The 56907-nt window shown below is 71.4% G+C and carries 53 protein-coding genes and 1 pseudogene (1 of these 54 only partly in view); 26 read left to right on the top strand and 28 right to left on the bottom strand.

Translation table 11 applies throughout. From position 1 onward, the window contains the following. Together dnaN and dnaA are read right to left on the bottom strand one after the other, a co-directional pair. Positions 1 to 811, bottom strand: the 5' portion of a protein-coding gene (gene dnaN / locus AB4Y76_RS00270) for a DNA polymerase III subunit beta (protein WP_441921290.1). The gene continues 353 nt to the left of window position 1, outside the view; the window shows 811 of its 1164 coding nt (coding positions 1-811); its start codon is at positions 809 to 811; its stop codon lies beyond the left edge, outside the window. 403 nt (positions 812 to 1214) lie between these two features. Continuing rightward, positions 1215 to 2681 (bottom strand): chromosomal replication initiator protein DnaA, encoded by a 1467-nt coding sequence (gene dnaA, locus AB4Y76_RS00265; protein ID WP_441921288.1) that lies wholly within the window; start codon positions 2679 to 2681, stop codon positions 1215 to 1217. Between the two features lie 534 nt (positions 2682 to 3215). On the opposite strand from dnaA, the gene rpmH reads away from it, so the two are divergent. The 8 genes from rpmH (at position 3216) to AB4Y76_RS00225 (ending at position 8354) form a co-directional block, all read left to right on the top strand. Next, the gene (rpmH, locus tag AB4Y76_RS00260) at positions 3216 to 3353 is read left to right on the top strand and encodes a 50S ribosomal protein L34 (RefSeq protein WP_114780495.1); all 138 of its coding nucleotides are present in this window, start codon (positions 3216 to 3218) and stop codon (positions 3351 to 3353) included. A gap of 16 nt (positions 3354 to 3369) precedes the next feature. Next, complete coding sequence (gene rnpA, locus AB4Y76_RS00255) at positions 3370 to 3714, top strand: ribonuclease P protein component (protein ID WP_441921287.1); 345 nt, start codon at positions 3370 to 3372, stop codon at positions 3712 to 3714. Further along, positions 3711 to 3941 (top strand): membrane protein insertion efficiency factor YidD, encoded by a 231-nt coding sequence (yidD, locus tag AB4Y76_RS00250; RefSeq protein WP_441921285.1) that lies wholly within the window; start codon positions 3711 to 3713, stop codon positions 3939 to 3941. The genes rnpA and yidD overlap by 4 nt, the downstream gene beginning before the upstream one ends. Before the next feature lie 86 nt (positions 3942 to 4027). Beyond that, positions 4028 to 4999 carry a membrane protein insertase YidC gene (gene yidC / locus AB4Y76_RS00245; RefSeq protein WP_441921767.1) on the top strand — a complete coding sequence of 324 codons (972 nt, stop codon included), beginning with the start codon at positions 4028 to 4030 and terminating at the stop codon, positions 4997 to 4999. Beyond that, positions 4996 to 5559: a Jag family protein gene (locus AB4Y76_RS00240; RefSeq protein WP_441921284.1), complete on the top strand. Its 564-nt coding sequence runs from the start codon at positions 4996 to 4998 to the stop codon at positions 5557 to 5559. Before yidC ends, AB4Y76_RS00240 begins: the two co-directional genes overlap by 4 nt. A gap of 61 nt (positions 5560 to 5620) precedes the next feature. Then, the gene (gene rsmG / locus AB4Y76_RS00235; RefSeq protein WP_441921282.1) at positions 5621 to 6211 is read left to right on the top strand and encodes a 16S rRNA (guanine(527)-N(7))-methyltransferase RsmG; all 591 of its coding nucleotides are present in this window, start codon (positions 5621 to 5623) and stop codon (positions 6209 to 6211) included. Between the two features lie 173 nt (positions 6212 to 6384). Continuing rightward, positions 6385 to 7362, top strand: coding sequence for a ParA family protein (locus AB4Y76_RS00230; protein WP_441921280.1), 978 nt, complete (start codon positions 6385 to 6387; stop codon positions 7360 to 7362). Continuing rightward, positions 7359 to 8354 (top strand): ParB/RepB/Spo0J family partition protein, encoded by a 996-nt coding sequence (locus tag AB4Y76_RS00225; protein WP_441921278.1) that lies wholly within the window; start codon positions 7359 to 7361, stop codon positions 8352 to 8354. Before AB4Y76_RS00230 ends, AB4Y76_RS00225 begins: the two co-directional genes overlap by 4 nt. A gap of 36 nt (positions 8355 to 8390) precedes the next feature. Here AB4Y76_RS00225 and AB4Y76_RS00220 read toward each other — a convergent pair whose 3' ends face one another. Together AB4Y76_RS00220 and AB4Y76_RS00215 are read right to left on the bottom strand one after the other, a co-directional pair. Further along, positions 8391 to 8858, bottom strand: a complete 468-nt coding sequence (locus tag AB4Y76_RS00220) for a hypothetical protein (protein ID WP_441921276.1) — start codon at positions 8856 to 8858, stop codon at positions 8391 to 8393. A 124-nt stretch (positions 8859 to 8982) separates the two neighbouring features. Continuing rightward, entirely contained in the window at positions 8983 to 9762 is a 780-nt protein-coding gene (locus tag AB4Y76_RS00215; RefSeq protein WP_441921274.1) for a lysophospholipid acyltransferase family protein, read from the bottom strand. A gap of 119 nt (positions 9763 to 9881) precedes the next feature. Here AB4Y76_RS00215 and AB4Y76_RS00210 point away from each other — a divergent pair, with 119 nt between their 5' ends. Then, the gene (locus tag AB4Y76_RS00210; RefSeq protein ID WP_441921272.1) at positions 9882 to 11099 is read left to right on the top strand and encodes a pyridoxal phosphate-dependent aminotransferase; all 1218 of its coding nucleotides are present in this window, start codon (positions 9882 to 9884) and stop codon (positions 11097 to 11099) included. A gap of 40 nt (positions 11100 to 11139) precedes the next feature. Further along, positions 11140 to 11835: a GNAT family N-acetyltransferase gene (locus AB4Y76_RS00205; RefSeq protein ID WP_441921270.1), complete on the top strand. Its 696-nt coding sequence runs from the start codon at positions 11140 to 11142 to the stop codon at positions 11833 to 11835. On the opposite strand, the gene AB4Y76_RS00200 is transcribed toward AB4Y76_RS00205, so the two are convergent. The 8 genes from AB4Y76_RS00200 to AB4Y76_RS00165 all read right to left on the bottom strand — a co-directional run bounded on the left by AB4Y76_RS00200 (position 11792) and on the right by AB4Y76_RS00165 (position 21857). Then, complete coding sequence (locus AB4Y76_RS00200) at positions 11792 to 12970, bottom strand: N-acetylmuramoyl-L-alanine amidase (protein WP_441921268.1); 1179 nt, start codon at positions 12968 to 12970, stop codon at positions 11792 to 11794. The genes AB4Y76_RS00205 and AB4Y76_RS00200 overlap by 44 nt on opposite strands. Positions 12971 to 13125: 155 nt before the next feature. Beyond that, positions 13126 to 13452 carry a thioredoxin gene (trxA, locus tag AB4Y76_RS00195; protein ID WP_441921266.1) on the bottom strand — a complete coding sequence of 109 codons (327 nt, stop codon included), beginning with the start codon at positions 13450 to 13452 and terminating at the stop codon, positions 13126 to 13128. Positions 13453 to 13585: 133 nt separating this feature from the next. Then, positions 13586 to 14581, bottom strand: coding sequence for a thioredoxin-disulfide reductase (gene trxB, locus AB4Y76_RS00190; RefSeq protein ID WP_441921264.1), 996 nt, complete (start codon positions 14579 to 14581; stop codon positions 13586 to 13588). Between the two features lie 72 nt (positions 14582 to 14653). Then, entirely contained in the window at positions 14654 to 15418 is a 765-nt protein-coding gene (locus AB4Y76_RS00185; RefSeq protein WP_441921262.1) for a hypothetical protein, read from the bottom strand. Then, the gene (gene sigM, locus AB4Y76_RS00180; protein ID WP_441921261.1) at positions 15415 to 16104 is read right to left on the bottom strand and encodes an RNA polymerase sigma factor SigM; all 690 of its coding nucleotides are present in this window, start codon (positions 16102 to 16104) and stop codon (positions 15415 to 15417) included. Before sigM ends, AB4Y76_RS00185 begins: the two co-directional genes overlap by 4 nt. Next, positions 16101 to 17966 (bottom strand): protein kinase family protein, encoded by a 1866-nt coding sequence (locus AB4Y76_RS00175; protein ID WP_441921259.1) that lies wholly within the window; start codon positions 17964 to 17966, stop codon positions 16101 to 16103. Before AB4Y76_RS00175 ends, sigM begins: the two co-directional genes overlap by 4 nt. 70 nt (positions 17967 to 18036) lie before the next feature. Then, the gene (murJ, locus tag AB4Y76_RS00170) at positions 18037 to 19746 is read right to left on the bottom strand and encodes a murein biosynthesis integral membrane protein MurJ (protein ID WP_441921257.1); all 1710 of its coding nucleotides are present in this window, start codon (positions 19744 to 19746) and stop codon (positions 18037 to 18039) included. Continuing rightward, positions 19743 to 21857: a DUF6049 family protein gene (locus AB4Y76_RS00165; RefSeq protein ID WP_441921255.1), complete on the bottom strand. Its 2115-nt coding sequence runs from the start codon at positions 21855 to 21857 to the stop codon at positions 19743 to 19745. Before AB4Y76_RS00165 ends, murJ begins: the two co-directional genes overlap by 4 nt. A gap of 108 nt (positions 21858 to 21965) precedes the next feature. Here AB4Y76_RS00165 and AB4Y76_RS00160 point away from each other — a divergent pair, with 108 nt between their 5' ends. Then, entirely contained in the window at positions 21966 to 23387 is a 1422-nt protein-coding gene (locus AB4Y76_RS00160) for a CCA tRNA nucleotidyltransferase (RefSeq protein ID WP_441921766.1), read from the top strand. 62 nt (positions 23388 to 23449) lie between these two features. Here the strand turns inward: AB4Y76_RS00160 and AB4Y76_RS00155 are convergent, their stop codons facing one another. Next, the gene (locus AB4Y76_RS00155; RefSeq protein WP_441921253.1) at positions 23450 to 25720 is read right to left on the bottom strand and encodes a putative Ig domain-containing protein; all 2271 of its coding nucleotides are present in this window, start codon (positions 25718 to 25720) and stop codon (positions 23450 to 23452) included. A gap of 182 nt (positions 25721 to 25902) precedes the next feature. Here AB4Y76_RS00155 and AB4Y76_RS00150 point away from each other — a divergent pair, with 182 nt between their 5' ends. Continuing rightward, positions 25903 to 26370, top strand: coding sequence for an SRPBCC family protein (locus tag AB4Y76_RS00150; protein ID WP_441921252.1), 468 nt, complete (start codon positions 25903 to 25905; stop codon positions 26368 to 26370). 25 nt (positions 26371 to 26395) lie between these two features. Continuing rightward, on the top strand, positions 26396 to 27370 hold the full coding sequence (locus AB4Y76_RS00145; RefSeq protein WP_441921250.1) for a 1-aminocyclopropane-1-carboxylate deaminase/D-cysteine desulfhydrase: 975 nt from the start codon (positions 26396 to 26398) through the stop codon (positions 27368 to 27370). A gap of 9 nt (positions 27371 to 27379) precedes the next feature. On the opposite strand, the gene AB4Y76_RS00140 is transcribed toward AB4Y76_RS00145, so the two are convergent. From AB4Y76_RS00140 to AB4Y76_RS00125, 4 genes are all read right to left on the bottom strand, one after another. Next, positions 27380 to 27961 (bottom strand): hypothetical protein, encoded by a 582-nt coding sequence (locus AB4Y76_RS00140; RefSeq protein ID WP_441921248.1) that lies wholly within the window; start codon positions 27959 to 27961, stop codon positions 27380 to 27382. A 46-nt stretch (positions 27962 to 28007) separates the two neighbouring features. After that, positions 28008 to 28928: a hypothetical protein gene (locus AB4Y76_RS00135; RefSeq protein ID WP_441921246.1), complete on the bottom strand. Its 921-nt coding sequence runs from the start codon at positions 28926 to 28928 to the stop codon at positions 28008 to 28010. 153 nt (positions 28929 to 29081) lie between these two features. Next, positions 29082 to 30173, bottom strand: a complete 1092-nt coding sequence (locus AB4Y76_RS00130) for an inositol-3-phosphate synthase (protein ID WP_441921244.1) — start codon at positions 30171 to 30173, stop codon at positions 29082 to 29084. A 23-nt stretch (positions 30174 to 30196) separates the two neighbouring features. After that, positions 30197 to 30853: a PadR family transcriptional regulator gene (locus tag AB4Y76_RS00125; protein WP_441921242.1), complete on the bottom strand. Its 657-nt coding sequence runs from the start codon at positions 30851 to 30853 to the stop codon at positions 30197 to 30199. Between the two features lie 280 nt (positions 30854 to 31133). Here AB4Y76_RS00125 and AB4Y76_RS00120 point away from each other — a divergent pair, with 280 nt between their 5' ends. Both AB4Y76_RS00120 and AB4Y76_RS00115 read left to right on the top strand, forming a co-directional pair. Continuing rightward, the gene (locus AB4Y76_RS00120; RefSeq protein ID WP_441921240.1) at positions 31134 to 33368 is read left to right on the top strand and encodes a transglycosylase domain-containing protein; all 2235 of its coding nucleotides are present in this window, start codon (positions 31134 to 31136) and stop codon (positions 33366 to 33368) included. A gap of 22 nt (positions 33369 to 33390) precedes the next feature. Continuing rightward, positions 33391 to 34833: a glycosyltransferase family 87 protein gene (locus AB4Y76_RS00115; protein ID WP_441921238.1), complete on the top strand. Its 1443-nt coding sequence runs from the start codon at positions 33391 to 33393 to the stop codon at positions 34831 to 34833. On the opposite strand, the gene AB4Y76_RS00110 is transcribed toward AB4Y76_RS00115, so the two are convergent. From AB4Y76_RS00110 to AB4Y76_RS00095, 4 genes are all read right to left on the bottom strand, one after another. Next, positions 34744 to 35811, bottom strand: coding sequence for an alanine racemase (locus AB4Y76_RS00110; RefSeq protein ID WP_441921236.1), 1068 nt, complete (start codon positions 35809 to 35811; stop codon positions 34744 to 34746). The genes AB4Y76_RS00115 and AB4Y76_RS00110 overlap by 90 nt on opposite strands. A 6-nt stretch (positions 35812 to 35817) precedes the next feature. Then, on the bottom strand, positions 35818 to 36954 hold the full coding sequence (locus tag AB4Y76_RS00105) for a lipid II:glycine glycyltransferase FemX (protein ID WP_441921234.1): 1137 nt from the start codon (positions 36952 to 36954) through the stop codon (positions 35818 to 35820). A gap of 76 nt (positions 36955 to 37030) precedes the next feature. Continuing rightward, the gene (locus tag AB4Y76_RS00100) at positions 37031 to 37891 is read right to left on the bottom strand and encodes an alpha/beta hydrolase family protein (RefSeq protein WP_441921233.1); all 861 of its coding nucleotides are present in this window, start codon (positions 37889 to 37891) and stop codon (positions 37031 to 37033) included. Beyond that, complete coding sequence (locus tag AB4Y76_RS00095) at positions 37888 to 38685, bottom strand: deoxyribonuclease IV (RefSeq protein WP_441921231.1); 798 nt, start codon at positions 38683 to 38685, stop codon at positions 37888 to 37890. Before AB4Y76_RS00095 ends, AB4Y76_RS00100 begins: the two co-directional genes overlap by 4 nt. Before the next feature lie 92 nt (positions 38686 to 38777). On the opposite strand from AB4Y76_RS00095, the gene AB4Y76_RS00090 reads away from it, so the two are divergent. The 5 genes from AB4Y76_RS00090 to rplI all read left to right on the top strand — a co-directional run bounded on the left by AB4Y76_RS00090 (position 38778) and on the right by rplI (position 41231). Continuing rightward, a complete protein-coding gene (locus AB4Y76_RS00090) occupies positions 38778 to 39437 on the top strand; it encodes a TetR family transcriptional regulator (RefSeq protein WP_441921229.1) in 660 nt (219 codons plus the stop codon). Between the two features lie 132 nt (positions 39438 to 39569). Beyond that, positions 39570 to 39860: a 30S ribosomal protein S6 gene (gene rpsF / locus AB4Y76_RS00085; RefSeq protein WP_441921765.1), complete on the top strand. Its 291-nt coding sequence runs from the start codon at positions 39570 to 39572 to the stop codon at positions 39858 to 39860. A 31-nt stretch (positions 39861 to 39891) separates the two neighbouring features. Further along, positions 39892 to 40464 (top strand): single-stranded DNA-binding protein, encoded by a 573-nt coding sequence (locus AB4Y76_RS00080; RefSeq protein ID WP_441921227.1) that lies wholly within the window; start codon positions 39892 to 39894, stop codon positions 40462 to 40464. A gap of 69 nt (positions 40465 to 40533) precedes the next feature. Beyond that, positions 40534 to 40770, top strand: coding sequence for a 30S ribosomal protein S18 (gene rpsR, locus AB4Y76_RS00075; protein WP_441921225.1), 237 nt, complete (start codon positions 40534 to 40536; stop codon positions 40768 to 40770). A 17-nt stretch (positions 40771 to 40787) separates the two neighbouring features. Next, positions 40788 to 41231, top strand: coding sequence for a 50S ribosomal protein L9 (gene rplI, locus AB4Y76_RS00070; protein ID WP_441921223.1), 444 nt, complete (start codon positions 40788 to 40790; stop codon positions 41229 to 41231). Positions 41232 to 41261: 30 nt separating this feature from the next. On the opposite strand, the gene AB4Y76_RS00065 is transcribed toward rplI, so the two are convergent. Both AB4Y76_RS00065 and AB4Y76_RS00060 read right to left on the bottom strand, forming a co-directional pair. Further along, on the bottom strand, positions 41262 to 41879 hold the full coding sequence (locus AB4Y76_RS00065; RefSeq protein WP_441921221.1) for a hypothetical protein: 618 nt from the start codon (positions 41877 to 41879) through the stop codon (positions 41262 to 41264). 4 nt (positions 41880 to 41883) lie between these two features. Next, a complete protein-coding gene (locus AB4Y76_RS00060; RefSeq protein ID WP_441921219.1) occupies positions 41884 to 43200 on the bottom strand; it encodes an MATE family efflux transporter in 1317 nt (438 codons plus the stop codon). Positions 43201 to 43746: 546 nt separating this feature from the next. Between AB4Y76_RS00060 and dnaB the strand changes: the two genes are divergently transcribed. Continuing rightward, on the top strand, positions 43747 to 45066 hold the full coding sequence (gene dnaB / locus AB4Y76_RS00055; RefSeq protein ID WP_441921764.1) for a replicative DNA helicase: 1320 nt from the start codon (positions 43747 to 43749) through the stop codon (positions 45064 to 45066). A gap of 130 nt (positions 45067 to 45196) precedes the next feature. Here the strand turns inward: dnaB and AB4Y76_RS00050 are convergent, their stop codons facing one another. The 4 genes from AB4Y76_RS00050 to AB4Y76_RS00035 form a co-directional block, all read right to left on the bottom strand. Continuing rightward, the gene (locus tag AB4Y76_RS00050) at positions 45197 to 46660 is read right to left on the bottom strand and encodes a calcium-binding protein (protein ID WP_441921217.1); all 1464 of its coding nucleotides are present in this window, start codon (positions 46658 to 46660) and stop codon (positions 45197 to 45199) included. Positions 46661 to 47032: 372 nt separating this feature from the next. Then, positions 47033 to 48817 carry a bifunctional metallophosphatase/5'-nucleotidase gene (locus tag AB4Y76_RS00045; protein WP_441921215.1) on the bottom strand — a complete coding sequence of 595 codons (1785 nt, stop codon included), beginning with the start codon at positions 48815 to 48817 and terminating at the stop codon, positions 47033 to 47035. A 75-nt stretch (positions 48818 to 48892) separates the two neighbouring features. Then, positions 48893 to 50416 (bottom strand): amino acid permease, encoded by a 1524-nt coding sequence (locus tag AB4Y76_RS00040; protein ID WP_441921213.1) that lies wholly within the window; start codon positions 50414 to 50416, stop codon positions 48893 to 48895. A 63-nt stretch (positions 50417 to 50479) separates the two neighbouring features. Continuing rightward, positions 50480 to 51406 (bottom strand): NAD-dependent epimerase/dehydratase family protein, encoded by a 927-nt coding sequence (locus tag AB4Y76_RS00035; RefSeq protein ID WP_441921212.1) that lies wholly within the window; start codon positions 51404 to 51406, stop codon positions 50480 to 50482. Between the two features lie 126 nt (positions 51407 to 51532). Here AB4Y76_RS00035 and AB4Y76_RS00030 point away from each other — a divergent pair, with 126 nt between their 5' ends. The 4 genes from AB4Y76_RS00030 (at position 51533) to AB4Y76_RS00015 (ending at position 54805) form a co-directional block, all read left to right on the top strand. Next, a complete protein-coding gene (locus tag AB4Y76_RS00030) occupies positions 51533 to 52261 on the top strand; it encodes a TetR/AcrR family transcriptional regulator (RefSeq protein WP_441921210.1) in 729 nt (242 codons plus the stop codon). A 60-nt stretch (positions 52262 to 52321) separates the two neighbouring features. Beyond that, positions 52322 to 53050, top strand: coding sequence for a TetR/AcrR family transcriptional regulator (locus AB4Y76_RS00025; RefSeq protein WP_441921208.1), 729 nt, complete (start codon positions 52322 to 52324; stop codon positions 53048 to 53050). A gap of 104 nt (positions 53051 to 53154) precedes the next feature. Then, on the top strand, positions 53155 to 54414 hold the full coding sequence (locus tag AB4Y76_RS00020) for an MCE family protein (protein ID WP_441921206.1): 1260 nt from the start codon (positions 53155 to 53157) through the stop codon (positions 54412 to 54414). A gap of 16 nt (positions 54415 to 54430) precedes the next feature. Next, a complete protein-coding gene (locus tag AB4Y76_RS00015) occupies positions 54431 to 54805 on the top strand; it encodes a DUF4267 domain-containing protein (protein WP_441921204.1) in 375 nt (124 codons plus the stop codon). Positions 54806 to 54810: 5 nt separating this feature from the next. On the opposite strand, the gene AB4Y76_RS00010 is transcribed toward AB4Y76_RS00015, so the two are convergent. After that, complete coding sequence (locus AB4Y76_RS00010; protein WP_441921202.1) at positions 54811 to 56481, bottom strand: ABC-F family ATP-binding cassette domain-containing protein; 1671 nt, start codon at positions 56479 to 56481, stop codon at positions 54811 to 54813. A gap of 226 nt (positions 56482 to 56707) precedes the next feature. Between AB4Y76_RS00010 and AB4Y76_RS00005 the strand changes: the two are divergent. Beyond that, positions 56708 to 56907: pseudogene (locus AB4Y76_RS00005) on the top strand (Re/Si-specific NAD(P)(+) transhydrogenase subunit alpha); the annotation flags it as partial.

Here is a 56907-nt window from a genome sequence, read left to right as displayed (position 1 = left end):
GCTCGACCCGGGCCAGGGTGAGGTGCTCGCTCGGGAACAGGGAGCGGACCTTGGGGAACTCGCCGTCGAGGAGGCGGGTGGTGGTGCGCCGGATGCCGCCGCCGGCCGAGCCCTCGAAGCCGATGATGCCCTCGCCGGCACCGGAGGTGGAGAGCGCGATCGCGATCTCGGACCCGCCGGTGAGCGACTTGGCCGTGTCGGCGAGGACCTTCGCGGGCACCAGGGCCGCGGCCGAGAGGTCCGGCGTTCCGGGGTCCCACTCGAGATCGCGCTGCGAGAGCCGGAACCGGTCGGTGGCGAGCATCGAGATCGACGTGCCGTCCATCTCCAGGCGGACACCGGTGAGCACCGGGAGCATGTCGTCGCGGCCGGCCGCCGTGACCGCCTGGCCGACGGCGTGTGCGAACGCCTCGCTGTTGACCTTGCCGCGGGCCTGCGGCATCGACGGGAGCGAGGGGTAGTCCTCGACCGGCATCGTCTGCAGGCTGAACCGCGCAGAGCCGCAGGTCAGGGTCACCTTGGGGCCGTCGATGGTCATCTCGACCGGCTTGTTCGGGAGGCTGCGGCAGATGTCCGCGAGCAGCCGGCCCGACACGAGCGCCTTGCCCTCGGCGGAGACGTCGGCGTTGAGCGTGGCGCGTGCCGACGTCTCGTAGTCGAAGGTGGAGAGCTGGAGTCCGTCGGCACCGTCGATGTTGCCGGCCTCGATCAGCAGGCCGGCGAGCACGGGAGCGCTCGGGCGCAGGGGCAGGGCGCGGGCCGTCCAGGCGACGGCATCAGCGAGTACATCGCGCTCGACGCGGAACTTCACGGGGGACTCCTCCTGCGGGTCGGCCTCACGACGAGGGCCGGTAGTGCTCCGGGATGGGCATCCTGCCACGCGGGACGGGCGGTGCGGGAGCCGGAGAACAATGTTGTCCCCAGGCAGGGCGTCCCCCGGTTGTGATTCGACGAGGGGAGATATCTAGATCTCGTCGTAGTAGTAGGGCCGGTGGATCCTGTGGACAACCTGCGTAATTGCAGGTCAGGTGCTGGTTCTGAGTCCCCAGGGCTTGTGGATCCGGTGTGCTCGAACGACAGGTTCCTGTGGTTCCCGCGCGTGCCTGTGAGGGCGGGTGGCGAGTTGTCCACAAGCTTTCCACGGACGCTCCACCGGAATTGTCGTCCGGAACCACATCTTCCACCGTTGTGGTTCGGGCCGGACGGTGGTGCCGTCAGCCCTGCTTGGCCTGCTGCTTGATCCTCATGGTCAGCTCGTTGACCGTCTTGTAGACCGTCTGCCGCTCGGCCAGGTCCTTGCGGATGCGGCGCTCGGCGTTCATCACCGTGGTGTGGTCGCGTCCGCCGAACTGCTGGCCGATCTTCGGCAACGACAGGTCGGTGAGCTCGCGGCAGAGGTACATCGCGATCTGGCGGGCGGTCACCAGGGCCCGGGTCCGGCTCGGTCCGCAGAGGTCCTCGATGCTGAACGAGTGGTACGACGCCGTCTGGGCGATGATCAGCCCGGCGGTGACCTGGGGTTCGCCACCCTCGGGGATGAGGTCCTTGAGCACGATCTCCGCCAGGGTCATGTCGACCTCCTGGTGGTTGATGCTCGCGAAGGCGGTCACCCGGATCAGGGCACCCTCGAGCTCGCGGATGTTGGTCTGGATCCGGCTCGCGATGAACTCGAGGACGTCGGCGGGTGCGTGCAGGCGGTCGGCGGCGGCCTTCTTGCGGAGGATCGCGATCCGGGTCTCCAGGTCCGGCGGCTGCACGTCGGTGAGGAGGCCCCACTCGAACCGGTTGCGCAACCGGTCCTCGAGCTGGGTCAGGCGCTTGGGCGGCCGGTCGGAGCTGATCACGATCTGCTTGTTGGCGTTGTGCAGCGTGTTGAACGTGTGGAAGAACTCTTCCTGCGTCTGCTGCTTGCCCTCGAGGAACTGGATGTCGTCGATGAGGAGCACGTCGACGTCGCGGTACCGGCGCTGGAGCGCGGCCGTGTTCGCGTCCTTGATCGCGTTGATCACGTCGTTGGTGAACGCCTCCGAGGACACGTACCGGATCTTCGCCCCGGTGTAGAGGCTGCGGACGTAGTGACCGATCGCGTGCAGCAGGTGGGTCTTGCCGAGGCCCGAGTCGCCGTAGACGAGCAGCGGGTTGTACGCCTTGCCGGGTGCCTCGGCGACGGCGACCGCGGCCGCGTGCGCGAACCGGTTCGACGAGCCGATGACGAAGGTCTCGAAGGTGTACCGGGGGTTGAGCGGGCTCTCCGGGATCCCGAGGGTGTTTGTCGACAAATCGTTTTGTGGAGAAGTGGACTTATCTCCCAGGCCTGGCGTCGGAGCCAGGCGGTCGACGTCGTCGAGCGGGTCGCTGCGGTGCCGCGGCGCGGGGTCCGCCGCGGTCTCGGCAGTCGGTTCCGGTGCCTGGTCCTCCGGCGCGAGAGTGTCGTCGACGGTCACGGCGATCCGGATCGGCTTGTTCAGGCTGTCGCTGAGCGCGTCCTCGAGCCGGGTGCGCAGCCGGCCCTCGAGCTGGGTGCGGGTGAACTCGTTGGGGACCGCGATCACCGCGGTCGACTCGGCGAGCATCACCGGCTTGCTGGACGCGAGCCAGACGCGCTGGTTGGGAGCCAGGCTGTCCAGGATCGCGGGCCACAACGCATCGAGCTCACGACCATTACCTGCTGCTGACTCCACGCGCTCCCGCGCTCCCCTCGTTCGCAGACGCCGTTTCGGACCGGGATCTCGGCTCGTCGTGTCGTCTGGGTTGATCCACTTGTGCCGATCCACACGTTTGTCCACAGGGTGTGCAAGCGTGCGGCGCCCGGGCTGTTGAGCGCGGTTACGCGCTGGAAACGGGGGGATCGGTGGGCGGACGCTAACAAGTCCACGGCCTGTGGATCAACTGGTTGTCCACAGGTTTGCCGGATTCACCGGCGTGTCGCAGGCGCGGCGTCGCTGCGTGCTGGCAGGGTGTGATCTTTTCGGCTCCGTGCGGTGCTGGCGAACTTCAATTTGCCCGGCCCGCCGGGGCCCGCGTACCGTTGCAAGGTCGAAACCGGTTCGACCGGGTGCCGCATGTCCACGAACGAATCCCGTCAAGGGGTCCGCAGCGCGGGCAGGCGGTTCCAGTTGAACAGCCCGGAAGGGCCGACTGGCGGCGTCATGCGTCGTGCGACCCGGTCGTCGACAACCCAGCTTCCCCTATAAGAACTGCGTGTGGAGTAACTCGTGAGCAAGCGTACTTACCAGCCGAACAACCGTCGTCGCCACAAGGTGCACGGTTTCCGCCTCCGGATGCGCACCCGCGCCGGCCGGGCGATCCTGTCCGCCCGTCGCCGGAAGGGCCGCAAGAGCCTCGCAGTCTGAGGCAGCTGCGACGGGTGTGCTGTCCTCCGCGCATCGCCTGACGTCAGCCGACGACTTCCGCTACACGGTCCGACGGGGCCGACGTGCCGGTGGTCCGCTGATGGTGGTGCACCTGTGCCGACCAGATGTCGACAAAGCGACAAATGCCCAGACTCTTGTCGGGTTCGTCGTCGCGAAGGCGGTCGGTCCCGCAGTGACCCGCAACCGTGTGAAGCGCCGGCTCCGGCACTTGATGCGGGAGCGGGTCGACGTGCTTCCGCAGGGAACGCGAATCGTCGTCCGGGCTCTGCCCGCGGCAGCCGGTGCGACGTTCGGGGATCTCGGGGCCGAGCTGGATCGTTGTCTGGATCGTGCGGCATGAAGTACGTCCTCATCGGCCTCCTGAAGGCCTACCGCTTCGCCATCAGTCCGCTGTACGGCCAGGTCTGTCGGTACCACCCGACCTGCTCGGCGTACGCGCTGGAGGCGGTGACGGTGCACGGAAGCATCAAGGGCAGCTGGCTGGCGGTCCGCCGCGTTGCGCGCTGCCACCCCTGGGCGGCAGGCGGGTACGACCCGGTGCCGGCCCGCAGCACGAACCAGACCTGAACGACCTGGTCCGGCACCTGCCGGCCCGGGCGAACACGACTCAAGGAGTCTGAGTGGGTTTCCTCAGCGACATCGGCTCGTTCATCATGACGCCGCTGTACTACGCCATCTCCGCGGTTCTCCTCGGCTGGCACAAGGTGTTCGGAGCCCTGTTCGGCCCCGATTCCGGTGCGGCGTGGGCATTCTCGATCATCGGCTTGACCGTGGTCATCCGGGCGGCGCTGATCCCGCTCTTCGTGAAGCAGATCAACTCCAGCCGGAACATGCAGCTGCTGCAGCCGAAGGTCAAGGAGCTGCAGAAGAAGTACGGCCACGACCGGGAGCGGCTGACCCAGGAGACGATGGCGCTCTACAAGGAGACCGGGACCAACCCGTTCTCCTCGTGCCTGCCGCTGATCATCCAGATGCCGATCTTCCTGGCGCTGTTCCGGTTGCTCAACTCCGCCGCGAACAACGACAAGCCCAAGGGCTTCCTGACCCAGGCTGACGTCGAGAGCCTCCGCAACGCGACGATCTTCGGGAACGTCCACATCGCCGACAGCTTCACGTCGACCGATCAGGTCGCCGTGAAGATCTTCGCCGGCATTCTCGTCCTCGCGATGACGGCGACCACCTTCCTCACTCAGCGCCAGCTGATGAGCAAGAACATGCCGGCCGACGCGCTCAGTGGTCCGTACGCCCAGCAGCAGAAGATGCTGCTCTACGTCCTGCCCCTCGTCTTCGCCGTCGGTGGCATCGCGTTCCCGATCGGTGTCCTCCTCTACTGGACGACCTCGAACCTCTGGACCATGGGCCAGCAGTTCTACGTGATCCGGAACAACCCCGCCCCGAACACCGAGGCGTTCTACGCGAAGCAGAAGCGTGACGCCGAGAAGGCCCGCAAGCACGGCAAGGTCGTCGAGACCGAGGTCGTCGTGGAGGAGACTCCCGAGCCGCCGGCTCCGCCGCGGCAGCAGCCGAAGCGGCAGTCGAGGAGCCAGCGCAAGGGCAGCCAGGGCAACCCGCGGCCCAACCCGAACCAGGACCAGAACCAGAACGACCAGGGAGACGACCAGTGAGCGAGAACGTCGAAGCCGCCGAGGCCGCCGAGGTCGAGGCGCCGGAGAACGACGCCGAGGACCAGACCTCCGAGGACGAGACCTCCGAGAACCGTCCGACCCGGACGAAGCGCCTGGAGCAGGAGGGCGAGATCGCCGCGGACTACCTCGAGGAGCTGCTCGAGATCGCCGACCTGGACGGCGACCTGGACATGGATGTCGAGGGTGACCGCGCGACGGTGTCCATCGTCGGTGCCGACCTGCCGCAGCTGATCGGCGACAAGGGCGAGGTGCTCGAGGCTCTCCAGGAGCTCACCCGCCTGGCCGTGTACCGCGAGACCGGCGAGCGGTCGCGGCTGATGCTGGACGTGTCCGGTCACCGGGCCGCCCGTCGTACCCAGCTCGAGGAGCTGGCCGCGACCCTGGTCGCCCAGGTCAAGGAGACCGGTGAGCAGGCGTCGCTTGAGCCGATGTCCCCGTTCGAGCGCAAGGTCGTCCACGACGTGGTGGCCGCCGCCGGGCTGAACTCGGAGTCGGAGGGCGTCGAGCCCCGTCGCTACGTGGTGATCCTTCCCGCGTGAGGCTCCGATGACGGACGATGTTTCACGTGAAACACCCCCCGTGCCTTCAGTGGCCCGGGGGGTGTTTTCCGATGCCCTCCCGGTAGCGGAGCGGTACGCACACCTGCTCGCCCAGGAGGCGACCCTGCGCGGCCTGATCGGTCCACGGGAGGTGCCGCGCCTCTGGGAGCGGCACCTGCTGAACTGCGCGGTGGTCACCGACCTCGTCAGTGAGGGAGCCACGGTGTGCGACATCGGATCCGGCGCCGGGCTTCCCGGTCTGGTGATGGCGATCCGTCGCCCCGACCTCCAGGTGACCCTGATCGAGCCGTTGCTGCGCAGGACGACCTTCCTGGACGAAGTAGTCGCGGACCTGGAGCTGGAGAACGTCTCCGTGCTCCGTGGTCGTGCCGAGGAGCAGCACGGCCGTCTCTCGTTCGACGTCGTCACCTCGCGCGCGGTCGCTCCGCTGGAGAAGCTCGCCCGGTGGTCGTTGCCACTGGTCAGGACTGGCGGGTCGTTCCTCGCCATGAAAGGCTCCTCGGCAGAGGCGGAGCTCGAGGCCGCTTCCGCCGTCATCCGCCGGCTGCGCGGGCGAGTGATCGGCGTGGTCGAGACAGGATCGGGTGTCGTGGAGCCAGCAGTCCGGGTCGTGCGGGTCGACAAGCCCTGAGGCCGTCGAAGCGCGCCCGCGCTCGCATCGGGCAATCCACCTAGCCAGAGTTTTCCACCGGTCAAGACCACCGGCTGAGCGCAAGTATCCACAGATTTTCGAAGTTATCCACAGACCAAGCCGGGACAAACCGGCGGGCTGTTTCACGTGAAACATCGTCGCAGGAGCACAGAGTGACCGACCAGCAAGCCTCGCAGGACCCCGGTGCGGTGAACCCGTACGTCAGGACCGCCGGTGACGTCGACGCGACACCGCCCGCGTTCGACGACACCACCACGCCGCTCGCCCGCGCGATCGAGGCCGAACTGCGTGCCCGGGAGGGCCTGACCTTCAGTGACCCGCTCCCGCGTCCGTCCCGGACCCGCGTGATGGTGGTGGCCAACCAGAAGGGCGGGGTCGGCAAGACCACCTCGACGGTGAACCTGGCCGTCGCGCTCGCCAAGCACGGGCAGCGCGTGCTCGTCGTGGACCTGGACCCCCAGGGGAACGCGTCGACCGCACTCGCCGTGGACCACCGCCGGGGGACGCCGTCGTCGTACGAGGTCCTGGTCGACGGCATGACCATCGCCGAGGCCGTTCATCCGCACCCGGAGATCCCGGGCCTGTACGTCGTCCCGGCGACCATCGACCTGGCCGGCGCCGAGATCGAGCTCGTCAGCGTGGTGGCCCGGGAGAGCCGGCTGCGCAAGGCACTCGCGGCGTACGAGCTCATCAGCGAGGAGGGGGAGGAGCGACTCGACTACGTGCTCATCGACTGCCCCCCGTCGCTCGGCCTGCTCACCCTGAACGCCCTGGTGGCCGGCGACGAGATGCTGATCCCGATCCAGGCCGAGTACTACGCCCTCGAAGGTCTGGGCCAGCTCATCGAGACCGTGGAGATGGTCAAGGCTCACCTGAACCAGGGGCTCTCGATCACCACCATCCTCATCACCATGTACGACGGCCGCACCAACCTCGCCGCCGGTGTCGCCGAGGAGGTGCGCGAGCACTTCCGGGAGCAGGTGCTGAAGACCGCGATCCCGCGCTCGGTGCGCGTCTCCGAGGCCCCCAGCTACGGCCAGAGCGTGATCACGTACGATCCGGGGTCTCCGGGTGCGCTCAGCTATCTGGAAGCCGCACGTGAGATGGCCGTCAAGGGAGCAGGAGCATGAGTGAGAAGCGTCGGGGCCTCGGACGAGGCCTGGGTGCACTGATCCCGACCCAGCCGGACGTCGCTGAGAACACGGCCGCGCCGGGTGGGGTGGCGACGGCGACCGCGCCGCTGGTCGACGGAGCTGCGCAGGGCCCAGGGCCGGGCAGCGCTCCGACCGAACCGGCCCGAGTGGACGGCGCCTACTTCGCCGAGCTCCCGATCTCCTCGATCACACCGAACACCAAGCAGCCGCGCCAGGTCTTCGAGGAAGAGGCGATGGCCGAGCTGGTGCACTCGGTCAAGGAGGTCGGCCTCCTGCAGCCGATCGTCGTCCGCGAGGCCGGCGACGGGCGCTACGAGCTCATCATGGGCGAGCGCCGGTGGCGGGCCACCACCCAGGCGGGCCTGGACACGATCCCGGCGATCGTCCGCAGCACCAACGACGACGACATGCTCCGGGACGCGCTCCTGGAGAACCTGCACCGGTCCCAGCTGAACCCGCTGGAAGAGGCCGCCGCCTACCAGCAGCTCCTGGACGACTTCGGCTGCACCCACGAGGAGCTCTCCACCCGGATCGGACGCAGCCGTCCGCAGATCAGCAACACGCTGCGGCTGCTCAAGCTCTCGCCGGCCGTGCAGCGCCGGGTCGCCGCCGGCGTCCTCTCCGCGGGCCACGCCCGTGCCCTGCTCGGCGTCTCCGACGCCGGCGCCCAGGACCGGCTGGCGTCCCGGGTGATCGCCGAGGGCATCTCGGTGAGAGGACTCGAGGAGATCGTCGCGGTCGGTGTCGACGACGACGCGGGGGAGACGGTGCGCTTCAAGGCGAACCGGCCCACGGCGCCTGGCCTGGCCGAGCTCAACGACCGGCTGTCTGACCGCCTGGACACCCGGGTGAAGGTCAGCATGGGGAAGGCCAAGGGCAAGATCGCCATCGAGTTCGCCTCGCTGGGCGACCTGCAGCGCATCGTCGGCATCATCGACCCGCGGAACCGGGACGACCGGCCGATCTGAGTCCGCCCGCGACACCACGCGAGCGTGTCGACAAATCTACTGAAGGCAGAGCACCGGGCCGGGGCCGTCGGGCCCACCGTCGGCGCCGCCGCGGTCGAACGCGATGTCCCACCCTGCGCCGGAGATGGTCACGCCGTACTCGGCGGAGCAGTTCCTGGGAGCCGGGTAGAAGACGCCGTTGATCGGCTGGGTGACCAGCTTGAGCACGATCCGGTCCGCCCTCCCGCTGCACCTGCCGCTCGGCGGGTTCGCGCGGTCGGTGGACGAGAAGATGTCGTCGGGCGCGCCCGACCCGATCGTCAGGGCGGTCATCGACGCGGTCCAGCGGTCCCTCTTCGGGCAGGTGAGCCGGAGGACCACCCTGATGTCCCCGCTCCTGGTGACCGTGCCCTTGACCAGGGTCGCGGTGTCGTTGATCCCCGGCGACTCGTCCGCCTGGGCGGCAGGCGTGAGGAAGAGGGCTGCGAGCGGGGTCAGGGCGAGGGTGACGAGGAGCGTGCGCATCTGTTCAACCTAGGCGCGCCGGCGCCAGGAAGCCTCCCGCAGATGGCGTAGATGCACGACGCACCTGACATGTCGACAAATCAACTAAGCGTCATGTTGCCAAAGCGATGAAGCGGTAGATCGGCTACTTCTTCGCCTTCTTGGCGCGCTTCTCCGCCTTCTTCAGCGCCCGCAGCCGGCGCTCCTCGACGTACATCGCAGCCGCCTCGTCGGGCGTCGGCGCCGAGCCGCCGTACGACGCCGGGAGCCACCAGGAGCCCGCCGGCTGTTCCTCGGCCGGGTACGCCGTGATCAGCCGGTCCAGCATGCCCTCCATCCGGCGCTGCAGCTCGGCGGTGACGGCGTTGGCGTTGTCGGCCGGAGTCGGGTGCATCGGCTCGCCGACCTCGATCAGCACCGTCTTGTGGCGCTTGAGGTCCACCGGCTTGCCCTTGGTCAGGAAGCGCTGGGTCCCCCAGAGCACCACCGGAACCAGCGGGACCCCGGCGTCGGCGGCGATCCGGACGGCACCGGTCTTCAGCGGCTGGAGCTCGAGGCTCCGCGAGATGGTGCCCTCGGGGAAGATGCCGACCAGCTCACCGGCGTCCAGGTAGCGGTGCGCCGCGTCGATCCCGGCCTGGCCGTCGCCGCGGTCGATGGAGATGTGGTGGAACGAGCGCATCACCGGTCCGCCCACCGGGTGGTCGAAGATCTCCTTCTTCGCCATGAACCGGGTCAGCCGGCCGCGCTCGACGCCCGGGTACCCCGCCATCAGGTAGTCCACGAACGACAGGTGGTTGATCGCGAGCAGCACCCCGCCGGTCTCCGGGATGTTCTCGGTACCGGTCATCGTGATCCTGACGTCGCCGAGCTTGAACCAGGTCTTGGCGACGGCGATCACGACGGGGTAGCTGAAGTCGCGCATGGAGGTCCTCGGGTCCGGGGGACGGGCGCCCCGATGGTGTCACGGCGGCGGGGCCGGGCGGAATCCACGGGGCGGAAATGGGCAGCGGGTGCGCAGACGGCTCTGCGAGACTGCTCCCCATGCGCCGCATCGTCCAGAGTCGCAAGCTGCAGCACGTCCGGTACGACGTCCGGGGACCGATCCTGGTCGAGGCCCAGCGGCTCGAGGCGGAGGGCCACAAGATCCTCAAGCTCAACATCGGCAACCCGGCCCCGTTCGGCTTCGAAGCGCCCGAGGCGATCGTCGCGGACATGGTGCACAACCTCCCCGAGTCCCAGGGCTACTCCGACTCGCGGGGGATCTACTCCGCCCGGACGGCGGTCGCGCAGTACTACCAGGGGCGCGGCCTGACCGACACGCAGGTCGACGACGTCTTCATCGGGAACGGCGTCTCCGAGCTCATCTCCCTGGTGCTGCAGGCGTTCCTGGACGACGGCAACGAGATCCTGGTGCCCGCCCCCGACTACCCGCTGTGGACCGGCGCGGTGACGCTGTCGGGCGGCACCCCGGTGCACTACCGGTGCGACGAGGAGGACGGCTGGAACCCCGACCTGGCCGACATCGAGTCGAAGATCACCGAGAACACGCACGGCCTGGTCATCATCAACCCCAACAACCCCACCGGCGCGGTCTACAGCGAGGAGACCGTCCGCGGGCTCGTCGACATCGCCCGGCGGCACAACCTGGTGATCTTCAGCGACGAGATCTACGAGAAGATCCTCTTCGACGACGCCGTTCACCACCACACCGCCAAGTACGCCGCCGACGACGTCCTCTGCCTCACCTTCAGCGGCCTCTCCAAGGCCTACCGCGTGTGCGGCTACCGGGCCGGCTGGGTGATGGTCTCCGGGCCGAAGCACCTCGCCGAGGACTTCCTCGAGGGGCTGACCCTGCTGGCGAACATGCGGATGTGCTCGAACGTCCCTGCCCAGCACGCGATCCAGACCGCCCTCGGCGGCTACCAGTCGATCAACGAGTACATCGTCCCCGGCGGCCGGTTCTACGAGCAGAGCAAGCTGGCGTGGCGCCTGCTCAACGAGATCCCCGGGGTGAGCTGCACCGAGCCGATGGGGGCGCTGTACTGCTTCCCCAAGCTCGACACCGAGATGTACGGCATCACCGACGACGAGTCGTTCGTCATCGAGCTGCTCCGGGCCAAGAAGATCCTGGTGACCCACGGGACCGGCTTCAACTGGTTCGAGCCCGACCACTTCCGGCTCGTGACGCTGCCGGACGTCGACATGCTCACCGAGGCGATCGGGCGGATCGCCGACTTCCTGTCCACGCTGCGCACCTGAGCCCCGGCATGGTCGCGGGCGGGCGCCGTACGATGGCGACGTGGCCCGGAAGGTCGAACGCCTGACCCTGGACAACCTCGGCCTGCTGCCGGGGGGCTGCGCGACGTGCACCTTCTGGGAGTTCGATCCCGTGCACCGCGCCCGGATCCGGGGCCACGAGGCCGAGGAGAAGGCCGCCTGGGTCTCCACGATGCTGCGCGAGTGGGGCTCGGTGGGCCGGGTGATCAGCGTCGACGACGTCGTGGCCGGTCACATCGAGTGGGCCCCCGCGCTGCACCTGCCCGGCAGCAGCGGGTTCGCCACCGCGCCGGTCAGCAGCGATGCCGTCCTGCTCGCGAGTGCGTACGTCGATCCCGGTTTCCGCGACCAGGGGCTCGGCCGGGTGCTGATCCAGTCGATGGCCAAGGACCTGCTCGGCCACGGCGGTGTCAGGGCTGTCGAAGCCTTCGGCGCACACCGGCCGCGCGAAGGCGAGTGCGTGCTGCCGGTCGACTTCCTGCTCGCGGTCGGCTTCAAGACGCATCGACCGCACCCGCAGTACCCGCGGATGCGGATGGACCTGCGCACCACGCTCACCTGGCGCGAGGAGATCGAGGCCGCGGCCGAACGCCTCCTCGGTGTCGTCACCGGCAAGCGCCCGGCACCGAGCCCGGCTCCGCGGCCCGCGCCGCGGGGCGTCCATCGCAGTCCGGTCAGGCCGGGCCGTCACCCTGGAGCGCCGCGCGGAGCTCGCTGAGCCGGAGCACACCGGTGGTCGCGTCCGCGTCCGGGCTCAGGTAGAACCGCTGCACCGCGACCACGACCGACTCGGCCAGGACGTCGCGGAAGCCCGGGTCAGCCAGGCGGCGGGCGTCGCCGGGGTTCGACAGGTAGCCCGCGTCGAGCTGCACCGCCGGCATCCGGGTCCGGCGGAGGAACTCCCACGTCTTCGCGTGGCAGCGCAGGTCGACGAGGTCCGTGCGCGCCACGATCTCGCGCTGGACGAGGCTGGCGAACCGTTCACCCGCCGACGAGCGGGTCTGGTGCTCCTCGGAGCCGAAGAAGTAGGTCGCGACCCCGCACGCGTCCCGGTTCGGGGAGGAGTCCACCGCCAGGGAGATGCAGAGGTTCGCGGCTGCGCGGTTGGCGAACGCGGCGCGCTCCATCTCCTCGAGGTGCTCCATCTGTTCACGCTCGCCCGGCACCGGTGCCCGGTGCCGGCCCGGGCGGGAGGCCGTGAGGAAGGCCTGGACGCCGGTCGCCACCAGCCGGCCCTCGACCCGGGCGGCCAGGTCGTGCACGATCTCGGCGGCCGCGTCCACGTGCTCCGCGGGCAGGTGCAGCCCGGGCGAGGGGTCGATGACCACGATCTTGCCGCCCAGGTGCGGACCGGCGTCCTTGATCCGGGCCTCGGCACGCATCGCGTTCGGGGCGCCCCCGCTGACGATCGGGGCCAGCTGGGCCAGGGTCTTCAGGGTCAGCGGGCCGCAGGTCCCGTCCGGCGGGATGCCGACGTTGCGCTGGAACTCGCGCAGCCCGGCCGCGGTCTCGGCGCCGAAGTACCCGTCGACCCGGCCCACCTTGAACCCGAGCTCGAGCAGCCGGCGCTGCAGCGCGAAGACGTCGTCCCCGGCCATCAGGCTGCCGGGGAGGTGGGTCAGGATCCGGTCACCGAGCGTCCAGCGCGCCTCGTCGAGGCGGCGGAAGGTGGCCGGGCCGACGACGCCGTCGACGTGCAGGCCGCGCTGCTGCTGGAAGGTGCGGACGGCCAGCTCGACCTCGTCGTCGTACGACCCGGGTCCCGGCTCGCCCAGGAGACCGAGCTGAGCGAGCAGCTCGACGATCTGCGTGACGGCGGCACCGGTGTCGCCGCGGCGGACGGTCGTGTTCACAGCAAGGATCTCCCCGACTAGGTCGGCACGCGCCCGAATCGCGTGCCGGTGGGCTTCCTGAACCCTAACCGCACCCCGACGCCCTCCGGAAAGGGCGAGGGCGCCGGGAACCACCTGGTTCCCGGCGCCCTCGTGGATGCTCGAGGCTTCCTCGCTCAGCCGATGATGTCGGCGAGCTCGCGCAGCAGCGCGGCCTTCGGCTTGGCGCCGACGATCTGCTTGACGACCTCGCCGTTCTGGTAGACGTTCAGCGTCGGGATGCCGGTCACGCGGTACGCCGCGGGGGTCACCGGGTTCTCGTCGACGTTCATCTTCACCAGGCGCAGCTTGTCGCCGTGCTCGGCGGCGATCTCGTCCAGGATCGGGGCGACCTGGCGGCACGGGCCGCACCACTCGGCCCAGAAGTCGACCAGGACGGGCGTCTCGGACTTGAGGACCTCGACCTCGAAGTCGGCGTCGGTGACGGCCTGAAGGTTGGCCATGGAGTGCTCCTCGTTGTCTCGGTGGGTGTTGCGCTGATGGAACACCCGGGCGGGGACGTTTTCTTCCCGCGCCCGGGGATGGTTCTGGGTCCGGTTCTGGGTCCGGTGCTGGGCCCGGTTCTGGGCCCGGAGGTCAGACGCCGGCCGGGACGGCGCTCGACGCGGCGCTGGCCTCGGCGTGCTCCTTGTCGGCCAGGTACCGCTCGGCGTCCAGGGCGGCGGCGCAACCGCTGCCCGCGGCGGTGATCGCCTGGCGGTAGGTGTGGTCGACCAGGTCGCCACAGGCGAAGACGCCGGGCAGGTTGGTGCGGGTGCTGCGGCCCTCGGCGAGGACGTAGCCCTCGTCGTCGAGGTCGACCTGGCCGGGCAGCAGCTCCGAGCGCGGGTCGTGGCCGATCGCGATGAACAGGCCGGTCGCGTCGAGCTCGCGGGTCTCGCCGGTCACGGTGTCCTTGAGGGTGAGCCCGGTGAGCTTGTCCTCGCCGTGGATCGACTCGACCGCGGAGTTCCAGGCGATCTCGATCTTCGGGTCGGCGAACGCCCGGTCGGCCATGATCTTCGACGCGCGCAGCTCGTCGCGGCGCACGATCAGGGTGACCTTGGAGCCGAAGCGCGACAGGAACGTCGCCTCCTCGACCGCGGAGTCGCCGCCACCGACGACCGCGATGTGCTGCTCGCGGAAGAAGAAGCCGTCGCAGGTCGCGCACCAGGAGACGCCGTGGCCCGAGAGCCGGTCCTCGTCGGGGATGCCGAGCTTCTTGTAGCCCGAGCCCATCGCGAGGATGACCGCCTTCGCGGTGAAGGTGCCTTCCTCGGTCTTCACGACCTTGACGTCACCGGTGAGGTCGACCTCGATGACGTCGTCGGCGACCAGCTCGGCGCCGAAGCGCTCGGCCTGGGCGCGCATCTCGTCCATCAGCACCGGGCCCTGGATGCCGTCGCGGAACCCCGGGAAGTTCTCCACCTCGGTGGTGTTCATCAGCGCGCCACCGGCGGTGACGGCGCCCTCGAAGACCAGCGGCTCGAGGTTCGCGCGGGCGGCGTACACGGCCGCGGTGTAACCGGCCGGGCCGGAGCCGATGATGATGACGTTGCGGGGGTTCTGGGTGCCGTTGCTGGCGTCCGACATGCCGTACCTGCTCTGTAGTGGGAATCTGGTGGCAGAACAGATCCTAGGCACGCCGCATTCCCAGCGGGAGCGTCAGTCCAGGACGGCGCGGGCGAGCATCTTGCCGGTGCAGGAGAACGCCTCGGCGATCCGGTGGCCGTCCGCCCGGGCGCTGACCACCAGGAGCGCGGGCCGGCCGTCCAGCAGCACCGCGTACGACGAGCCTCCCGGGGCCGGGGCCGGGGTCGCGCTCGGGGAGCAGCCGAGCGCGGAGCTGAGCGTCGCGAGGTCGGACGTCTGCGGCGCCGGGGAGCGCTCGCCGGAGTACGCCAGGTCCTTGCCGTCGTCGGCGAGCACCCGGGTGGCACCGGTGGCGAACGCGGCCGAGGTGAGTGCCGGGAGCGATCCGTCGGCGGCGGTGGCCTGCGGGGTGGTCGAGCTCCCGGCCGCTCCGGCGGGGGCCTTCTCCGGGGACGACGCCGAACCGCTGTCCCCGGCAGCGGTGCTCGAGGCGCTGTCGTCGGCCCCGTTGCGGTCGGCCAGGACGTTGCCGACGGCGATCCCGCCGAGGGCGACCACGCCGACGACGCTCGCGGCGACGAGGAGGCGCTGGCCGCTGGAGCGGTGCCGGCGCAGCGGGACCACCGTGGTCGACGTCTCCAGCGGCGCCAGACCGGCGAGCGCGGCGTCGATCCGGGCCGCGACAGCGTCCGGGACCGGAGCGGTCACCCGGACGTCCGCGAGCAGGGCGCGCACGTCGTCGTGGACCGGGTCGTCGAAGTCGGGGACGCCGTCGGGCAGGTCCCCCGGGGCGTCGGGGGCGTCGGGGGTGTCTGGGGTGTCGTCGGGTCGGGTCATGTGGGCACACCTCCTTCGTCGGCTCGTCGTGCGGGGGGACCTTGATCGGACGGGCGGGAACGCGCTCCGGTTCCGGTGACGCCCGCCTCGGCCAGCAGTGCCGCCAGCCGGTGCCGGCCGCGGGCGCACCGGCTCTTCACGGTGCCCACCGGGCAGTCCAGCATCCGCGCCGCCTCCTCCACGGGGTAACCCTCCATGTCGACGAGCACGAGCGCCGCCTTCTGCTCCGGGGCGATCCGGTCCAGCGCGGCCAGCACCGCCCGCCGCTGGTCGGTGCGCAGGGCCGCCGCCTCCGGGTCTGCGTCCGCCCCCGCCGTAGCCGACGTGCCGAGCACGTCCCCGCGGGCGACGTGGTCGTCGAGGTCGTCGGGCAGCGGCTGGGCGGCCCGGACCTTGTTGCGGCGCAACCGGTCCAGGCAGGCGTTGACCACGACCCGGTGCAGCCAGGTGGTGACCAGGGCGTCGCCGCGGAAGGAGCCGGCCCGGCGGTAGGCCGAGATCAGGGCCTCCTGGAGGGCGTCGGCGGCGTCCTCCGGGTTCCCGGTGGTGCGCAGCGCGACCGCCCACAGCCGGTCCCGGTGCCGGGCCACCAGCACGCCGAAGGCGTCCGGGTCCCCGTCGCGGTGGGCCCGGAGCAGCGTGACGTCGTCCGGCTCGTCGGGCGCGAAGCCGTTCCCCTGGCTCACGGGCGGACCAGGACCTCGGAGATCTCGCCCCGGAAGCCGCCGCCGACCGGGGGCAGCCGGGTCAGCCAGATCAGCACGAACCGGGTCTGGACGGCGGGCTCCACCCGGACCACCGGGTTGGTGACGTCCGCGCTGATGCCGGCGAGCCGACGGGCGTCCGCCAGCTCGACCGGGGCGTCGTCGACACCGGGCGGCGTCGCGTACACCTCGAACGAGGTGGGGGTGCCCTTCAGCTTCAGCTCGACGGAGCCGACGGTGTGCTGCGCACCGAGGTCGAGGAGCAGACCGACGCCGCTCTTGAGACCGCCCAGCCGCGGGTCGTCGAGGTAGCGCTGCGTCTGCCAGCCGGTGGCCGGGTCGCCGTCGATGGCCAGGCGCGTCGAGTCCGGGTTCTCCGACGGGGGGTCGCCCTCGGGGTCGAAATCGCGGGCCGAGACGATCGTGACCGGGGTCCCGGTCGGCGCGGACGCGGTCGGGGCGGTCGTCGGATCCGCGGAAGACCCGGTGGGGTCGTCACCGCGTCCGAGCGTGAAGGCGGCGTACATGACGGCGAGCAGCAGGACCAGGACGGCGGCGGCCACGACCGGCCGGACCCAGCGCCGCCGCGGCTTGCCGGACTCCTCGGCGCTCTCGTCGTCGAACGGCCAGAATCCCGCCGGCGGGGCCGCGGTCGCGGCCGACTCCGGGACCCGGCGCTCGTGGTCGGCGAAGAGCGGCCGCTCCGGGGAGTCCTCGAACGGCGGCGGCGGGGGCACCGGCTCCCGGCCTGCCGGGTCGTCCCCGTCGGGGTCCGCGGGCCGGATCCCGGCGTAGATCCGCGGCATCGTCTCGTCCAGCGACGGCGGCGGCGCGGCCATCGTCGCCTCCGGGTCGTCGCTCGGGTGGACCGCGCCATCCCCCTCGGCCTCGGGCTCGGCCTCGGGGGCGGGTGCGGGGGCGGGCAGCTCCTCGGGTGGGAGCCCGGGCGTCAGCCCGGAGGTCAGCCCGGAGGTCAGCCCGGAGGTCAGCCCGGGCGTCGGGTCCGGCGGCGGCGCCGGATCGTCGTGCATCGCCGGGAGGTCCACGGGCGCCGCCGCGGCGGGGTCGCCGACGTAGTCGCTGAGCGCGGCGTTCACCTCGAAGGCGGTCTCGACCGGGGCGGCGTGCTGGGACGCCTCCTTGGTGAGCACCCGGTCGCAGATCACGTCGAGCGTCCGTGGCACCCCGGCCCGGACCTGGCGCGGACGCAACGTGCGCAGGCCCTCCCGCGGTGCCCGCGGCACGGACGACGGGGCGAGTCCCGGCCAGCGGCCGGTCAGGGCGGCGTACAGGATGCCGGCCAGGTCGATGACGTCGGCCTCGCGGTCGTCGACCTCGCCGTACGCCGGGTCGAGCGGGCGCGGGCCGGCGATCGCGGCGTACACGACGAAGCCGATCACCTTGACCGCGCCGGCCGGGGTGACCATCACCGCCTCCGGGTTCAGCCGGCCGTGCGTCAGGTCGGCGGCGTGCGCGGCGGTGATCGCCTCCGCGACCTCCCGGGTCAGCCAGGCCGCGCGAGCCGGCGGCAGCGGGCCCTGGCCGAGCATGACGTCGAGCGACTCCCCGTCGCCCCACTCGTTGATCACCCAGGTCAGGCCGTCGGTGTCGTCGCAGTCGAGCACGCGGAGGAAGTGCGGGTCGGTGACCCGGGCCGAGCGCCGGGCCGCCTCGAGGACGGCCTCCGCCCGCGGGTCCTCGCTCGCGACCGCGTGCACCCCGACGCTGCGGGCCAGGACGGTGTCCGTCGCGCGCCAGAACCGGGCACCCGCGTGCTCGGACAGCAGGTCGTCGAGCCGGTACCGCCCGCCGAGCACCGTGCCGGGAGTCATCGGGATGGGCACGTTCCTCCTCGAACCGGTCGGGACGCCCATCGTAGGACGCCGGACGGCCCGTTCCGGCCCGCCGCTCGGTTCACCGGCGCCGCCCGCGGGGCAGCCGCGCGGTCAGCAGCCCGACGACCTCGCCGATCTCCTCCAGGTGGAAGAGCCGGGCCAGCGCCAGGTACGCGATCCCGCCGGCCGAGCCGACCAGGACCAGCCGGACCGCAGCGTCGACCTTGCCGCTGCCGCCGAGGACCTCCAGCAGCCCGGTCCGCACCAGCCAGGCGAACCCGACCGACAGTCCGACCACGACGGCCATCCGGATGCCGAACCGGACCAGGGACCGCCCGCCGAGCCCGCCGGTGCGCCGGGAGAGCTGGGCGTAGGACAGGGTCGCGCCGACGGCGTACGCGATCGTGTAGGAGATCACCAGCCGTGGCGCGGTCTGCGCGGACGAGATGTCCCGGGTGAGCAGCACGGCGGCCACGATGTTGACCGCGGCGATCACGCACTGGATCCCGAAGACGCGCTTGTTCTGCTCCAGCGCGTAGAACCCGCGCAGCACCAGGTAGTGGCTGGTGAAGAAGAAGGTGCCGATGACGAAGAGGGACAGGGTCGGCACGAAGTCGGAGTAGGAGTCCGACGCCGATCCCCAGCCGAACATGACGTTGGCGAGATCGGGCGCGACCACCGGGAGCAGCGCCAGCAGCGGCAGCACCAGCGCGTACGCCGACCGCATCGTCGAGACCACGGACCGGCCGACCGCCCGGAAGTCGTGGTCGGCCGCGAACGCCGAGAGCCGCGGCAGCACGGCGGTCGCCAGCGACACCGTGATCACGGCGTGCGGGACCATCACGAGCAGGAACGAATTCGAGTAGATCGTGTAGCCGGTGCCACTGCTGGAGCCGGACGGGTCGCAGACGCCGCCGTTGAGCGTGCCCCCGGAGGCGATCCGCACGACCACCGTGTACGCGACCTGGTTGGCCACCACGAAGAGGACCGTCCAGACGCCGAGCCGGAAGGTGTGCCCGAGGCCGGCGCCGCGGAAGTCGTAGCGCGCCCGGAACCGGAACCCGGAGCGGCGCAGGTACGGGATCAGCACCAGGAACTGGATGACGATGCCGAGGGTCGAGCCGATGCCGAGGAAGGCGGCCGCGCTGCCGCTGAACCCGGCGCAGAGCTCGTCGCCCTCCGCGGTGCCGTAGACGACCAGGTAGCCGACCAGGACCGCGATCGCGACCAGGTTGTTGGCGATCGGCGCCCACATCATCGGGCCGAAGACGCCGCGGGAGTTCAGCACCTGGCCGATCAGCACGAACATGCCGTAGAAGAAGACCTGCGGCAGGCAGTAGCGCGCCAGCGTGATGATCGAGTCGCGCTGCTCGGCGTAGGTGACGGTGAAGAACTGCGGGTCGAGCAGCACCCGCATCACCAGCGGCGCCGCGAGTACCAGCACGACCGAGACCGCCGCCAGGAAGATCGCGGCGAGCGTGATGATCCGGTTCGTGTACGCCGCCCCGCCGTCCTCGTCGTTCTTCAGCGCCCGGACGAGCTGCGGGACCAGGACGGCGTTGAAGACGCCGCCGGCCAGCAGGATGTAGAGCATGTTCGGGATGGTGTTCGCGATGTTGAAGACGTCCGCGTGCAGGCCGGTGCCGAGTGCCGCCGCGAGCAGCGTCGTACGGACGAAGCCGCTCATCCGGGAGAAGACGGTGCCGGCCGCCATCACCGCGCTCGACGACAGCACCGACGGCTGCCGTGGCACCGGCGGACGTTCCGGCTGCTCCTGCTCGTCGGTCACTGGCCTCGCCACCGGTGCTCGCGGACCCCGCGCAGGATCCTTCGGGCGATCATCACGACCAGGAGCAGGGCGCCGGCGCCCAGGACGACCCAGATCAGGATGCCGACCTGGGTCGTCCGCAGGCTGAAGGTCAGGGGGGTGCCGAAGCTCGCGCCGGAGGCGGTGGCCGGGGTGAGCGTCACCTGGTGGACGCCGATCTCGGAGGCCTTCGCGCGCAGCCGCAGCACCCGGCGTTCGCCCGGGGCCATGTCGACCGGGTCGGGGGTGTCGATGGTGACGCCGGAGGTGCCGGTGTCGGCCTTCACGCCGACGGTGATCGGCTCGTCCAGCTTGTTGACCAGGGTGACCGCGACGGTCCCGGACCCGCCGGACAGCGTGACGAAGTCGGTGCCGGTGACCGACACCTGCGCGAGCACACCGCGGGCGGCGGCGTCACCGGCGAGCACCTGGCTCTGCGCCCGTTCGGGATCGGGGCGGGCGTGGTAGGAGACGCCGGTCAGCGCGGTGCCGTCGAGCTGGTGGGTGACGGTGTTCTCGGTGCGGAGGATCTCGCCGAGGGTGCCGCCGGTGCGGATCATCGAGGCCGCCGCGAGCACGTTCGGGAGGCCGATCTCCTGGCGGCGGACCGCCGCCGGGTAGCCCAGCGCGGCGTCGAAGACGGGGGTCAGGCTGCTGCCGCCGGTGACCGGGGTCAGGGAGAGCCACGGCTGGTCCAGGGCGGCGAAGAAGTCGGACCGCTGCCAGCCCAGGCCCGGGTCCCAGTCGTCCGGGAGCGAGACCACCATCGGGGCGGTCTCGCCGGCGGCCGCGCGGAGCGCGGCGTCGGAGACGATCCGTTGCCGCAGGGCGAGCGCGTCCAGCGCCGCGGTCGGCGCCGGGCCGCCGGCCGCCGCCTCGGCGTCGGTGAAGACCAGGTCCTGGTCGTCGGCGGTGCGCCACTCGGTGCGGGTCCGGGGGGCACCGTGGTCGGAGACCAGGATCACGGAGCCGGTCGCGATCTTCGGCAGCGCGTCGTCGTCCAGCCACCCGTCCGGCGGGGCGACCGCCGGGGTCTCGGTGATCCCGAGCCGGTCGAACGTGCTAGTCGCGGTGCGCTCGGCGCGCGACAGCATCGCCGGCCGCCGACGGGCCAGCGCCACGGTGTCCGGGTCGGCGTACGCGAGGCCCAGGACGGTCTGCCGCGCGGCGACGCCCTCGAGGGCGGAGAGCCAGGAGGCGGCGTTGGCCCGGTCGTCGGCGTCGAGCCGGTCGGCCGCGCGGGACGGGCTGTCGGAGGAGTCGCCGGTCGGGCTCGTCGAGGGCGACGGGGTCGCGGTGGGTTCCTCGGTGGCGGTGCCGAGGGAGAGCGCCGGGTTGTCCGCGGCGACCGACTCGACGGCTTCGAGGACGGCCGGATCGATCAGCAGGGTCGGGCGCCCACCACCGGCGGAGGCGAGGAAGTCGACGACCCGGCGCAGCCGGCCCTCGGCGGCGAGCGTCCTGGACCAGTCGCTGGTGTCGAGCAGTTTCCCGACGGGGTCGCGGCGGACGCGTTCGCGCACCGGCACCACCAGCGACACCGTGGTCGGGGCGGTGTCGGCGGCGACGAGCGGGATGAAGGTGCGGGCCCGGCCGTCGGCGAGGCCGTCGCGTCCGGTGGCGTTCTGGCCGAGGGCGTGCACGCCGATCCAGTACACCCCCGGCGCGCCGCTGATCTTCTGCAGCAGGTCGGCGTGCTTCAGCCGGATCCGGAAGGTCGCCGAGGCGCCGGGCGCGAGGTCGCCGATCGGGGCGAACTGTCCGTCGTCGGCGAACCGGGTGCCGACCTCGACCTCGGAGTCGCCGGCAGCCGCCTTCGCCAGGTCCTCGCGCGTCGTCATCGGGAACCGGCTGACGAACGGGTGCACGTTGATCGCCGACCAGGTCTCGTCGGAGTCGTTGCGGACCGTGCCCGCCAGCACCACCGGGCCGCCGGCCGGGATCGTGGCCGGGCTCAGCCGGGTCAGCCGCACCGTCAGCGGGGCGGCCGGCGCGTCCGCCGCCCGCGCCGGGGAGGGCAGGACGAGGAACGGCAGCAGCACCGCGCTCACGAACGCGGTGAGGACCGCGTACGTGGTGCGGGGAAGACTCACACGGGGATGCTAACGACCCGGGCCGCGCACGCCGGTCGCGGCAGGCGGCGCGGACGACCGCCTTCTGCGCGGATAGAGTGGTCTCCCGTGTCCGACCAGCCGCTGATGATGTCCGAGGTGCAGGAGCGCGCCGCCGCGGCGCTGCAGCGCATCGCCCCCGTCATCGACGAGCTCGGCGCCCGGTTCGCCGCGGCCGGCGAGCAGATCGCCCTGGTCGGCGGCCCGGTCCGCGACGCGATGCTCGGCCGGCTCCAGAACGACCTCGACTTCACGACCTCGGCCCGCCCGGAGGTGACCGAGCGGCTGCTCAAGGGCTGGGCGGACGCGATCTGGGACATCGGCCGCGACTTCGGGACGATCGGCTGCCGGAAGGGCGACTGGCAGGTCGAGATCACGACGTACCGGTCCGAGAAGTACGACCCGTCCAGCCGCAAGCCCGAGGTCGCGTACGGCGACTCGCTGGCCGGCGACCTCGGCCGGCGCGACTTCACCGTGAACGCGATGGCGATCAACCTGCCCGACCGCACCTTCGAGGACCCGTACGGCGGCATCGTCGACCTGGCCCACCGGGTGCTGCGCACGCCCGGCCGCCCGGAGGACTCGTTCAGCGACGACCCGCTGCGGATGATGCGGGCGGCCCGGTTCGCCTCCCAGCTCGGTTTCACCGTCGCGCCGGAGGTCCAGGACGCGATGACGGCGATGGCCGAGCGGATCACGATCATCTCCGCCGAGCGGGTCCGCGACGAGCTGGTCAAGCTGGTCTGCTCGCCGCGGCCGCGCGCCGGCCTCGGGCTGCTCGTCTCCACCGGCCTGGCCGCCCACGTCCTGCCCGAGCTCCCGGCGCTCGCGCTGGAGCGGGACGAGCACCACCGCCACAAGGACGTCTACGAGCACACCCTCACCGTGCTGGAGCAGTCCATCGACCTCGAGGAGCGGCTGCCCGGCGGCGGTCCCGACTTCGTCTCCCGGTTCGCGGCGCTGATGCACGACGTCGGCAAGCCGCGCACCCGCCGGTTCCTCGACGACGGCACCGTCACCTTCCACCACCACGACGTGGTCGGCGCCAAGATCACCCGGAAGCGGATGCAGGCGCTGCGGTTCTCCGCCGACGACACCACGGCGGTGAGCAAGCTCGTCGAGCTGCACCTGCGGTTCCACGGCTACGGCGACGGGCAGTGGACCGACTCCGCGGTCCGCCGCTACGTCCGCGACGCCGGCGACCTGCTGCCCCGGCTGCACGTGCTGACCCGGGCGGACTGCACGACCCGCAACCAGCGGAAGGCCGACCGGCTGCGACGGACCTACGACGAGCTCGAGGAGCGGATCGCCCGGCTCTCCGAGAGGGAGGAGCTCGACGCGATCCGCCCGGACCTGGACGGCAACCAGATCATGGAGATCCTCGGCATCGGCCCGGGCCGCGAGGTCGGCGCCGCCTACGCGCACCTCCTGGAGCTGCGGCTCGACAACGGCCCGATGTCCTTCGAGGACGCGAAGGCCGCCCTGCTCGCCTGGTCCTCCGACCGGGCCTGACCCCCGGGAAGCACGACGGGCGCCGACCCTCAGGTCGACGCCCGCCGTCTGCTCGGTGACGTCTACAGCAGCGTCACCGTGATGGTGATCTGCTTCGGCGCCGAGGTGAGCCCGGTGGCCGTCTCGGTGAACACGATGGTCAGCGGGTAGCTGGAACCGAGGACGACCGGCGCCTTGCCGGAGATGACTCCCGTGTTCGGGTCGAGGGTCATCGTCGACGGCAGCCCGGAGACCGCCCAGGTGCCGACCGGGTTGCCGACGGCCTTGAGCTGGGCGTTGTAGTCGCGGCCGCTGTGGCCGTTGGGCAGCGAGGTCGTCTCGATCACCGGCAGCGGGTTCACCTTGAGCGCCACGGTCACCGGGGTGGCGGCCACGCCGGTGCTGGCCTGGGTGAACCCGAGCTGCACCTGGGTCGTGCCGCCGGTGGTCGGCGTGCCGGTGATCGCGCCGGTCCCGGTGTTCAGCGACAGGCCGGCCGGGAGCGGGCTCGCGGACCAGGTGCCGGCGGTGCTGCCGGCGGCGGTGACGGTGAGCGTCGCCGAGTAGCTCTTGCCGACACCGCCGACCGGCAGCGAGGCGGTGGTGATCACCGGAGCGGTGACGACCGGCAGCGGCAGCGTCTTGCTCGCCGACAGACCGGTCGCGGTCTCGGTGAAGCCGATCACGACCTGGGTGCTGCCGGTCTCGGTCGGGCTGCCGGTGATCGCACCGGTCCCGGGGTTCAGCGACAGGCCCTCCGGCAGCGGGGCCGCGGTCCAGGTGCCGGCCGGGTTGTCCTGAGCCGTGAGCCCGGCGGCGTACGCCCGGCCGATCACGCCGGTCGGCAGCGAGGTCGTGCTGATCACCGGCAGGGCGTTGACCTTGAGCGCCAGCGTCTTCGACGCGGTCCGGCCGGTACTGGTCTGGGTGAAGCCGACCACGACCTGGGTGGTGCCGCCGGCGGTCGGCGTGCCGTGGATCGTGCCGGTGCCCGGGTCGATCGACAACCCGTCCGGGAGCGGCGCGGCCGACCAGGTTCCCGGCGGGGCCGGCATGTCCTGCGCGGTGGCGATCGCGAGGGTGGCCGAGTACGGCTGCGTGACGCCGCCGACGGGCAGGCTGCTGGTGGCGATCACCGGGTCGGCCACGGGGTTCACCTTGAGCGCGAGCACCCGGGCGGTCGCGGACTCACCGGTGGTGGCCTCGGTGAAGCCGACCGTGACCTGGGTCGTGGCGGTGCTCCCGGTCGGGGTCCCGGAGATCTCGCCGGTGGCTCCGTCGAGGTGCAGGCCGGCGGGCAGCGGGGTCGCGGTCCAGGTACCGGCCGGGTCGCCGTCGGCCGCCAGCTTCGTCCGGTACGGGTTGCCGGAGGTCGCCTCGGGGAGCGTGGTGGTGGTGATGACGGGCTTCGGCGGCACCGTCACCGTGAGGGTGAGCGTGCGGGACGGCGCCGGGGAGCCCGTGCCGGCCTGCTTGAACCCGATCTTCACATCGGTCTGACCCGCGGTCGTCGGGCGGCCGGAGAGCCGGCCGGTCGCGGGGTTCAGGGAGACGCCGGCCGGCAGCGGGCTGGCGGTCCAGGTTCCGGTGGCTCCGCCGACCGCTGTCAGCTGAGCGGCGTACGTGCGGCCGACGAGGCCGTTGGGCAGGCTCGTGGTCGCGATCACCGGGGTGGCGGTGACGGTGACCGCCGGGCTGTACGACGACGCCTTGAGCCCGACCCGCGGGACGAGGACGCGGTAGGTGCCGGTCCGGGTGACGGTGAACGCCTTGTTGAAGTTGCCCGTCCGGTTGAGCTTCACGGTCGTCACCGTGGACCAGGTGGACCCGGCGAGCTGCTGGACGGCGACGGTGGTGCCGGCGACGTACGGGAAGACGCTGCCGAAGAACGTGGTGGCCGACCCGGCGGCCACGACGGACGGGAGCGCGCCCATGTCCACGGCCACCGGCGACAGCGCGGAGATCCTGAAAGCCCGCGACACGGCGCTCTTGAGCCGGCCCGAGCTCGGCGCGGTGGCGCGGAAGGAGTACACGGCCGACTTGCCCGGCAGGGGGATCCGCAGGGAGTAGGCGCCGCCGGCGGAGGTGGTGCGGGTGGTCTTCACCGGAACCCACTTCTTGCCGGAGAGACGCTGCACCTTGACCGCACTCCCCTTCGGCGAGCGGGACAGCGTCCCCGTGACCAGCACCGCGGAGCGGACCACCGCGGCAGAGGTACCGGGCTTGGCGCTGAGGGTGCGCGCGACCGCGGAGCCGACGGCCTGGGCCGGGGCCAGCGTGGCGGCGACCAGAAGCACCGAGAGCAGTGCGGCCAGGACGGCGCCGAGCAGGAACGGGCGCGGGGAGGTACGCATCGGGGACCAACCTTGGAGAAGGGGCGGAAAGGGCGAGCAGAGGGGTGAGCAGAAACCTCAACGGCGCACGCTGCCAATTGGTCACGAAAGACACGGTTCGGGGCACCGTGACCGGGGTCACAGACCGCCGTACCTACTCACGGGTAGTGTCCGGCGACCCCACCGTTCCCAGGAGGCACACCATGCCGCTCACCGACGTCGCGCCGATCACGGCCACCCTCGACATCGCCGCTCCGCCCGCCGCGGTGTGGGCCGTCGTCTCCGACCTCCGCAACATGCCGCGGTGGAGCCCGCAGACCGTGAAGTCGATCCTGCGGGGCGAGAACGGCGCCGGCGCCCGGTTCCTCAACATCAACCGCAAGGGCCCGCTGGTGTGGCCGACCCGCTCGAAGGTGGTCCGGTTCGAGGCCGAGCGCGAGATCGCCTGGCGGATCAAGGACAACTACACGGTGTGGAGCCTGCGCCTCGAGCCCACCGCGGACGGCGGCACCCGGGTCACGCAGACCCGGGAGGCGCCCGACGGCATCTCCGACATCTCCGTGCGGCTGACCAAGACGGTGCTCGGCGGTGTCGACGACTTCGCCGCGACGCTCGAGCGCGACATGGGGACGACGCTGGCCGCGATCAAGGCCGAGGTCGAGGCCGCCTGAGTCCGCTGGGCCCTACTGTGGCCGGGTGACCCACCTGCACGCGCGGTTCCCCGGGCTCGACCTCGGTCACCTGCGGCTCGGTGCCGTGCCGACCCCGGTCCGTCCGCTCGAGGGCATCCCGGCGCTGGCCGGCACCGAGGTCTGGCTGAAGGACGAGAGCCGCTTCGGAGACGGTGGCTGGGCCGGGAACAAGGTCCGCAAGCTGGAGTGGATCCTGCCCGAGGCCGAGCGCCGTGGCGTGCGCACGCTCTTCACGGTCGGTGGCATCGGCACCCACTGGGGCCTGGCCTGCGCCCGGTACGGCGCCGAGCACGGGTTCCAGGTCGTCCTCGGCCTGGTCGACCAGCCGGTCGACGACCACGTCCGCGAGCAGCTGGCCCGGCTGGAGGCCTCCGGCGCGGTCATCCACCGGTACCCGACCCCGGGCCGGCTCCGGCTGGCCGCGCCCTGGCTGATCGCCCGGTACACCCGCGCCCGGCTGCCCTGGTACCTCCCGGCCGGCGGGTCGAACCCGGTCGGCACCCTCGGCTACGTGGAGACCGCCCTGGAGATCGCCGACCAGGTCGTCCGCGGCGAGCTGCCCGAACCCGGGACCGTGGTGGTCCCGGTGGGCTCCGGCGGCACCATCGCCGGGCTCGCGCTCGGGTTCCGGCTGGCCGGGCTCCGCACCCGGGTCTTCGGAGCGGTCGTCAACGACTCCTTCCCGCTCGACGCACCCGTCCTCGCCCGGCTCGCCACCCGGACCGGGGCGCTGCTCACCGAGCGCGGGGCGACCGGCGTGCCGGAGATCCGGCCCGACGACCTGACCGCCCGCGACGACTGGCTCGGCACGACCTACGGCGACCCGACGCCGGCCTCGCGGGCGATGGTCACGGCCGCCGGGGCGATCGGCCTGGAGCTGGAGCCCGTGTACACCGGGAAGGCCCTGGCCGCGGTCGCGGACCTCGGTCCCGAGCTGGACGGGCCGGTGCTCTGGCTCAACACCCACGGACCGCGCTGAGCCGGGCGTTCAGGGGCCGACCCGGTTCCCGGGGACGAGCTCGAGCTGCCCGAGCGCGACCACCGCCGCCGCCGGCACCGCTCCGACCAGACCGAGCACCGCCCCGCCGAGGACGGTCACCAGCGCGAGCCCGGTGAACGCGAGCACCCGCACCGGCGAGCGCACGGCCAGCGCGGCGCTCGTGCGCAGTGCGGCCAGGACACCCTGCCCGTCGCGCAGCACGCCGACCAGCGTGAACTGCGTCAGCAGCGCGACCAGCACCGGCCCGAGGATCCCGAGCACGAAGGAAAGACTCAGCGCGGTGGCGATCACGCCTCCGGCGGCGAGGGCGGTCCGCGGGCGGCGTACGGGCTGGGCGCGGGCACGCAGAGCGGCCCGGACCAGCAGCAGCCAGAACACCTGGCCGAGCAGGAAGAAGGCGATCCAGCCGAGGGTGACCCGCGGCCGGGTGGCGGGCACGGTCCAGCCCAGGACGATCCAGGTCGCCACCCAGGCGAGCACCCAGCCGGCGGCCGCGACCAGGGCCGGCCAGAGCACCGGCTCCGGGTCGCGCCAGAACGCGCGCCAGCCGACGGCCCAGGACACAGTCACGCCCGGAATCCTAGGCGGATCCCGGGCGTGACCTGAGGTGCCCGCGTCAGCGGGCGTCGATCGGGGTGACCGGCTCGTTGTGGAGGACCCGGTAGGTGTACGCCGCACCCAGGTAGACGACCGGGTAGGCGACCAGCAGGCCGACCAGGCAGACGATCGCGCCGGCGATCAGGCAGAGGAACGACAGCAGGGCGAGCAGGATGACTTCGCCCAGGTGGCTGGTCGTGAACGACACGCTCGCCTTCACCGCGTCCATCGGCGCCAGGTCCTTGTCGACGGCGAAGAACATCGCGAAGAAGAACAGGAACGCGACGATCAGCCCCGGCAGGTAGCACAGCAGCGTGCCGACGAAGGTGGCTCCCGAGACGATGGCGGCGGTGCCCAGGACGTTGGACTTGGTCGCGTAGGCGAACACGTCACCCGCGCTGACCGGCTGGTGGTCGACCACGTTCAGCGCGCACTTGATGAAGCCCGCGCCGAGGGTCGCGATCAGGAAGCTGACCACCAGACCACCGAGCGCGGCGCCGAACAGCGACACGAAGAAGTTCGGACCGCACTGGGTCTCGACGCTCTGGCCGAAGATCGTCTGGGTGCAGTCGTGGGTGCCCAGCAGCGTGGCGCGCAGCAGGAACTGGACGATCACCTCGACGACGATGACGATGCCCAGGACGATCAGTCCCGGGATGATCAGGGCCGACGGGTTCTTCCAGAACTTGCCCCAGCCGTACTTGATCGCCTCGACCGGGCTGTAGCCGCCCGCACCGGCCGCGGTCGGCGGCGGTCCGTAGCCCGGCGGCGGGGCGCCGTACGCGGGCGGGGGCGCGGAGCCGTACGCGGGCGGAGGAGCGCCGTACGCCGGCGGCGGGGTCGGGTCCCCGGGAGGCCCGGCGGGGGGCTGCTCGGGCACCTGGCCCGGGTCGGGGGCGCCGCCCTCGGGCGGGTTCGGCGGGGTGGTGTCATCGCTCATGGTCGACACCGTAGTGATCGCGGGACCCTCTGGGGAGGCCCCCGAACGGGTGAAACTGGGAGTTCACGGGACCGTGACGTCCGCGAAAACCATCGGGCCCCGGACCGTGAGGTCCGGGGCCCGATGCCGAAATCAGTGCTTCAGCGGGTCTGATCAGCGCTCGACGTCGCCGCGGATGAAGGCCTCGACCGACGCGCGGCCCTCCTCGTCCGGGCGCTGCACCGGCGGGGACTTCATCAGGTACGACGACGCGGAGAGCAGCGGGCCGCCGATGCCGCGGTCCTTGGCGATCTTCGCCGCGCGGATCGCGTCGATGATGATGCCGGCCGAGTTCGGGGAGTCCCAGACCTCGAGCTTGTACTCCAGGTTCAGCGGGACGTCACCGAAGGCACGGCCCTCGAGGCGGACGTAGGCCCACTTGCGGTCGTCGAGCCAGGCGACGTAGTCCGACGGGCCGATGTGCACGTTGCGGTCGTAGACCTTGCCGGCCAGCGGACCCTCGAGGTTCGAGGTGACGGCCTGGGTCTTGGAAACCTTCTTCGACTCCAGGCGCTCGCGCTCGAGCATGTTCTTGAAGTCCATGTTGCCGCCGACGTTGAGCTGGTAGGTGCGGTCCAGCGTGACGCCGCGGTCCTCGAACAGCTTCGCCATCACGCGGTGGGTGATGGTGGCGCCGACCTGGCTCTTGATGTCGTCACCGATGATCGGGACGCCGGCGTCCTCGAACTTCTTGGCCCACTCCGGGTCCGAGGCGATGAAGACCGGCAGGGCGTTGACGAAGGCGACGCCCGCGTCGATCGCGCACTGCGCGTAGAACTTGTCGGCGATCTCCGAGCCCACCGGCAGGTAGGACACGAGGACGTCGACCTCGGCGTCCTTGAGCGCCTGGACGACGTCGACCGGCTCGGCGTCCGACTCCTCGATGGTCTCGCGGTAGTACTTGCCGAGACCGTCGTTGGTGACGCCGCGCAGCACGGTGACGCCGGTCGGCGGCACGTCGGCGATGCGGATGGTGTTGTTCTCCGAGTTGTTGATCGCGTCGGAGAGGTCGAAGCCGACCTTCTTGGCGTCGACGTCGAACGCGGCGACGAACTCGACGTCGGCGACGTGGTACTCGCCGAACGTGACGTGCATCAGGCCCGGGACGGTGCCCGTCGGGTCTGCGTTCTTGTAGTACTCCACGCCCTGAACGAGGGAGCTGGCACAGTTGCCGACTCCCACGATGGCTACGCGAACCTTCGCCATGGCTGATCCTCCTGCTTTCTTGCTCAACTGATTTCGGTGCTGAGGTCTGTCGGGACCGGCGCCGGTGTCGGCGTCGGCGGCTGGGTGGTCTTCTGGGTGGTCTTGGGGGTGGTCTTGGGGGTGGTCGGGGTCCGCTTGGTGGTACCCCGGTCCTGGGTGGAGCGCTCGGCCTCGATGAGGTCGGTCAGCCAGCGCACCTCCCGCTCGACGGATTCGGCGGCGTGCCGGCGCAGCTCGGTCTGGTAGCGGTCGGAGCCGCTGCCGAGCGAGCGGGCGCGGTCGAGGCGCTCCTGGAGCCGCGAGCGCCGGCCCTCGAGGATCCGGAGCCGGACCGAGGCGTCGGTGCGGGAGAAGAACGCGAACCGCATGTTGAAGTTCTCGTCCTCCCACGCGGCCGGCCCGGAGTCGGTGATCTCGGAGGCGAAGTACTCGATCCCGGCGGGAGTGATCTGGTAAACGATCCGCTGGCGGCGCGAGACCGCGGTCGACATGGTGGTGACCTCGGTGATCCAGCCGGCCCGCAGCATCCGCTTGAGCGCGGGGTACAGCGAGCCGTAGGAGAGCAGCCGGGTCCAGCCGAGCAGCAGGTTCAGGCGCTTGCGGAGCTCGTAGCCGTGCAGCGGGGACTCCTGGAGGAGACCCAGCACGGCGAGCTCGAGCGTGGCGCCCTTGCTTGGCATCTGCCCTGCTTCCCTCGGGGTCCGGGAGACCATGTCTCGGACCGTCGTATCGAATGGTGCTATCGCAGCAATCTATCGCACCGATATATCCATTCCGCAAGTTCACCCGCCGTTCAGGCTTGAGACTCCCGACACACGCCTCGCCTGCATCCGGTGGCCCGGTGTGGTCCGACCCCGTACTCTCGTCGTTGCGCCCGTGTGCCACGAGCACCGCTCCGGCACGCCCGCACCCGGTTCCACCCGCACGCCCTTCCCCGAGCTTCCCTGGAGATCCGACACCGTGAGTGCCAGCACGCCGAAGCCCCGCTCCAGCAGCGGGGCCAAGAACGGCACCCCGAAGAAGAAGTCCACGTCGAAGGGTCGCAAGGCCAAGCCGACGCGCAAGGAGCTCTTCCAGCGCTTCCTGAAGATCGGCCTCATCGCCGGTCTGGTGGGAGTCCTGCTCCTCGGCGGCATCTTCTTCTTCGCCTACCGCGCGACCGAGATCCCGGACCCGAACGAGGCGTACCAGGCCCAGACGACCAAGGTCTACTACGCCGGCGGCAAGACCACGATCGGCCGCTTCGCCACCCAGAACCGGGAGTCGATCCCGCTGGCCGACATCCCGCAGGTGATGCAGGACGCCGTCGTCGCCGCGGAGGACCGCACCTTCTGGACCAACAAGGGCATCGACCCCAAGGGCATCCTGCGCGCGGCGTTCTCCAACGCCAAGGGCGGGGCCACCCAGGGCGCCTCGACGATCACCCAGCAGTACGTGAAGATCCTCTACCTGACCCAGGAGCGCACCCTCCAGCGCAAGGTCAAGGAAGCCTTCCTGTCCCTGAAGATCCAGCAGGAGCAGTCGAAGTCGCAGATCCTCGAGGGCTACCTCAACACCATCTACTTCGGCCGCGGCGCGTACGGCGTCCAGGCCGCGGCGAACGCCTACTTCGGCATCCCGGCCAAGGAGCTCAACGCCTCGCAGGCCGCGATGCTGGCCGCGGTGCTGAACTCGCCGAACTACCTGAGCCCGGACCGCAACGACGCCGCCCGCGAGGCCCTGCTCCGGCGCTACCAGTACGTCGTCAGCGGGATGGAGTCCGCGGGCAAGATCGACTCCGCCACCGCCGCCGAGATCAGCGGGCGCCTGCCCAAGATCAAGGAGCAGAGCGTCAACAACCTCAACGGCGGCCAGAAGGGCTTCATGCTCGACATGGTCAAGGCCGAGCTGCTCAAGCTCGGCTTCGACGAGGCGCAGATCGCCGGTGGCGGCCTCCGGGTCACCACGACCTTCACCCGCAAGGCGATGGACGCGGCCAAGGCCGCGGTCGACGCCGAGCGTCCCGAGGGCACCGAGTTCAACGACAAGAAGCTGCACGTCGGCGTCGCCTCGGTGGACGTGAAGACCGGCGCGCTGCTCGGCTTCTACGGCGGCCAGGACTACCTGCGCAGCCAGCTCAACTGGGCCACCCAGCGGGACTCGCCGGGTTCGGCCTTCAAGCCGTTCGCCGTCGCCGCCGCGATCAAGGACGGCTTCAGCCTCAAGGACACCTTCCAGGGCAACTCGCCCTACGAGTTCCCCGACGGCACCGAGGTCAAGAACGAGGGTGGGGGCAGCGGCACCGACTACGGCGCCAAGGTCAACATGGTCAAGGCCACCGAGCAGTCGATCAACACCGCGTTCATCGACATGACGATGTCGATGGAGAACGGCGCGCAGAAGATCCGCGACATGGCCGTCGCCCTCGGCATCCCGGACCGTCCGTCGCTCGAGGCCAACGCCGGCATCTCGCTCGGCTCGGCACCGCAGAGCCCGGTCGAGATGGCCAACGCGTACTCGAGCATCGCCAACGGCGGCCTGCACCACGACACCTTCGTGATCTCCAAGGTCACCCGAGCCGGTGACGGCGAGGTGCTCTACACGGCGCCGAAGAAGTCGGACCGGGTGCTCGACGAGGACATCGCCGCCGACACCAGCTACGCGATGCAGCAGGTGGTCAAGGCCGGTACCGGTCGCAAGGCACAGCGGATCAACCGCCCGGCGGCCGGCAAGACCGGCACCGCCACCGACGACAAGGACCACGTGATCACGTCCTGGTTCGTCGGCTTCACCCCGCAGGTCGCGACCGCGGTGATGTACGCCCGCGGCAACGGCCGGGAGCCGCTGGACGGCTACCTTCCGTCGTACTTCGGTGCCGACTACCCGACGGCCACCTGGGCCGCGACGATGAACGCCGTGATGGACGGCCTCGACACCGAGGACTTCCCGCCCCCGGCGAACGTGGACGGCAACGCTCCGAAGAAGGGCCACGACCCGTACACGCCGCCGCCGCCGAAGAAGAAGCCGACGAAGAAGGCCACGCTGACGCCGGCCGCGCCGACGCCGACCCCGGAGGCCCCGACGCCGACGCCGACACCGACGCCGACGCCCACCCCGACGCCGACGGAACCCTCGGCCACCTGCGGCGCGGTCCTGCAGCCTCCCTGTGACGGCGGCCGCGGGCAGGGCCAGGGCAAGGGCAACGGAGGACCCTGACCCGGTGGTGAGCCGACCGCGCGTGAACAGGCCCAGCCGGGAGGACCCGGTCCTCGGCGCCCTCAGCGAGGTCGTCGGCGGTCCGGTCGGTCGCCGCGCGCGCCCGCACCCGTGGTGGACCCCGGTGCGGGTGCTGCTCGCCCTGTTCACGGTGGTCTTCGCCCTCGGGCTGGTGCAGAAGTACCCCTGCGGCAAGACCGACTGGAGCAACGAGGACGTCCGCTACTCGCGGATGTGCTACTCCGACGTGCCGTACCTCTACACCGGTCGCGGGTTCGCCGAGCACCGGTGGCCGTACTCGGAGAAGGACACCCGCTACCCGGCGATGGAGTACCCGGTGCTCATCTCCTACCTCGCCTGGGGCGCCTCCGAGATCACCGCGCTGGTCCCGTCCGGTCCCTCCGACGCGATCCGGGCCGCGACCACGACAGGCGCGCTCTGGGGCCTGCCCGGGATGACCAAGGAGGTCAACACCTACTTCCTGGTCACCGCGCTGCTGCTCCTGCTCTGCGGGCTGGGGACCGTCTTCTTCCTCTCCGGCACCAGCCCAGGACGACCGTGGGACGCGATGGCGTTCGCTGCCTCCCCGGTCCTGCTCGCCACCGGGCTGGTGAATTGGGACCTGCTCGCGGTGCTCTTCACCGCCGGTGCGCTCTGGGCCTGGTCCCGCGACCGGCCGCTGCTCGCCGGCGTGATGGTCGGGCTCGGCACCGCGACCAAGCTCTACCCGCTCTTCCTGCTCGGCGCCTTCCTGGTCGACGTGCTCCGGCGCCGTCGCTACGACCTGGTCGCCCCGGCGGCCCTCGGTGCCGTCGGCGCCTGGGTGATCGCGAACCTGCCGGCGCTGCTGACCGGGCCGGACAGGTGGAAGGTCTTCTGGACCTTCAACTCCGAGCGGGGCGCCGATCTCGGGTCGCTCTGGCTGGTCGCCGACCAGCTCGGTCTGAACACCGACGCGCACCTGATCAACACCGTGTCCTGGTTCGGTTTCGGCGCGGCCTGCCTTGGCATCCTGGTCCTCGGGATGCGGGCGCCGCGGCGCCCGCGCGTCGCCCAGATCGCGTTCCTCGTGGTGGCGGCGTTCCTGATCGTCAACAAGGTGTACTCGCCGCAGTACGTGCTCTGGCTGCTGCCGCTGGCCGTGCTGGCCCGGCCGCGCTGGCGGGACCTGCTGATCTGGCAGGCCGGCGAGCTCGTCTACTTCGCGGCGGTCTGGCTCTACCTCGGCGGCTGGCTCGCCCCCGGTTCCGGGGACCAGGCGACCACCTACCAGCTGGCGATCCTGGTCCGGGTCGCCGCCGAGCTCTACCTCGTCGTCCTGGTCGTCCGCGACGTCCTCCGCGGCGACCCCGGCTACCCGGTCGAGCCGCTGTCGCTACCCGATCTCGACGGAGTCGAACGCGGTCGCGGTGAAGCGGACCCGGACGTCGACCTCGTCCCCGATCGCGGGCACGTCGGCGCCTGAGGGCAGGAACAGCATCGAGGACTGCATGTGCGGCGGTTCGGCGAAGTACCGCGCCTTCCCGCCGATCGTGTACGGCGACTTCGCCAGGCCGACTGCGTCCAGCCCGCCACGCGCCAGCGTCGAGGCCCGCGACCGCAGCCCCGGGTCGCCGGTCGGCGCCTCCAGGCCGATGCCGTGCGCGGTGCCACCGGAGACGACGACGATCGTTCCGGTCCGGCTCGCGGTCCGGCCGCGGTAGCCGTAGAGCTCGCCACGCTCCACCGGGTGCACGTCCAGGACGTGCGCGGTCACCCGCAGGGCGCCGCGGTCGCCCAGCCACAGATCGGTGCCGACCCGCTGGCGGAAGGCGACGTCGGGGTAGCGGTGCACCAGCGTCGCCAGCGCTGCCGGGCCGAGGTGCGAGACCCAGACCGTCGCCGGACCGCGGTCGTCGGGCCGGGCCAGCCCGGCGGCGACGACGTCGGTGAGCAGCGCGTCGGCCTCCTCGAGCCCGCCGGTGCCTAGCGGCAGGTGGAGGGAGGCGCCCTCGACCCGCACGCCCGGGCCGCCGTGGTGCGCGGCGATCAGGGCGGTCGCCTCGCGCAGGCCCCGGGCCGTGAAACCGTGCCGCTTCATCGAGGTCATCCGCTCCAGCACGACGCGCGGCCGGTCCGGGCGGGCGAGCAGCGCCGCCAGGTCCTCGAGCCGGCCGACGGTGTGGACGATCCGGTCGTTCCCCTCCTCCGGCGCCTCGAACGAGCGCCACGGGTTGAGCACGACGATGTCACCGTCGAAGCGGCTGGCCACGTCGTCGACCTCGCCGTAGGTGCCGACCGCGACGGCGCCGACACCGAGCCAGGCCGCCTTCCGGGCCAGCCGGTCGTTGCCGAAGCCGTAGCCGTTCCCCTTGATCACCGGCACCAGCCCGGGCCGGTCCTCGGCGGTGGACCGCAGGTGCGCGCGCCAGCGCTCACCGTCGACGTGCAGTACGAGCGACACCGTCGGTCAGCCCCTTCGCGCGAGGTAGATCTGGAAGGCCTTGTAGAGCGCCCGGTTCAGGGGCAGGTCCCACTCGCCGGCGTACTCGACGGCCTCGCCACCGGTGCCGACCTTGAACTGGATCAGCCCGACGTGCGGGTCGTCGGAGGCGAGGGTGTCGGTGATCCCGCGCAGGTCGTAGACCTCGGCACCGGCGGCGAGCGCGTCCCGGATCATCTGCCACTGCACCGCGTTCGAGCCGCGCACCTCGCGCTTCTCGGTGGAGGAGGCGCCGTAGGAGTACCAGGCGTGCGTACCCACCTGGATCGCGATCGTGGCCGCGACCAGGTCGTCCTCGTGGTGGGCGAGGTAGACGCGGATCCGGTCCGGGTCCTCGGCGGCGAGGGCGTCGTACATGGTCCGGAAGTAGGAGAGCGGGCGCGGCGTGAAGTGGTCGCGCTCGGCGGTTTGCACGTAGAGCGCGTGGAACGCGGCCAGGTCGTCGGCCTCCTTGCCCAGGGTGACCACCACCCCGGCCTTGGTGGCCTTCTTGATGTTGCGACGCCACAGCTGGTTCATCGCCGCGAGGACGTCGTCCTCGGTGCGCCCGGCCAGCGGGATCTGGAAGTTGTACTGCGGCTGCCCGGCGGCGAACCCGCCGGCGACGTTCTGGCAGCGCCAGCCGAGCTCGCGGAGCTGGGAGACCACGGCGGCACCGGTCTGGCTGCGCTCGGTCGGCGGCAGCGAGGTCAGGCTGGTCACCGCGTCGTCCGCGATGCCTTCCTTGACCTGTGCCGCACTCCAGCGCCGCGTCACCACCGGCGGGCCGATCCGGATCCCGAACGCGCCCTGCTTCTTCAGGTGGGCGGCGAGCGGCTCCAGCCACGCCGCCAGGTCGCCGTCGGCCCAGTCGATGACGGGGCCCTCCGGCAGGTAGGCGAGCGAGCGCGAGGACCGCGGGATCCGGCGGTAGAGGACGAGCGCGGCGCCGACGACCTCGCCGTCGCGGACCCAGCCGAGCGACTCCGCGACCCACTCCTTCTTCACCTGCGCCCAGGCCGGCGTCTGCAGGAAGGACGCCGAGGTCCGCGTCCGGAGGAACGCGAGGTGCTCCGCGGGCGTGATCGTGCGGACGGCCGGGGGGGCCAGGGGGGAAGGGGTCACGCAGGTGAGCCTAACGAGACGCCGGTGGGTGCACCCGCACCCGTCGCCGGGGTCGTGACCATGAGCACGCGCGTGGTCAGCCGCCCGGTACGACGGACCCGGCGATCTGCTGCCAGGCCCGGGTCCGCGGGTCGGCCAGCGCGAAGTGGTCGCCGGGGACGAGCGCCAGGGTGACGTCCCCGCCCGCCTCGCGTGCCGCCGCCACGTACGCCGTCGCCTGGCTGCGCGGGACGATCTGGTCGGCTTCGGCGTGCACCACCGAGACCAGGCCGGACGCCGGGACCCGCCGGGTCGGGTCGGCCAGGGCGTAACGGTCGGGTACCTGCGCGGGCGTCCCGCCCATGAGCGCGACGGCAGCGCCGTTGCCGATCCGGTCCTCGGCCGCCGTGGTGAGGTCGAGGACGCCGGACAGCGGGAAGGTGGACTCGGCGCGGACCCGTGGTGAGCCACCCGGCGTGCCGGCGTCCCGGGAGGCGGCCCAGGCCGCGAGGTGCCCTCCGGCGGAGTGGCCGACGACCCGGACCGGCAGGTCGTCCGTGACCCGGGGCGGAAGCGGCAGCTCGGCGACGTGGTCGATCGCCGCGGCGACGTCGGCGAAGGTGTGCGGCCAGCCGCCGCCACCACCGACGCGCCGGTACTCGATGTTCCAGACCGCGACCCCGCGCCGGAGCAGGTCGGCGCCGATCGGGGCCAGCAGCGCGAAGCCGTACTGGGAGAGCCAGTAGCCGCCGTGGATCAGCACGACCAGGGCGCTCGGGTCGCGCGGCGAGGCGAACCACCCGAACTGGTCGGCGTGCTGGTCGCCGTACCGGATCTTGACCGGCGCGACCACCTCGGCCGCGGCCGCGGACTTCTGCCCGGGGGCCGCGCAGCCGGCGACCAGCAGGCTCGCGCCCGCCGCGGTGAGCAGCCCGCGGCGGCTGAGCTCCTTGCTCACAGCCTCTCGCGGAGCCAGGCGAAGTCGTCCTGGTGCTCGGCCGCACCGCCCGGCGTCTCGCAGATGACCGGCGCCCCGGCCTCGCGGACGACGCCGACGAACTCCTCCGCGTCGAGCTGCCCGTTGCCGAAGTTGGCGTGCCGGTCGGCCCCGGAGTCGAAGGCGTCGCGGCTGTCGTTGGCGTGCACCAGGTCGATCCGCCCGGTGATCGACCGGATCCGCCCGACCGCGTCGGCCAGCGCGATGCCGCCGGCCCAGGCGTGGCAGGTGTCCAGGCAGAAGCCGACGTTCTCGGACCCCTCGGCGGTGCTGATCGCCTCCCACACGCCGGCGATCCGGTCGAGGTGCCGGGCCATCGCGTTGTCGCCGCCGGCGGTGTTCTCGATCAGCACCGGGAGCTTGAGGTCGGTGGCCTCGATCGCCTTGCGCCAGTTGTCGAACCCGACGGCCGGGTCGTCGGACTTGTTCACGTGGCCGCCGTGCACGATCAGGCCCTTCGCGCCGATCTCGGCGGCGGCGTCGACGTGCTGCTGGAGCAGCTTGCGGCTGGGGATCCGGATCCGGTTGTTCGTGGTGGCGACGTTCACGATGTACGGCGCGTGCACGTACAGGTCGATCCCGGCCGCCTCGGCGTCGGCCCGCAGACCGGCCGCGCCACCGGCGTACGCGATCTCGGGTCCCTGGTAGCCCTGCGGGTCGCCGAGGAAGAACTGCACCAGCGTCGTGCCGCGCGCCTTCGCCTCGGCGATCGGGTCGGTCTGGTCGACGTGCGCGCCGATCGGGAGGGAGCTCATGCGGCCAGCCTAGGCTGGGCCACCGACGCCCCGGCCCTCCGCCCGCGGCGCGGGCACTTGCCTGGTTGAACATGTTCAAATAGCGTGCCGCCGTGAGCCCGAAGCAGGACACCCGCCAGCTGATCCTCGACACCGCCCTGCGCCTCTTCGAGGAGCGCGGGTACGCCGCCACCACCATGCGCGCGATCGCGCAGGAGGCCGGTGTGACGCCGAGCAACGCGTACTACTGGTTCGCCGGCAAGGACGAGCTTGTCCAGGCGTTCTACGTCCGGATCCAGTCCGAGCACGCCGAGCGCGCGGCCACGTACCTGGCCGGCGGCCTGCCGCTCACCGACCGGCTGCGCGCCGTCGAGCACGCGTACCTGGACGTGATCGCGCCGTACCACGGCTTCGGGGCCGCGTTCGTCGGGATCGCGCTCGGCCCGGACAGCCCGGGCGACGCGCTGAGCGAGGCCTCCGTCCCCGCGCGCGACCAGTCCCGGGCGATCTACCGGGAGGTCGTCGCCGGCGCGGTGCCCCGGGTCCCGGACGCGGTGCGCGACGTGCTGCCCGAGCTGCTGTGGCTCTGCCACCTCGGCATCGGCCTGTTCTGGGTCACCGACCGCAGCCGAGGCCAGGAGCGCACCCGCCGGCTGGTGGACGCGACCGTCCCGCTGATCACCCCGATGCTGCGCGTGGCGCGGCTGCCCTGGGGCGGCGCGGTCGTGGACCAGGTCCGGGCCGCGCTCGCGGTCGCGATGGAGCGGGCGTGAGCCGATTGGCTCCCGCACCCCTGGTCCGGGTACCCTGACCCGTCGCCCTCTCCCGATGAGCGGGCGACGACGCACAGCCCTCCTGCCACGGAAACGCCGTGGCCGCCAAGTCCGAAGGAGGTGGAGAACGCTATGCGCGCCTATGAACTCATGGTCATCCTCGACCCGGAGCTCGAAGAGCGGACGGTCGCCCCGTCCCTCGACACGTACCTCAACGTCGTTCGCAACGACGGGGGCACCGTCGATAACGTCGACGTCTGGGGACGCCGTCGCCTCGCGTACGAGATCAACAAGAACGCCGAGGGCATCTACGCCGTCGTGTCGCTCCAGGCCGAGCCGGCCACCGTCAAGGAGCTCGACCGTCAGCTCACGCTGAACGAGTCGGTGCTTCGCACTAAGGTGATTCGACCCGACGCTCGCTGAGCGTCTCGGCACGAATTCCTAGGGAGAACCCATGGCAGGCGAGACCGTCATCACCGTCGTCGGCAACCTGGTCGACGATCCGGAGCTGCGCTTCACCCCTTCGGGTGCGGCAGTGGCGAACTTCCGGATCGCGTCCACGCCGCGCACCTTCGACCGGCAGACCAACGAGTGGAAGGACGGCGAAGCGCTGTTCCTCTCCTGCTCGGTCTGGCGTCAGGCCGCGGAGAACGTCGCCGAGTCGCTCCAGCGCGGCATGCGCGTCGTCGTCCAGGGCCGCCTGAAGGCGCGCACCTTCGAGACGCGCGAGGGTGAGAAGCGCACCGTCTTCGAGATCGAGGTCGAGGAAGTCGGCCCGAGCCTGAAGTACGCGACTGCCAAGGTCACCCGCGCCACCCGCAGCAGCGGTGGGGGCGGCGGGTTCTCCGGCGGCGGCGGCGACGACCCGTGGGCGTCCCAGGGCTCCGCTCCTGCTCAGCAGGGTGGCGGTTCCTGGGGTGGCCAGCAGGGCGGCGGCGCTCCGCAGGGTGGGGCTCCCCAGGGTGGCGGCCAGCCGGCCGGCGACCCGTGGGCGGTCCCGGGCGGCTCGGAAGAGCCCCCGTTCTGACCTGATCACCCAGTCCAGTCCAAACAGCCAACCATTCCGGCGTGAGCCGGGCTCGAAAGGAGCACCACAATGGCTAAGGCAGTGATTCGCAAGCCCAAGAAGAAGGTTTGCCAGTTCTGCAAGGAGAAGGCGACCGGTGTCGACTACAAGGACACCAACCTCCTCCGCAAGTTCATCTCCGACCGCGGCAAGATCCGCGCCCGTCGGGTCACCGGCAACTGCGTCCAGCACCAGCGCGACGTCGCCACGGCCGTGAAGAACGCCCGTGAGGTCGCGCTGCTGCCGTACACGTCGTCGGCGCGCTGAGAAAGGGAGTTGACGAGATGAAGCTCATCCTGACGCAGGAGGTCACCGGTCTCGGTGCTCCCGGCGACGTCGTCGAGGTCAAGGACGGCTACGGCCGCAACTACCTGATCCCGCGCGGGTTCGGCATCCGCTGGACCAAGGGCGGCGAGAAGACGATCGAGTCGATCAAGAAGGCCCGCGACGCCCGTTCGGTGCGCGACGCCGACCACGCCGCCGAGGTCAAGGCCAAGCTCGAGGGCTCGACCTTCCAGGTCAAGGTCCGCGCCGGTGAGGGCGGTCGCCTGTTCGGCGCCGTCACCGCCGCCGACATCGCCACGGCGATCGTCGAGGCCGGTGCCGAGGTCGACAAGCGCACGATCGTGGTCCCGAACCCGATCAAGTCGCTCGGTGCGCACACGGTCACCGTCAAGGTGCACGACGAGGTCGAGGCGAAGGTCAACCTCAACGTCGTCCCCGCCTGACGCGTACGAACCAGGCGAAGGCCGTCCCCCTCACTGCGAGGGTGGGCGGCCTTCGTCGTTCCCCTGCTCCGGCGCGGGGTTCCGGGCAGGTTCCACCAGCAGCGGACCCGGCCCGCCGAGCCAGGTGCGGCGGTGCACCCGGAACAGGTAGTAGATGAACACGATGTTGACCGCGAGCGCGGCGAGCACGGTGACGTCGTCCAGCGCCTGGACGTCCCCTCCGATCGCGATCGGCGGCAGCACCACCAGGACGGCGAAGGCCCAGGTGAGCGGTCCGAACCGCCGTGGCAGGTAGGGATCACCGGGCTCCTCCACGACCGCGCCGTCGGCGATGCCCTTGGCCAGCAGCAGGCAGAAGAGGGTCTGCGGCATGCTGAGCGCCCACGCGCCGGAGTCGCTGAGCTGGTGCCCGACCTGCGGGAACCACAGCGGCACGCTCACCGCCCCCGCGACCCAGGCGGCCCACCGGGCCCCGTCGAACCCGGTGCTCGCCCGGCACAGCCCCTGCATCCCGAGGATCACCAGCAGCCAGCCGACCGGGTCGGCCAGCCCGTCGAAGCTCCGCCAGTCGGGGTCCGGGTGCGCCGGGAACGGCGCGTAGCCGGCCACGAAGACCATGCCCATGGCGATCTTCTGCAGCGGCGACATGGCGTCACCCTACGGAACCGGTACGGCCCACGGTCATCCAGGCGTCGGTCCGCTCGCGCGCCAGCAGCACGACCGCGCGCCCACCCATGAACGTCGTCGCGAAGGCGACCCACAGCCAGGTCGAGGAGTCGGCGACCGCGACCGCGAGCCACGCGGCCGGCGCGAAGGCGACCAGGACCAGCAGGCCCACCCGGGCCAGGTAGCCGCCGTCGCCGGCGCCGATCAGCACGCCGTCGAGGACGAAGACCACCCCGGCCACGGGCTGGGCGAGCGCGGCGACGAGCAGGATCGGCACGAGCAGCTCCCGCACGGCCGGGTCGGGGGTGAACAGCGCGCCGGCGTACGGCGCGGCGAGGGCGAGCAGCAGCCCGGTCACCACCCCGGCGCCGAGGCCCCAGCGCAGCATCCGCCGGGTCACCGACCGGGTGCCCGCCCGGTCGCCCGCCCCGAGGTAGCGGCCGGTCAGCGCCTGGGCGGCGATCGCGATCGCGTCCAGGCTGTAGGCGAGGAAGGTCCAGATCGTCAGCGCGATCTGCATCGCGGCCAGGTCGTCGGGTCCGAGCGCGGTGGCGCCGTACGTCATCATCAGGAGGCCGGCGCGCAGGGTGACCGTGCGCAGCAGCAGCGGGACGCCGGCCCGGCCCGCGCCGCGGATCCCGGCGAGGGACGGCCGCAGTCCGACGCCGGCGGCCCCGGCGGCCCGGGCGACCACGGCGAGCAGGACCGCGGCCGACCCGGTCTGGGCGATCACGGTGCCGAGCGCGGAGCCGCCGATCCCGAGGTCGAGCCCGTAGACCAGGACCAGGTTGAGCACGACGTTGACCAGGTTGCCGAGGACCGCGACCGCGAGCGGGGTCCGGGTGTCCTGCAGACCGCGCAGGATGCCGGTGGTCGCGAGCATGACCAGCAGCGGGACGGCGCCGAGCAGGCCGATCCGCAGGTACGTCTCCGCCTGGCGGGCCACCGCGGGGCCGGGGTCGAAGAGCCCCACGAGGAACGAGGTGCCGAGCAGCCCCAGGACGGTGGTCCCGACGCCGATCAGCACGGCGAGCCAGATCCCGTGGACGCCCTGGGTCAGCGCCCCGGTCCGGTCGCCCGCCCCGAGCCGACGGGCCACCGACGCGGTGGTGCCGTAGGCGAGGAAGACGCACAGGCTGATCAGCGTGCCGAGGACCGCTCCGGCGATCCCGAGACCGGCCAGCTCGGTGGTCCCGAGGTGCCCGACGATGGCGGAGTCGGCGAGCAGGAACAGCGGCTCGGCCACCAGGGCCGCGAACGCCGGTACGGCGAGCCGCAGGATCTCCCGGTCCTCGGCTGCCATACAGGGAGGCTAGGGCACGCCCGGGCAAGCACGGTCCCTGTGAGTTGTTGCCGGAAAGTCGACTTACGTACAGGACGCGTCCAGATGTCGAAATGGTTAATCACAATCTTGCGGGATTTCTCGATCCACAGCCTGTGGGAACACGAAAGAGCAGGTCAGAGGCCATATTCGAGATCGGACACGCTGGTTGTCCACAAGCGACCCACAGGCTTTCCCACGTCACCCCCAGGTCGGCGGGGACTTCTCCACAACGGGCGGCGCGGCCTGTGGATTACCGACTCGTCCGGCGCCGGACCCGCGCCTTAGGTTGGTGGCCGAGGCCCTCCCGGCACAGTGTCGGCGGGGTCTCCTACTGTGACGCACGGTGCCGGAGTTGCACACCGAGACAGCGCGAATGGGGATCGCATGAGCATGACGGAGTCGGCGGGACTGGGTGTCCCCGGTGACGGCTTCGGCTACCCGGACGAGCCGGGTGCCGCGTTCGACGGTCCCGGCTTCGGCTCCGGCCATGCGGACAGCGGCAACCAGGAGGCCTGGTCCGGCCGGATGCCGCCGCAGGACGTCGACGCCGAGCAGAGCGTGATCGGGTCGATGCTCATCTCCAAGGACGCGATCGCCGACGTGCTCGAGGTCGCGAAGGCGCACGACTTCTACCGTCCGGCGCACGAGACCATCTTCGACGCGATCACCGACCTCTACGCGCGCGGCGAGCCCGCCGACCCGGTCACCGTCTCGGCCGAGCTCCAGCGTCGCGGCGAGCTGCAGAAGGTCGGCGGGGCGCCGTACCTGCACACGCTGTCGGCGAGCGTGCCGATCGCGGCGAACGCCGGCTACTACGCCGAGATCGTCCGGGAGAAGTCGATCCTGCGCCGGCTCGTCGACGCCGGCACCAAGATCGCCCAGCTCGGGTACGCCGGCGAGGGCCAGGTCGACGACACCGTCGACCGGGCGCAGGCGGAGATCTACGCGATCACCGAGAACCGCACCTCCGAGGACTACCACCCCATCGGCTCGCTGATGGAGTCCACGCTCGACGAGATCGAGGCCATCTCCAACCACGACGGCTCGTTGCGCGGGGTGCCGACCGGGCTGGCCGATCTCGACGAGCTCACCAACGGCCTGCAGTCCGGCCAGATGATCATCGTCGCCGGCCGACCCGGTAGCGGGAAGTCGACGCTGGGTCTGGACTTCTGCCGGGCGGCGTCGATCAAGAACCAGCTCACCAGCGTCATCTTCAGCCTCGAGATGGGCAAGGCCGAGATCGTCATGCGGATGCTCAGCGCCGAGGCCCGGATCCCGCTGAACCACATCCGCAACGGTGAGATGAAGGACGACGACTGGAGCAAGCTCGCCCGCTGCATGGGTGAGGTCTCCAGCGCGCCGCTGTTCATCGACGACAGCCCGAACATGACCATGATGGAGATCCGGGCGAAGGCCCGCCGGCTCAAGCAGCGTCACGACCTCAAGCTCATCGTCATCGACTACATCCAGCTGATGACGTCGGGAAAGAAGGTCGAGTCCCGCCAGGTCGAGGTCTCGGAGTTCTCCCGCCAGATCAAGCTGCTCGCCAAGGAGCTCGAGATCCCGATCGTGGCGCTCGCCCAGCTCAACCGTGGTTCCGAGCAGCGCGCCGACAAGAAGCCGATGGTCTCCGACCTCCGCGAGTCCGGCTCGCTGGAGCAGGACGCCGACATCGTCATGCTGGTGCACCGCGAGGACATGTACGAGAAGGAGTCCCCGCGCGCCGGCGAGGCCGACATCATCGTGGGCAAGCACCGCAACGGCCCGATCCGGGACGTCACGGCGCTCTTCCAGGGCCACTACTCGCGGTTCGCGGACCTGGCCCACTCGACCGGCGGGTTCTGAGGCTCCTCGTACTTGGCGAAGTCGGCAGACCGGTGTCGGCCGAAGTCGAGACCGACGCTTCCCTGCCCCGGATTTCCCCCCGTCCGCCTGAGCAGTGACAGGTGTCGTCGGGTGTGCTGTCGATCGATCTTCAGTGCCGGCAGGAGCTGAACGAGTTCCGGCCCTGGCGATCCGGGCAGGTGTCGCTGCCCGGTCCGCCGACGAGCTTGTCGCGCTGCGGTCCGCCGTACAGTCGGTCGCCGCCGCGGCCGCCGAGGAGTACGTCGATCCCGGAGCCGCCGTACAGCGTGTCGGTGCCGGCGCCGCCGACGAGGACGTCGGAGCCGCCGAGGCCGTAGATCTTGTCGTTGCCGCCGAATCCGCAGATGACATCGGCGCGCGGCGTGCCGCGCAAGACATCGTTGTGACGGGTGCCGCGGATGGTGCAGCGGGTGTAGCGGGCCACCGTGGTGCGCTTGGCGGTGGCGGCGACACGCGCGCCGTCGCCGGGCTCGTGCGGGCCGAGGCTGGCGTACATCGAGCCGTTGTCACCGCCGACGGCCAGGCCGCGTCCGGGCAGCGGCACCGCCTGCAGGACCCGGCCGTCGAGGTCGAGGCGGACCGCGACGTCGCGGGAGTGAGGCTGGCCCTCGATGTGCCCGACGCCGAAGATGAAGCCGTCGCGGGAGACCGAGCCGCCGTTGATGAAGGCTGCGGTCGTGATCGTCCGGAGGTGGTGGCCGTCCGCGGTGTACTGGCTGATGAGGCCGCCCTTCTGGACCTGGCCGGGGACGTTCGTCGGGTCGTAGCGGTCCTTCATCCCGAGCAGGTCGATGGTGCCGTCGGGCTTGAGCGTGACGCCGCCGTAGCTCTCGGCCTCGCCGAAGTCGACGTACGTCGACCAGACGGCCGACTTGCCGTCGCCGGTGAGTTCCATGAGGAAGCCCTCGTCGTCGCCGTAGGCGTTGGGGTAGGTCGGCAGGTCGGCGTCCGGGGTGACCGGGAAGTCGGCCGACCGGGTCTGGCCGGCGATGACCAGGTTGCCGTTGCGGGTCAGCGCCAGGCCGCCGGGGATCTCGTCGCTCGAGCCGCCGAGGAAGGTGCCCCACAGCCGGCGGGTGCCGGAGGAGTTGATCTTGATGACGTAGCCGTCGAAGGGGTAGGTGTACGGGTCGTTCGGGGTGCCGTCGACGTGCTCGGTGTCGAAGGCGTCGGGGTCCGGGACGAAGTCCTTGTTGGCGGCGCCGTCGAGGTAGATCGAGCCCTCGGCGTCGACCGCCATGCCGCCGGCGTAGTTCGAGCCGGGGATGCGGGCAGCCCACAGCAGGCGACCGGCGGGGGAGAACTTCACCAGGAAGGTGACCCGGTTCCGCTCCGAGGCCCAGTAGTGCTCACCGAGAGCGCCCGGAGTGGTGGGGTTCCCGACGACGTAGGCGTTCCCCTGCGCATCGACGTAACCGGCGCCCTGCTCGACGCCGCGTCCTCCGAGCCGTGCGGCCCAGACGGTGCGCCCGGTGGGGTCGAAGTACTGCACGGCTACCTCTCCGCGCGCGCCGTCGTCGTGCGCGCCGGGGGTCGGCTGGAAGCCTTCTGCGGGGTATCCGACGGTCAGCACGTTCCCGCTCGGTGTCACATCCAGGCTGATCGCGTTGCTGATGCTGATCGGGGTGTCCTACGTCGGGTCCGTCGCCCCGGCCGTCCCGGCCAGCGCCAGCACCGCCGTTCCGGCGGCCGCCGCTGCGACGAGTCCGTACCTACGCTTGCGAGCCCATGTCGCGACCACGTCTTCTTCTCCTCCACCAGCGAATGAACCAGGCGGAACGATAGCGGCTCCAAGGTGGCTTTTGTCCGGTTTCGGGTCTGGGTACGGTCACCTACCCGACGCGTAAGTGACGTCTCCGCGATCCCGCACGCCGCTGTCTTCGGGAGTGCAGGAGTGTTGCTGTGCCTGTCGGACCAGCTTCACACCTTGGCGACCTCGGCAGTCCTACCCCAGCTTGGTGATCCGGTTCGCCGGCCCCGGTGCGATCGGGCCGGTGGCGAGGTACGCCGTCAGCGCGTCGATGTCGAAGCCCGGCGCGTACACCCGGTTCGTGGAGACGCCGAAGTTGGTGAACCCGTCACCGCCGTTGGCCACGAAGTCGTTGGTCGACACCCGGTACGTCGCCGCCGGGTCGATCGGGACCCCGCTGAGCGCCAGGTTGCTGATTCGCGAGCCCAGCGGCAGCGTCGTGTTGTAGGAGTAGGTGAACCCGTTCGACACCTGCAGGAACTTGGTCGTGGTCTGGCCGGCGTACCCGGCGAACTGCTGCTCCAGGACTTCCTTCAGCTGGGCGCCGGTGATCGACACCGTGACGACCAGGTTGTTGAACGGCTGCACGGTGAACGCCTCGCCGTAGGTGACCTGGCCGGGCGCCTCGCCGCCGGGTGAGGCGCCGAAGATCAGGTCGGCCCTGATCCCGCCCGGATTCATCAACCCGATCTGGGCGCCGGCGGACTGGGTGCGGGCGAGCATGCCGTCCGCGATCACGTCGCCGAGCGGGGTCTCCTGGGACGGCGTCGCGGACCGGGTGATGTCGGCGGTGATGCTGCCGACCACCTGGTTGGCCAGCGGGGCGACCGCGGTCCGGTACTTGTCCGCGATCACCTTCGCGTCGGGGTCGACCAGCGCGGGGTTGCGGACGAAGACACCGGGGGCGGTCGTCTGCCAGCTCCCGTCGGCGTTCCGCACGCCGTTCTCGACGATCGTGTTGACCGCGGTGGCGGTGACGAACTTCTTGCTCTGCTGGTCGAGGGTGAAGGTCACGTCGGTGAGCACCTGACCGTTCGTGCCGCCGCTGGTCACGAGCGTGTTCGCCCCCGAGGAGTTCGGCAGGTTGCAGACGTAGGACCGGTGGGTGTGGCCGCTGATCACGACACCGAAGGCCGGGTCGAGCTTGGACACGATCCCCGTGACGGCGCCGGTGAAGTTGGCGCACCCGCTCGGGTCGAGCACCGACGGCGGCGGGTTCTGCTGACCGCCCTCGTGGAGCAGCAGCACGAACGCCTTCACGCCCTGCTGCTCGCGGAGCATCTTCGCGTACTTGTTGGCGGTCTCGGCCTCGTCGAGGAAGTTCACCGAGGTGATGCCGGCCGGGTTGACGATCGACGGGGTGCCCTTGAGGGTCTCGCCGATGAAGGCGACCTTCGCGTTGCCGACCTTCTTGACGACGTACGGCGCCAGGATCGGCTGACCGGTGGTCTTGTCGACGACGTTGGCCGCCAGCATCGGGTACGACGCCCCGGCGAACCCGTCGCCGTCCTGGCACCCGTCGGTCGGGTGGCAGCCGCCGTTCTGCAGCCGCTTCAGCTCGGTGACGCCCTCGTCGAACTCGTGGTTGCCGACGCTGGTGACGTCCAGGCCGAGGGAGTTCATCTCCTCGACCGCGGGCTCGTCGTGGAAGGCGGCGCTCACCAGCGGGCTGGCGCCGACGAGGTCGCCGGCCGCGACGGTGAAGACGTGCGGCGTCTGCGCCTTGTCGGTCGCACGCCGCGCCTTGATCGCGTGGGCCAGGTACTCCACACCGCCGGCCGGCGTGCCGTTGACCACGCCGCCGCTCCCGGTGGGCGCGTCGATGGCGCCGTGGAAGTCGTTGAACGCCAGCAGGTGGACGGTGGTCCCCTGCGGGGGCGCGGCCCCGGCGGACGGGGCCCCGGCGAGGCCGGCGGTCCCGGCCAGGACCAGGGCGGCCGCTGCTGCGGCGGCGTACAGGCGTGAACGGCTGGCGGTCATGGGTGTCTCCCCGTCTCCCTCGGACTCCGGACTACGAACACCCTGCGACGGATCGGCCCGGATGGGAAGGGGTGGCTAGTCCCGGATCTCCTCGCCGTCCTCGTGGACGGCGAAGTCCGGGGCCGGGATCCCGGTCCCGCGGCCGACCCGGGAGTGCCCGTAGCCGTAGCCGAAGTACACGACGAACCCGAGCACCATCCAGACCACGAACCGCAACCAGGTCTCGATGCTCAGGTTGAGCGCCAGGTAGACGCAGACGAGCGCCGAGAGGATCGGCAGGAACGGCGACCACGGAACCCGGAAGCTGCGCTCCAGGTCCGGCCGGGTGTTGCGCAGGACGGGCACGGCGATCGAGACCAGCGCGAACGCGGTCAGGGTGCCGATGTTGACCATCTCCTCCAGGTCGCCGATCGGGGTGAACGAGGCGACCAGCGCGACCAGGAGCCCGATCGTCACGGTGATCCGCACCGGGGTGCCGCTGCGCGGGTTGACGTGCGCGAACCGCGGGCTGAGCAGGCCGTCGCGGCTCATCGCGAAGAGCACCCGGATCGCGCCGATCATCAGGGTCATCACGACCGTCGTCAGTCCGGCAACCGCCCCGGCGGCGATCAGGGTCGCGAACCCGTCGCGGCCGACGTCCTGGAACGCGGTCGCGAGGGCGGCGCTGGTGTCGATCTGGTCGTACTTGACCATCCCGGTGATCACCAGCGCGACCGCGACGTACAGGACGGTGCAGATGACCAGGGACCCGAGGATGCCGCGGGGCAGGTCCTTCTGCGGGTTGCGCGCCTCCTCGGCAGTGGTCGCGACGACGTCGAAGCCGATGTAGGCGAAGAAGACCACCGAGGCCGCCGAGATGATGCCGAAGATCCCGAAGGTCTGCTGCTCGATCCCGAACATCCACTGGAACAGCGGCTGGGTGATGCCCGAGGAGTCGACCGGCGCCGCGGCGGGCGGCACGAACGGGTCGTAGTTCGCGCCGTTGACGTAGAAGAGCCCGGCCACGATCACGAACAGCACGACGAAGAGCTTCACGCCGACCAGGACCAGGTTGACCCGCAGCGACTCCTTGATCCCGACCGCGACGAGCAGGGTCAGGGCGGCCACCAGCAGGAAGGCGGCGAGGTTGAAGTGCCCCCAGCCGGCGTCGGCGGTCGGCCCGACGGCGTCCGGCCAGCCCAGCCCGATCTCGTCGAGGAAGGTGACGAAGTAGGTGCTCCAGCCCTGCGCGACGACGCTGGCGCCGAGCATGAGCTCGAGGATCAGGTCCCAGCCGATGATCCAGGCGACGAGCTCGCCGAGGGTCGCGTAGGAGAACGTGTACGCCGACCCCGCGACCGGGACCGTCGAGGCGAACTCGGCGTAGCAGAGGGCGGCCAGCCCGCAGCAGATCGCGGCGAGCACGAACGAGAAGACCACCGACGGGCCGGCGTACAGGGCGGCGGCGGTGCCGGTGAGGGTGAAGATGCCGGCACCGATGATCACCCCGATGCCGAAGACCGTCAGGTCGAGGGCGGTGAGGTTCCGCTTGAGCTGGAACTCCGGGTCATGGGTGTCCGCCAGGGAGTTCTCGACCGACTTCGTCCGGAAGATGTCCATGCGTCGTCAAGTTACGCCGCGAGCCCGGTGCAGTCGATGCTCCGCCGGACGCCCTGTGGATGCTCAGCGCGCCCGCCACCAGGCCACGGTCTCCTTCGTGCCGACCTCGATCGGCGTCGGCGCCAGGCCGAGCCGTGCCTCACTCGCGGAGGAGTCGAGGACGAACGGGTCGGTGAACATGTACGCCGTCTCGGCGAGCTCCCGGGTCGCGGGCGACACCAGCCCGGCGGCGGAGAGCACCCAGGCCGGCAGCCCGGTGACCTTCGGGGTCGCCACGCCGGCGGCGGCGGCGAACGCGGCGACCAGCTCGGCCTGGGTGAGCGCCGGCGCGGTCGGCGCGTGCAGGAAGGAATTCCAGAGCTCCGGCCGGCTCGCCGCGCGGATCATGGCGGCGGCCAGGTCGGGGACGTAGGTGTAGGAGTGCGGCCGGTCGGTGCGCCCGACCACCCGCATGGTCCGGCCGGCCAGGACGGCCGGGACCATGCGCTCGCCGGCGTGCGCGTTGAGCACGGCAGGCCCGTAGAAGTCCGACGCGGCGACGCTGATCGTCGGCGTGGCCGAGGCCTCGCGGGCCCGGAGCAGCGCGGCCCGGATGCCGAGCTTGCCGCCGGTCGCGTCGCGCGGCAGGTCCTCGGTCATCGGGCGGTCGACGGGCCCGTAGGAGTAGAGGCTCTCCGGGAAGACGACGACCGCGCCGACCTCGCCCGCGGCCCGCAGGACGACCTGCTCCGCCTCCGGGAGCTCGGCCCGCCAGGCCTTGGCCGAGTAGCTCGAGCCGTGGATGCAGTGGTGGACGGCGGCTGCGCCGGCGAAGGCGGCTGCCACCTGGGCGGGGTCGGAGACGTCGACCCGGCGGCGCTCGATGAGCGCGTGGTCGGGACCGCTGCCCGAGCGGGTGAGCAGCCGGACCTGCTGGCCGGCGTCGGCGAGCTGGGTGGCGACGGTGCTGCCGACCGGGCCGGCGCCGGTGACGACGTGGACGGTGTTCATGCTGACTCCTTCGGATCGGGTAGAGAGCAGTGCTCTCGCTTTGAGCATGCACGACCCCGGACCAGAAAGCAAGAGCGGTGCTCTCTAAAGTTGACGGTGCACGCAAAAGACGACGACGATGTCCCGGTGACCACTTCTGGGACCACCTCTGGGACCACCCCCCGCGACCGCGCCCGCGCCCGGACGATGCAGGAGATCACCCGGATCGGGCGCCAGCACCTCGCCACCGACGGCGCCGCCGCGCTGTCGCTCCGCGCCGTCGCCCGCGACCTCGGCGTGGTGTCCTCCGCCGTCTACCGCTACGTGAAGAGCCGCGACGAGCTGCTCACCCTGCTCCTCGTCGACGGGTACGACGAGCTCGGCGACGAGGTCGACGCGGCCGTCGCCGCCGTCCCGGCCGACGACCACCGGGCGCAGCTCTTCGCGATCGCGCGGACCGTCCGGGCCTGGGCGCTGCGCGAGCCGGCGACGTACGCGCTGCTCTTCGGCAGCCCGGTCCCCGGCTACCAGGCGCCGGGGGAGCGGACCACCGGACCGGGGACGCGGGTGATCCGCGCGCTCATCGCCGTCTGGGAGAACGCCTGGCGGGCCGGCCGCGTCGAGCTCCCCGCGAACGCGCCGGTCACCCCCGCCGTCGCCGCCGACGTCGAGCGGATCCGCGCCGAGTTCGGGCTCAGCGCCCCGCCCGAGCTGGTCGCCCGCGGCGTGCTCGCCTGGACCGCGCTCTTCGGGTCGGTGAGCTTCGAGGTCTTCGGCCAGTACGGCCCCGACACGTTCACCGACACCGAGGCAGTCTTCGAGCACCAGGTCGCGCTGCTGGCCGATCTGGCCGGCCTGGTCGACCCGCCCGGGTGAGGCGGTGATCTCCGCGAAGCGTGCCGGAGATCCGGTGCCGACGATTACGCTCGGCGCACCATGAACCCAGCTCCCGGTGCCCCACCGGAGTCCGCGGTCCTCCCCGGGCTCCGGGACGCCCGCGACCCCGACCGCTCGCTGACCCCCGTCGGGCACGGGTACTCGCGCGAGGAGATCGCCGCGCTGCAGCAGGACCGGCTCCGCGACGCGGTCGTCCAGGTGATCGCGACCGAGGGCCTCGAGGGCGCGCACATCAAGACGATCTGCGCCCGCGCCGGCGTCGGACTGGCCACCTTCTACGAGCACTTCCACTCCAAGCAGGAGCTCGTCCTGGCGGCGTACGACGCCGGGGTCGCGGTGCTCTTCGAGGTCGTCGCCGGCGCGTACGACGCCCCCGCGGCCGGGACGACGAGCCGCGACCGGACCGAGCGCGGGATCCTCGCCCTGCTCCGGGCGCTCGCCGACAACCCCGCGTTCGCGCGCTTCTTCCTGGTCGAGTTCGCGAAGGCCGGCCGCGAGGCGCAGGAGCGGGTGGAGGCGTCCCTGGACGCCTCGTTCGAGCTCTTCAACGGGATGGAGCCCGAGGTCGGCGCGGGGTCCCCCGACCCGGAGATGGTGCCGATGCTCGTGAGCGGCGTCTACGGCCAGCTGGAGCGCTACGTCCGGCTCGGGCGCACGGCCGAGCTGCCGACACTGCTGCCGTCGTTGATGCGGTTCAGCCAGGCGGTGCTCGGCGGTTCGGGCGTCAGCACGATCAACCTGCAGCCGCCGCGACCCGGTGTGATCTAGCACCCATTGCGCCGGAACCGGGCGATTTGCCCGGTTCTGCTCTGCGATCCTTGCGGCGGCGAAGCCGTGCCTCGCGGGTGCCGCCCCGATCAAGGAGTTCCGACGTGCTGACGACCCGCACCAAGCGGCAGCTGCTCATCTTCGTGTTCATCACGCTGGTGGGTGTCTCGTTCGTCGGGGCCCGCTACGCGCGGCTGGACCGGCTGGTCTACGACTCGTCGTACGAGGTCAACGCGCACTTCGCGCAGTCCGGCGGCATCTTCACCGGCGCGGCGGTGGCCTACCGCGGTGTCGGGGTCGGCCAGGTCAGCGACATGAAGCTGACCGACGACGGGGTCAACGTCGTGCTGCGCATCGACAAGACCCACGACGACATCCCTGCCGACACCCTGGCGCGGGTGGCCAACAAGTCAGCGGTCGGCGAGCAGTACGTCGACCTGGAGCCGAAGACGGACGAGGCGCCGTACCTCAAGGACGGCTCGGTGATCGCGCCCGCCGACACCGCCGTCCCGGTGTCGACGACCGAGATCCTCACCAACCTCGACGGCCTGGTGCAGTCGGTCCCGCAGGACCAGCTCCGTACGACGGTCTCCGAGCTCGGTGCCGCGTTCCAGGGCACCGGTGACGACCTGGGCCGGATCATCGACACCTCGAACGAGTTCATCCGGGCCGCCAACGACAACTTCGACGTCACCACGGCGTTGATCAAGGACGGCAACACCGTCCTGCGCACGCAGGCCGACAAGGGCTCCGCGGTCCGCAGCTTCGCGCGCGACCTGGCGCTGTTCAGCGGCACCCTCGCCGACAACGACGCCTCGCTGCGCTCGCTGATCGAGAACGGCTCCGCGACCGCCACCGAGCTGCGCACCTTCCTGGAGCGCAACAAGGTCGACCTCGGCAGCCTGATCAACAACGTGGTCACGACCGGCGAGGTCGTGGTCAAGCACCTCCCGGGCGTGCGCCAGATGCTCGCCGTCTACCCCAGCGTCGTCGCCGGCGGCTTCACCGTCGTCGCCAAGAACCCCGACGGCTACGACGCCCGCTTCGGCTTCATCCTCAACCCCGATCCGGTGGTCTGCCACCAGGGGTACGACGTCAAGGAGCGCCGGCCGGCCGCCGACGGCAGCAACAAGCCGATGGACATGGACGCCCGCTGCACCGAAGGCCCGAACGTGAACGCCCGCGGCGCCCAGAACGCCCCGCGCACAGCCCCGTTCAAGGCGCCGGTCGCCACCTACGACACCGGCACCGGCACGATGACCTGGGCCCGGCCCGGATCCGGCACGGTCGTGTACGACGGCGGCGCCCGCGCGCTCTACGGCAAGGACTCCTGGCGCGCTCTGCTGCTCCAGCCGGTGTCGTAGCCCTACGATCCCGGGCATGAGCCTGGACCGCGCAGCCCTCGTCGCCGGCAGCATCCGTCTCGCGTCCGGGATCTCCTTCCTGGTCGCGCCCGAGAAGGCCAACCGGATGTGGGGCGACCACGAGGAACCGGCGCCGACCACCCGGCTGCTGCTGCGCTCGATGGGCTACCGGGACGCCCTGATCGGCGGCCTGCTGGTCGGCGCCGCGGTCCGCGGCCGGGACACCCGCGGCTGGTTCCTCGCCTCCGGCGGCGCGGACGCCGCCGACCTCCTCGGCGGCTGGAGCACGCACGCCGAGATGTCCGCGTCCCAGAAGGCGATCGGTCTCGGCGGCGCCGCCGTCGGGATCGGCGTCGGCCTCTGGGGTGCGACCCGGCGTCGGAAGGCGTAGCCGCGTCAGCCCAGCGCGTGCACCGGCCCCTCCCAGCGCCGCCGCAGCCAGCGGTCGTGCGAGGTGAGCACGACCGAGCCCGTCGAGACCACCAGGGCTTCCTCCAGCTCGCCGACCAGGGTGAGCGAGAGGTGGTTGGTCGGCTCGTCCAGCAGGAGCAGGTCCGGCCCGTCCGCGACCGCGATCGCCAGTGACAGCCGACGGCGCTGCCCGAGACTGAGCGCCGCCAGCGGCTTCTCGGCGTCCCGCGGGTGCAGCAGCCCGAGGGCGCGGAGCGGGATCCGCTCGGCCCGGTCGGGACCGAGAGCCCCGGCGTAGGCGGCCCGTGCGGACCGGGTCCCGTCGCCGAGCTCCGGGTCCTGCGCGAGCAGCCGGGTCCGCCGGGCGCCGACCACGACCGTCCCTGCGTCCGGAGCCAGGCGCCCGGCGAGCACGTCGAGCAGCGACGACTTCCCGGAGCCGTTCGGGCCGGTGACGAGGAGCTTGTCGCCGCGGCGGACGTCGAGCACGTCGACCGATACCCGGCCGTCGACGCGGAGGTCCCGGACGGTGAGCGCGAGGCCGTCACCGGATCCTTCGGCGAGACGGCCGAAGAACCGCAGCGGCTGCGGCGGCCGGCGTACCTGGGTCTCCTCCGCCTCGGCCAGCCGGCGCTCGGCATCGTGGACCCTGCGGGCGTGCGCCCGCTCGACCCGGGAGCCCTGGAAGGCGTGCACGAACTTGTCGTTGTCCCGCGGCCCCCGGCCCCGCGCGACCGCGTCGGTGCCGATCCGGGTCTGCGCCCGGAGCAGCCGGATCTCCTCCTGCTCGGTCCGGTAGCGCTCCTCCCACCGCTGCCGGCTCCGGGCCCGGTGCTCGAGGTACTGCGAGAACGACCCGCCGAAGCGCCGGCCCCCCAGGCCGTCGGTGCCGAGCCGGCCGGCGTCGAGATCGATCAGCTCGGTGCAGACGGTGTCCAGGAAGGTGCGGTCGTGGCTCGCGGCCAGGACGACGCCCGGGTAGTCGGCCAGCGACCGCTCCAGGAGGTCCAGCGCGGTGTCGTCGAGATGGTTCGTCGGCTCGTCGAGGAGCAGGCAGGCGGGGCGGCGTACCAGGGCGGCGGCGAGCGCGACCCGGGTCCGCTGCCCACCCGACAGCGTGCGCAGCGGCCGGTCGCGGCCGAGGTTCGCGACGCCGAGGGCGGCCGCGGTCACCTCCGCCCGCCGGTCGGCGTCCCAGGCGTCGTGGTGGGTCGCCCAGGCGAGGACGCGGTCGTACTCGGTCGCGAGACCGTCGGCGCCGTCCGCTGCCTCGGCGATCCGCAGGGCCAGCGCCTCCAGCCGTGCGACCGCCTCGCGCAGCGGGCGCAACGACGCGCCGAGCAGGTCGCCGACGGTCCCCGCGGGACCGAGGTCCGGCTGCTGTGCCAGGTGGACCAGGTCGGCAGGCGCCCGCACGCTGCCGCTGTCGGGCCGGTCGAGGCCCGCGACGATCCGCAGCAGCGTGGACTTGCCGGACCCGTTCTCGCCGATCAGGCCGACCCGGGCGCCGGGTGCGGCGACCAGGTCGACGGCGTCGAGGGCGCTGTGGACGGCCGCCCCGCTGCTGAAGGTGCGGGTGACCGCGTCGAGGACGACGGGACCCGGTCCCGCGGCGTACGGGTCGGCGGCGGGGGCAGGAACAGGAAGGAAGGACACGACGACGGCTCCGGAAGGGGAGGCGGATCCACGCCGGGCCGGGCCGCGGGCGTGGAGGGACGTCGTCAGAGCTTCATGATGCGTCCCACGTTATCGGTGCACGGCAACGGGTTTTTCCGCCTGCAGCAGGCCTGTGGCGGTTCTCACCGTTCGGTCCCGCTGCCAGCCGACCCCGCAGCGGGGTAGGTTGCGCCGAGCCGTCGGAACCACCTGTGAAGGAGTCACCGTGCGTATCGGCATCCCCCGCGAGTCCAGGCCTGGCGAGACACTCGTCGCCGCGACGAGCGTCACCGCCGTCCAGCTGCAGAAGCTCGGCTACGACGTGGTCGTCGAGTCGGGGGCCGGCGTGTTCGCGGCTCAGCCCGACGAGGCCTACGTCGCTGCCGGTGTCACGGTCGGTTCGGCCGAGGACGTCTGGGCCAGCGA

This window comes from Marmoricola sp. RAF53, assembly GCF_052114005.1.
GTDB lineage: Bacteria > Actinomycetota > Actinomycetes > Propionibacteriales > Nocardioidaceae > Marmoricola.
Note: the sequence above shows the minus strand (reverse complement) of the source record. Positions and strands in the feature narration are given on the sequence as shown.

Bases quoted from the DNA above. Each gene is read 5' to 3' on its own strand.
- AB4Y76_RS00040 (WP_441921213.1), bottom strand. From the start codon at position 50,416: ATGGACATCTTCCGGACGAAGTCGGTCGAGAACTCCCTGGCGGACACC.
- yidC (WP_441921767.1), top strand. From the start codon at position 4,028: ATGACGCCGCTGTACTACGCCATCTCCGCGGTTCTCCTCGGCTGGCAC.
- AB4Y76_RS00045 (WP_441921215.1), bottom strand. From the start codon at position 48,817: ATGACCGCCAGCCGTTCACGCCTGTACGCCGCCGCAGCAGCGGCCGCC.
- AB4Y76_RS00215 (WP_441921274.1), bottom strand. From the start codon at position 9,762: ATGCGCGACTTCAGCTACCCCGTCGTGATCGCCGTCGCCAAGACCTGG.
- trxA (WP_441921266.1), bottom strand. From the start codon at position 13,452: ATGGCCAACCTTCAGGCCGTCACCGACGCCGACTTCGAGGTCGAGGTC.
- AB4Y76_RS00150 (WP_441921252.1), top strand. From the start codon at position 25,903: ATGCCGCTCACCGACGTCGCGCCGATCACGGCCACCCTCGACATCGCC.
- AB4Y76_RS00185 (WP_441921262.1), bottom strand. From the start codon at position 15,418: ATGACCCGACCCGACGACACCCCAGACACCCCCGACGCCCCCGACGCC.
- rpsR (WP_441921225.1), top strand. From the start codon at position 40,534: ATGGCTAAGGCAGTGATTCGCAAGCCCAAGAAGAAGGTTTGCCAGTTC.
- AB4Y76_RS00155 (WP_441921253.1), bottom strand. From the start codon at position 25,720: ATGCGTACCTCCCCGCGCCCGTTCCTGCTCGGCGCCGTCCTGGCCGCA.
- dnaB (WP_441921764.1), top strand. From the start codon at position 43,747: ATGCCGCCGCAGGACGTCGACGCCGAGCAGAGCGTGATCGGGTCGATG.
- AB4Y76_RS00210 (WP_441921272.1), top strand. From the start codon at position 9,882: ATGCGCCGCATCGTCCAGAGTCGCAAGCTGCAGCACGTCCGGTACGAC.
- AB4Y76_RS00135 (WP_441921246.1), bottom strand. From the start codon at position 28,928: ATGAGCGATGACACCACCCCGCCGAACCCGCCCGAGGGCGGCGCCCCC.
- AB4Y76_RS00160 (WP_441921766.1), top strand. From the start codon at position 21,966: ATGTCCGAGGTGCAGGAGCGCGCCGCCGCGGCGCTGCAGCGCATCGCC.
- trxB (WP_441921264.1), bottom strand. From the start codon at position 14,581: ATGTCGGACGCCAGCAACGGCACCCAGAACCCCCGCAACGTCATCATC.
- AB4Y76_RS00225 (WP_441921278.1), top strand. From the start codon at position 7,359: ATGAGTGAGAAGCGTCGGGGCCTCGGACGAGGCCTGGGTGCACTGATC.
- AB4Y76_RS00130 (WP_441921244.1), bottom strand. From the start codon at position 30,173: ATGGCGAAGGTTCGCGTAGCCATCGTGGGAGTCGGCAACTGTGCCAGC.
- AB4Y76_RS00095 (WP_441921231.1), bottom strand. From the start codon at position 38,685: ATGAGCTCCCTCCCGATCGGCGCGCACGTCGACCAGACCGACCCGATC.
- rpsF (WP_441921765.1), top strand. From the start codon at position 39,570: ATGCGCGCCTATGAACTCATGGTCATCCTCGACCCGGAGCTCGAAGAG.
- AB4Y76_RS00080 (WP_441921227.1), top strand. From the start codon at position 39,892: ATGGCAGGCGAGACCGTCATCACCGTCGTCGGCAACCTGGTCGACGAT.
- rplI (WP_441921223.1), top strand. From the start codon at position 40,788: ATGAAGCTCATCCTGACGCAGGAGGTCACCGGTCTCGGTGCTCCCGGC.
- AB4Y76_RS00060 (WP_441921219.1), bottom strand. From the start codon at position 43,200: ATGGCAGCCGAGGACCGGGAGATCCTGCGGCTCGCCGTACCGGCGTTC.
- AB4Y76_RS00025 (WP_441921208.1), top strand. From the start codon at position 52,322: ATGAACCCAGCTCCCGGTGCCCCACCGGAGTCCGCGGTCCTCCCCGGG.
- AB4Y76_RS00125 (WP_441921242.1), bottom strand. From the start codon at position 30,853: ATGCCAAGCAAGGGCGCCACGCTCGAGCTCGCCGTGCTGGGTCTCCTC.
- AB4Y76_RS00065 (WP_441921221.1), bottom strand. From the start codon at position 41,879: ATGTCGCCGCTGCAGAAGATCGCCATGGGCATGGTCTTCGTGGCCGGC.
- AB4Y76_RS00220 (WP_441921276.1), bottom strand. From the start codon at position 8,858: ATGCGCACGCTCCTCGTCACCCTCGCCCTGACCCCGCTCGCAGCCCTC.
- AB4Y76_RS00015 (WP_441921204.1), top strand. From the start codon at position 54,431: ATGAGCCTGGACCGCGCAGCCCTCGTCGCCGGCAGCATCCGTCTCGCG.
- AB4Y76_RS00035 (WP_441921212.1), bottom strand. From the start codon at position 51,406: ATGAACACCGTCCACGTCGTCACCGGCGCCGGCCCGGTCGGCAGCACC.
- yidD (WP_441921285.1), top strand. From the start codon at position 3,711: ATGAAGTACGTCCTCATCGGCCTCCTGAAGGCCTACCGCTTCGCCATC.